41 protein-coding genes (1 of these 41 running past the window's edge) are annotated in these 57671 nt (G+C 66.8%); 10 read left to right on the top strand and 31 right to left on the bottom strand.

Annotated features, from left to right (window positions below):
- The 6 genes from ON39_RS43480 to ON39_RS43455 form a co-directional block, all read left to right on the top strand.
- Window positions 1-897 carry the 3' portion of a cation-translocating P-type ATPase gene (locus tag ON39_RS43480; RefSeq protein ID WP_051187884.1) on the top strand. 3888 nt of this gene lie to the left of the window's left edge, so only the last 897 of its 4785 coding nucleotides appear in the window; its start codon lies off the left edge, out of view; it ends in the stop codon at window positions 895-897.
- A gap of 8 nt (window positions 898-905) precedes the next feature.
- Window positions 906-1262 (top strand): hypothetical protein, encoded by a 357-nt coding sequence (locus ON39_RS49475; protein ID WP_169335973.1) that lies wholly within the window; start codon window positions 906-908, stop codon window positions 1260-1262.
- Window positions 1263-1482: 220 nt separating this feature from the next.
- Window positions 1483-2232, top strand: a complete 750-nt coding sequence (locus tag ON39_RS43470; protein ID WP_051187879.1) for a hypothetical protein — start codon at window positions 1483-1485, stop codon at window positions 2230-2232.
- A 133-nt stretch (window positions 2233-2365) separates the two neighbouring features.
- Window positions 2366-3172 (top strand): YybH family protein, encoded by an 807-nt coding sequence (locus tag ON39_RS51095; RefSeq protein ID WP_246003203.1) that lies wholly within the window; start codon window positions 2366-2368, stop codon window positions 3170-3172.
- A gap of 50 nt (window positions 3173-3222) precedes the next feature.
- On the top strand, window positions 3223-3600 hold the full coding sequence (locus ON39_RS43460; RefSeq protein ID WP_146251371.1) for a hypothetical protein: 378 nt from the start codon (window positions 3223-3225) through the stop codon (window positions 3598-3600).
- Between the two features lie 478 nt (window positions 3601-4078).
- Entirely contained in the window at window positions 4079-4762 is a 684-nt protein-coding gene (locus tag ON39_RS43455) for a DUF4232 domain-containing protein (RefSeq protein WP_040742940.1), read from the top strand.
- Window positions 4763-4819: 57 nt separating this feature from the next.
- Here the strand turns inward: ON39_RS43455 and ON39_RS43450 are convergent, their stop codons facing one another.
- From ON39_RS43450 to ON39_RS43435, 5 genes are all read right to left on the bottom strand, one after another.
- Window positions 4820-5941: an epoxide hydrolase family protein gene (locus ON39_RS43450; RefSeq protein WP_040742939.1), complete on the bottom strand. Its 1122-nt coding sequence runs from the start codon at window positions 5939-5941 to the stop codon at window positions 4820-4822.
- A gap of 151 nt (window positions 5942-6092) precedes the next feature.
- Window positions 6093-8864: an AfsR/SARP family transcriptional regulator gene (locus tag ON39_RS43445; RefSeq protein WP_040742938.1), complete on the bottom strand. Its 2772-nt coding sequence runs from the start codon at window positions 8862-8864 to the stop codon at window positions 6093-6095.
- Between the two features lie 250 nt (window positions 8865-9114).
- Entirely contained in the window at window positions 9115-9261 is a 147-nt protein-coding gene (locus ON39_RS49470; protein ID WP_157195648.1) for a hypothetical protein, read from the bottom strand.
- A 412-nt stretch (window positions 9262-9673) separates the two neighbouring features.
- On the bottom strand, window positions 9674-9871 hold the full coding sequence (locus ON39_RS49810; protein ID WP_040742936.1) for a hypothetical protein: 198 nt from the start codon (window positions 9869-9871) through the stop codon (window positions 9674-9676).
- Between the two features lie 112 nt (window positions 9872-9983).
- Window positions 9984-10442: an ATP-binding protein gene (locus ON39_RS43435; protein ID WP_083895071.1), complete on the bottom strand. Its 459-nt coding sequence runs from the start codon at window positions 10440-10442 to the stop codon at window positions 9984-9986.
- Between the two features lie 345 nt (window positions 10443-10787).
- Here ON39_RS43435 and ON39_RS43430 point away from each other — a divergent pair, with 345 nt between their 5' ends.
- Both ON39_RS43430 and ON39_RS43425 read left to right on the top strand, forming a co-directional pair.
- Window positions 10788-15044, top strand: a complete 4257-nt coding sequence (locus ON39_RS43430; protein WP_040742933.1) for a HAMP domain-containing hybrid sensor histidine kinase/response regulator — start codon at window positions 10788-10790, stop codon at window positions 15042-15044.
- Between the two features lie 56 nt (window positions 15045-15100).
- Window positions 15101-17449, top strand: a complete 2349-nt coding sequence (locus ON39_RS43425) for a SpoIIE family protein phosphatase (protein ID WP_051187883.1) — start codon at window positions 15101-15103, stop codon at window positions 17447-17449.
- A gap of 344 nt (window positions 17450-17793) precedes the next feature.
- On the opposite strand, the gene ON39_RS43420 is transcribed toward ON39_RS43425, so the two are convergent.
- From ON39_RS43420 to ON39_RS43310, 23 genes are all read right to left on the bottom strand, one after another.
- Window positions 17794-18765, bottom strand: coding sequence for a helix-turn-helix transcriptional regulator (locus tag ON39_RS43420; RefSeq protein WP_040742931.1), 972 nt, complete (start codon window positions 18763-18765; stop codon window positions 17794-17796).
- Window positions 18766-18965: 200 nt separating this feature from the next.
- Window positions 18966-19901, bottom strand: a complete 936-nt coding sequence (locus ON39_RS43415; RefSeq protein ID WP_040742929.1) for a VOC family protein — start codon at window positions 19899-19901, stop codon at window positions 18966-18968.
- A 23-nt stretch (window positions 19902-19924) separates the two neighbouring features.
- A complete protein-coding gene (locus tag ON39_RS43410; RefSeq protein WP_157195647.1) occupies window positions 19925-21043 on the bottom strand; it encodes an alpha/beta hydrolase family protein in 1119 nt (372 codons plus the stop codon).
- A 32-nt stretch (window positions 21044-21075) separates the two neighbouring features.
- The gene (locus tag ON39_RS43405) at window positions 21076-22203 is read right to left on the bottom strand and encodes an FAD-dependent monooxygenase (protein WP_040742928.1); all 1128 of its coding nucleotides are present in this window, start codon (window positions 22201-22203) and stop codon (window positions 21076-21078) included.
- Window positions 22204-22669: 466 nt separating this feature from the next.
- Window positions 22670-23722 (bottom strand): NAD(P)H-dependent flavin oxidoreductase, encoded by a 1053-nt coding sequence (locus ON39_RS43400; protein ID WP_051187875.1) that lies wholly within the window; start codon window positions 23720-23722, stop codon window positions 22670-22672.
- 272 nt (window positions 23723-23994) lie between these two features.
- Window positions 23995-25137, bottom strand: a complete 1143-nt coding sequence (locus ON39_RS43395; RefSeq protein WP_211336498.1) for a hypothetical protein — start codon at window positions 25135-25137, stop codon at window positions 23995-23997.
- Window positions 25138-25333: 196 nt separating this feature from the next.
- Complete coding sequence (locus tag ON39_RS43390; RefSeq protein ID WP_040742925.1) at window positions 25334-27196, bottom strand: acyl-CoA dehydrogenase; 1863 nt, start codon at window positions 27194-27196, stop codon at window positions 25334-25336.
- Between the two features lie 13 nt (window positions 27197-27209).
- Window positions 27210-28226, bottom strand: a complete 1017-nt coding sequence (locus ON39_RS43385) for a 3-oxoacyl-ACP synthase III family protein (RefSeq protein ID WP_040742923.1) — start codon at window positions 28224-28226, stop codon at window positions 27210-27212.
- Between the two features lie 68 nt (window positions 28227-28294).
- On the bottom strand, window positions 28295-32293 hold the full coding sequence (locus ON39_RS43380) for a type I polyketide synthase (RefSeq protein ID WP_040742922.1): 3999 nt from the start codon (window positions 32291-32293) through the stop codon (window positions 28295-28297).
- A gap of 3 nt (window positions 32294-32296) precedes the next feature.
- Entirely contained in the window at window positions 32297-38098 is a 5802-nt protein-coding gene (locus tag ON39_RS43375; protein WP_157195646.1) for a type I polyketide synthase, read from the bottom strand.
- 11 nt (window positions 38099-38109) lie between these two features.
- A complete protein-coding gene (locus tag ON39_RS43370; protein ID WP_157195645.1) occupies window positions 38110-40188 on the bottom strand; it encodes an MMPL family transporter in 2079 nt (692 codons plus the stop codon).
- Between the two features lie 83 nt (window positions 40189-40271).
- Window positions 40272-40919: an HAD-IA family hydrolase gene (locus ON39_RS43365; RefSeq protein WP_040742919.1), complete on the bottom strand. Its 648-nt coding sequence runs from the start codon at window positions 40917-40919 to the stop codon at window positions 40272-40274.
- Window positions 40920-40929: 10 nt separating this feature from the next.
- On the bottom strand, window positions 40930-41862 hold the full coding sequence (locus ON39_RS43360; protein WP_040742917.1) for a TIGR03621 family F420-dependent LLM class oxidoreductase: 933 nt from the start codon (window positions 41860-41862) through the stop codon (window positions 40930-40932).
- A gap of 9 nt (window positions 41863-41871) precedes the next feature.
- Window positions 41872-43491, bottom strand: coding sequence for an FAD-dependent monooxygenase (locus tag ON39_RS43355; RefSeq protein ID WP_051187871.1), 1620 nt, complete (start codon window positions 43489-43491; stop codon window positions 41872-41874).
- Window positions 43488-44546 (bottom strand): AfsA-related hotdog domain-containing protein, encoded by a 1059-nt coding sequence (locus ON39_RS43350; RefSeq protein WP_110293941.1) that lies wholly within the window; start codon window positions 44544-44546, stop codon window positions 43488-43490. Before ON39_RS43350 ends, ON39_RS43355 begins: the two co-directional genes overlap by 4 nt.
- 44 nt (window positions 44547-44590) lie before the next feature.
- Window positions 44591-45325: an alpha/beta fold hydrolase gene (locus ON39_RS43345; RefSeq protein WP_063713489.1), complete on the bottom strand. Its 735-nt coding sequence runs from the start codon at window positions 45323-45325 to the stop codon at window positions 44591-44593.
- Between the two features lie 82 nt (window positions 45326-45407).
- Complete coding sequence (locus ON39_RS43340; protein WP_051187869.1) at window positions 45408-46769, bottom strand: NAD(P)/FAD-dependent oxidoreductase; 1362 nt, start codon at window positions 46767-46769, stop codon at window positions 45408-45410.
- A 9-nt stretch (window positions 46770-46778) separates the two neighbouring features.
- Window positions 46779-47639, bottom strand: coding sequence for an SAM-dependent methyltransferase (locus ON39_RS43335; protein ID WP_040742915.1), 861 nt, complete (start codon window positions 47637-47639; stop codon window positions 46779-46781).
- Window positions 47632-48564 (bottom strand): SDR family NAD(P)-dependent oxidoreductase, encoded by a 933-nt coding sequence (locus ON39_RS43330; protein WP_051187868.1) that lies wholly within the window; start codon window positions 48562-48564, stop codon window positions 47632-47634. Before ON39_RS43330 ends, ON39_RS43335 begins: the two co-directional genes overlap by 8 nt.
- Window positions 48561-49577, bottom strand: a complete 1017-nt coding sequence (locus tag ON39_RS43325) for an SDR family oxidoreductase (protein ID WP_211336499.1) — start codon at window positions 49575-49577, stop codon at window positions 48561-48563. Before ON39_RS43325 ends, ON39_RS43330 begins: the two co-directional genes overlap by 4 nt.
- Before the next feature lie 23 nt (window positions 49578-49600).
- Window positions 49601-51271, bottom strand: coding sequence for an AMP-binding protein (locus tag ON39_RS43320; RefSeq protein WP_083895069.1), 1671 nt, complete (start codon window positions 51269-51271; stop codon window positions 49601-49603).
- Window positions 51261-52199: an acyl-CoA desaturase gene (locus ON39_RS43315; RefSeq protein ID WP_246003205.1), complete on the bottom strand. Its 939-nt coding sequence runs from the start codon at window positions 52197-52199 to the stop codon at window positions 51261-51263. Before ON39_RS43315 ends, ON39_RS43320 begins: the two co-directional genes overlap by 11 nt.
- Window positions 52200-52289: 90 nt before the next feature.
- On the bottom strand, window positions 52290-52535 hold the full coding sequence (locus ON39_RS43310; protein ID WP_040742914.1) for an acyl carrier protein: 246 nt from the start codon (window positions 52533-52535) through the stop codon (window positions 52290-52292).
- Window positions 52536-52771: 236 nt separating this feature from the next.
- Between ON39_RS43310 and ON39_RS51635 the strand changes: the two genes are divergently transcribed.
- A complete protein-coding gene (locus tag ON39_RS51635) occupies window positions 52772-53278 on the top strand; it encodes a response regulator transcription factor (protein ID WP_110293942.1) in 507 nt (168 codons plus the stop codon).
- Between the two features lie 188 nt (window positions 53279-53466).
- Here ON39_RS51635 and ON39_RS43305 read toward each other — a convergent pair whose 3' ends face one another.
- The 3 genes from ON39_RS43305 to ON39_RS43295 all read right to left on the bottom strand — a co-directional run bounded on the left by ON39_RS43305 (window position 53467) and on the right by ON39_RS43295 (window position 56875).
- Window positions 53467-53889, bottom strand: coding sequence for a hypothetical protein (locus tag ON39_RS43305; protein WP_146251373.1), 423 nt, complete (start codon window positions 53887-53889; stop codon window positions 53467-53469).
- Window positions 53890-53897: 8 nt separating this feature from the next.
- Window positions 53898-54737, bottom strand: a complete 840-nt coding sequence (locus ON39_RS43300) for an alpha/beta fold hydrolase (protein WP_040742946.1) — start codon at window positions 54735-54737, stop codon at window positions 53898-53900.
- Window positions 54738-55486: 749 nt separating this feature from the next.
- Window positions 55487-56875 carry a cytochrome P450 gene (locus ON39_RS43295; RefSeq protein WP_040742911.1) on the bottom strand — a complete coding sequence of 463 codons (1389 nt, stop codon included), beginning with the start codon at window positions 56873-56875 and terminating at the stop codon, window positions 55487-55489.
- A 449-nt stretch (window positions 56876-57324) separates the two neighbouring features.
- Here ON39_RS43295 and ON39_RS43290 point away from each other — a divergent pair.
- Window positions 57325-57671: hypothetical protein (locus tag ON39_RS43290; RefSeq protein ID WP_218006207.1), on the top strand; the 347-nt coding region annotated here is incomplete at its 3' end.

Below are 57671 nucleotides of genomic sequence, written 5' to 3'. Positions count from 1 at the left end.
ACCATGCAACAAGCCGGACGGGTTACCGCCATGGTCGGCGACGGAGCCAACGACGCCGCAGCCATCCGCGCCGCCGACGTCGGAATCGGAGTCAGCAACCGTGGTTCTTCCGCGGCACGCGGGGCCGCCGATCTCGTCCTCACCGACGACGACCTCACCAGCCTGCTCGACGCTCTGGTCGAGGGCAGAAATATGTGGCACAGCGTCCGCGACGCACTGGTCATCCTGCTCGGCGGCAACGCGGGAGAAGTCGCGTTCACGATCGCGGGCACCGCCATCAGCGGGCGCGCCCCGATCGGCACCCGCCAGCTCCTGCTGGTCAACCTGCTCACCGATATGTTCCCCGCCTTGGCCGTCGCGGTGACCCCGCACCAACCCGTTGCCGAAACAGACGACGCGAGAGGCGATTTCGACGCCACACGGATCGCCGATCGACGCGCGACGCTGACCCAGCCTGCCCCGTCACTGGACCGGTCACTGCTGCACACCATCATCAGCCGCGGCACCATCACCGCCGCGGCCGCCACCCTGGCCTGGACGATCGGCCAGGCGACTCCCGGAACCCGGCGCCGCTCGACCACCATGGGCCTCACCGCACTCGTCGGCACCCAAATGGCCCAAACTCTGCTGACTCGCGCCCACAGCCCACTGGTCGTCGCCACCGCCGTGGGCAGCACCGTGGTGCTCGTCGCCACCGTCCAAACTCCCGGCATCAGCCACTTCTTCGGCTGCACGCCCCTCGGACCCGTCGCCTGGGCAGGGGTCGTCGCCGCCGTCGCGGGCACCGCCGCAGTGGGTGTTCTGGCGCCCGCCTGGCTCGCCGAACACATGAACCACGGAAGCGAGGATCCACCGAAAGACCAAGATGCTGAAGCATTTACAGCATCGGCTACCTGATCCATCCAGTGAACACCGATGAAAGGGACACGACAATGGCCACGGAGAAATCTCGTCCGACCGCGACGAAACAACGCGCGATCACCGCACCCGAGCAAGAACCAGCACAGCTCTCCCCCGCGGCAGCGGACAAGAATCCCTTTCTCAGCGCGTCCCTCGGATTACCCGGTCCAGGAGCGGACGTCCACGTGGGACCGGTCAATCTCACCCTGCCCACCGGTTACCTTTACTACGGCGGGCTCGGTGCACTGGCCGTCGCGGGAACGCTCGAATGGCCCGTGGCGGTTGCACTCGGTGCAGGCGGATTACTCGTCGACCGGTTCCGCAAAACCCGCACAAGCCAGCCCGTGAAAAGCGCGCAATAGCCGCGAACCTATTTCGACCTCCGTCGGCGGGCCAGGACAAGCCTCGGCCGCCGAAGGAGGAGGTTGGATGCCGCGCACACGATTTCGCATGCCGCATCGTGTGCGAGAACGCGGAAAGGTTGCGGCGGTGCTGGTCTCGGAGCGGAGCACCGGCATCAGCTCGGGATTGATGTCGGTGATCACCCGTACGCTGGCAGCAAACCGAGCCAGGAGAACAACAGTGGGGAACCTGCACGAGCCGGGCCGTCCGGATGATCTGCCGGATGCGGAGCTGCTGTGGAAGCGGTGGGCGGGGGTCGCCATCGCGACTTTCGATCGGGACAAGGAGGTCGAGCCGTTTCAGCATCGTTCGGGCCATTGGATCGATGACGGGGGCTTGCACTGGGACGACAGCGGGTGCACCTGGTGGGTGATGAAGTGGTTCGGTGCCGGTCGCGCGCTGCTCGTCGGAGAGGACGAGTCGAGCGAGGTCAAATGGCACGAGCCGTCGATCGACGTGCTGGCCGGTGCGCCGGATTGGCTGCCGCGGAACTACCTACGCGAGCTGATCCACGCCAACATGGTCGGCTGCGTCTACTGGTTCGAGAAGGGCGCCTGGCATCGCGCGCCCTACCCGGACGATCTGGCCGACGACGGACTCGACGCCGGCATCTCGGCGTTGACGACGCGCGCCGACGCGGTCGAGAAGATCACCGACCAGCTGATGTTCGGCGCGCAGGACGCGGGCGTCTCGGAGCTGTGTGGCCAATTGGTCGACGCCGCGGAGCGGGGCACGGTCACCGAGAACGTGCTGCGGTCCTTCGCCGCGGAGATGGCGCGACTGCAGCAGGAGTACTACCCCGAGGACGACGACGAGGACGAGGGCTTTCCACCGAAGACCGACGAGGACATCGCCGCGATGTTCGAACTGGCGCGCCGCGCGGGACTCGACACCCCGTCGTGGACCGGCACTCTCGGTGTCAGCGACTGAACCGAGCCATCATCGCGAAGGGGCGATGCCTGCGCCCGCGCAGCGGCGGCCGCCATCACCGGCGTCCCGCCGAGGACGCTGACCAGCTACCCGAGGTAAGCCCAAGGCGAACCCCGTTCCGACGCCGTCGAAGTTGCTGGCGCGCAACTACACGCCGGCCTCGGCTCTGCTCGACCGGGTCGCGTCAGAGCAATCGACAACGACTGAAAGTCGGCAGTCCTGTCACACCTGTGCTGCGGAAGTGCTTGGGCGGCAAGGTGGCTGCCACCGGTGGGCTTTCGACCGGGCCGACTGGGGGGCATCACGGAACGCCGAGCAGCTGGGCTACGGGCCGACCGAAACAGCTTGCGCCAGGTCGTTTTACTGCCGCCTGACATACCTGGTCGCTACGTCGTCGGTGTCATGGAACACCACCCACATCGAACAGACAGGACCGGCAACAATGTCGATGCGACGAGAAACAGCCGAAGCCGAGATCCGGCAGCGGATCGACACGCTCACCGAGGCGATGGCCGCCAAAGATCTCGGGGCCTTGCGACGGCTGTACGCCTCGGATGTCGTGTCCTTCGATGTCGGCGCACCGCTGCGGCACGTCGGGGCCGTGGCCAAGCTGGACAAACCTGCCAAGGCGTTCGCCGACTTCGAAAACCTGACCTACGAGGTTCGCGACCTGACGGTTGCCGTGGACGGATCGGTGGCATTCGCGTACGGCTTCGGCCGGGTCAGCGGCACGCTGAAAGACGGAACACAGACCGAGGGCATCTGGGTCAGGGACACCTTCTGCTTCCGCAAGATCGACCGCGACTGGGTCATCGTCCACGACCACGTGTCCCTGCCGATGGACTTCGCCAGCGGCACACCCGCAACCGATCTCCAACCAGATCAGCCCACGCACGAGGGAAACACCCGTCACGCATCTGTCTTCGAATCCGACTGCTGACTCTCCCGAACAGCTGGCGACCGATCGAACTCGCTGATATGAATCCGGACATGATCATGGGACTGATCCAGCTCGTCGTGGTCGTCCTCGCCGCTCTGGCGCGGTGGACCTCGGCGGGCTGGTATTTGCTGATCGGCGTCCTTGGCTCGCTGGGACTGGCGCCCTTGATCCTGTTCGGGCCGTTGGTCTTCGCCGGATTCTCCGCGCCCCACGCCGCTTGGCCGCTGCTCATATTCGCCGACGTGCTGCTGCTCATCACCGCACTGACCCTGGCCGACGGCGGCGACAACGGCATGCTGATTCCGATCCTCGACGAGCGGAAAGCCAATTCGCCCGTGGGCGTCCGCGTGCACCGCGTCGGGACCCTCACCGGCATGGCCTATCTTCTCGCGCTTGTGGTGCTGGTGGTCTGGATCCTGGCGACCTAGCGAGGCCGCCGACACCGCGAGACCGCCCACTTCGCACGGTCGGCGTGGCTGGAACGACCGAATTGATCGACTCCCCGTCCGCGGCGCCGACCGCAATTTCCTCGCGCTCAACCGAACTCGACTGCGGCCGCCACTTTGTACAACGCGCAGCGTTCCAAAGCCGACTCAGCAATCACTCGACGAGTTCGAGGCAAGCGACCATCACCCGGCTCGAACCTGGTTATTCCGCGTCCAGCGATACGGGAAACTTCACTTCAGAAGGCCCCCACTTTCTGGGGCATAGCCCGCGCGACCTGGTGTTAACACTTTGACCGGAGGTGCCCGGGACAGGGAGTTTGCGGGCGGAAAGACGGCGAACTTCGTTGGTTCGCAGATGATTACAGAAATGCTGGTCGACGCGTGACGTAACGGCGACGGGCACACCTCGATGTGCAGCTTGCATACCAAATGGTTGCAGTACTGAACTCGAGGGGAACTCATGCGGATCAAGTCATTGGTCGTCGCCGGCTTCGCGGCGGGCGTCGCCATCACTGTCGGCGGTTGCGACACGGCAACCACTACCACCCCGGCGACCCGAACTCCGCTGCCTTCTGCAGAAACCGGGCAAACCACTCAACCGGGGCGCACGAGTCAGCCCGGCGGCAATATCCCCGAGTCCCCCGCCGGCCCCCAGACCCCCGCAGGCCCCGAGGTCGCGCCCGCGACCAGAACCGCCGTCGCGGATCCGGCGACTCCCGCCGACACCGCGCCCGCGAAATGCGTGACCGCCCAACTTCGCCTGGACAAGGGCGTCGGCGGCCCGGTGGGCGGAACCTGGTTTCTGAGGTTCATCAACTCCAGCTCGCAAGTCTGTGTCCTGCAAGGCTTTCCGGGCGTCTCGCAGACCAACGGTCCCGCCGGTGACCCGGTAGGCGAGCCCGCCGTTCGGGACCAGGGCCCACAGGCGCCCCAGCCTGCCCCGGTCACGCTCGCACCGGGCGGTGCGGCGCAATTCGAGTTCATCTCCTATCCCAAGCAGATCAACGAGTGCGCCGCCCTGCGCACCAACACCCTGCGCGTCTACCCGCCCGACAACACCGAATCGCTGTGGCTCCCTTGGGACAACCTGATCTGCCCGAGCCCGCAGCGCATGCTCGTCGTCCGGGCGATCACACCGATGTAGGCGGTCGCGAAGTGGCTATGTCCGGCCGAGGTCGAGCACAGTCCGTGGCGCGGACGGTCAGCGGAACAGGCGGAAGAATCCGCGCACCTGCTCGACCAGCGACTCCGGCTGCTCGAGCGCGGCGAAGTGACCACCGTGCGGCATCTCCTCGAACCAGCGCAGGTCGGTGAACCGCAGCTCGGCCTCCCGCCTCGACGGGCGGGTGATGTCGCGCGGGTAGACCGACAGCCCGGACGGCGCGGTCACCTTGTCCCGGAAGTTGGCGAAGCTCTCCCAGTACAGGCGCGCCGAGGACGTGGCCGACGCGGTGAACCAGTAGACCGAGATCTCGTCGAGGATCGTCTGCCGCGACAAGGCGTCCTCGGGGTGGCCGTTTTTGTCGGTCCACGCCCAGAACTTCTCGGCGATCCAGGCGGCCTGCCCGGCCGGGGAGTCGGTGAGGCCGTAGCCGAGGGTCTGCGGCCGGGTCGACTGGATCGCCGAGTATCCCCGGCCGGTGCGCTGGAACTCCTTCTGTGCCTCGAGGTTCGCCAGTTCCGGGGGCGTCGGGTCGTCGAAAGTGCCTGCCGCCACGGACCCCATGTTGAGGTGCACGCCGACGACTCGCTCGGGCGCCACCTCGCCCAGCGCAGCGGACACCGCCGAACCCCAGTCACCGCCCTGCGCGCCGTAGCGTTCGTAACCCAGCGAGACCATCAACGTGTCCCAGGCGCGGGCGGTGCGGGTGACGCCCCACCCGGTCGTCGACGGCTTGTCACTCCAGCCGTACCCGGGCAACGACGGCGCGACCACGTGGAACGCGTCTGCCGGGTCACCGCCGTGCGCGCGCGGGTCGGTCAGTGGGCCGAGAACTTCCAAGAACTCGAGCACCGAACCCGGCCACCCGTGGGTGAGCACGAGCGGGAACGCGTCCGGCTCGGGCGAACGGACGTGCAGGAAGTGGATGCCCAGCCCGTCGATCGTGTCGCGGTACTGCGGGAACGCGTTCAACCGCGCGGCGAACCCGAAGTCGTAGTCCTCGGCCCAGCTGCGGCACAGCTCTTGCGCATACGCCAGCGGCAACCCCTGTGACCAGTCGTCCACCGGCTCGCGCTCGGGCCACCGTGTCCGTCGCAGGCGGTCGCGCAGGTCCGCGATCTCGGCTTCGGTGATGCTGACCTCGAATGGCTGGGCGGACATGGCAAGACTCCTTACCTCAATGCGTTTGCGGATCATCGGCTCGAGATCCACAACCCGATCAACACTCAACTAGGGCACAGCCCAGCGCGGTGGCTGCATATTCCAAGCTTCACCCGGCTGGTCCCGGCCGACTCCGCGACCGCAGTGGTGGTCAGGGATTTCCGAGCGTGGCTAGGCGGCCGATTATCCGGTCCGCCTCGTCGGTGCGGTGCTGAATTCGGTATACCTCCAGAGCTTCTCGCCAGGCGGTGCGGGTCTGTTCGGGCTGGCCGAGGGCTAGATAGGTGTGGCCGAGGTGTTCGAGGGTCGCGGTGAGTCCGAAATCCATGCCGAGTTCACGATCGATGGCGATTGCCTGCCGGTAGTAGTCGAGCGCCCGCGACCAGTCACCGGTGTGGCGGGCGATATAGCCCAGGGTGTCGAGTGTCATCGCCTCGCCGAGGCGGTTGTGGTGGCGTCGGCACAGGTCCAGTGCATTGGTGGCGTAGTCGAAGGCACGATCGTAATCGCCTTGGCGGGCAAGGAACCACGCGACGGCGTTGAGCTCTTCGCCTTCCCAATCCGGTCGCTCGAGGCGTTGGAACAGGTGCAGTGCGCGGGTGCAGTGCTCGAGTGCCTGCTGCAGGTCGCCGCGGTAGCGGTCCCAGTACACGGCGAGGAGATGGTGGGTGTTGGCTTGGCCCGCCAGATCGCCGGTTCGCTCGTCCAGGGTGAGGGCTCGGCGGGAGTATTCCAGCATTTCATCCCACCGGCCGACCGCGATGCAGGCCTGGCATAGCGCCCGAAGTGCGTGCGCCTGAGCGAACGGGTCGTCGAGTCGGTCGGCCGCGGCCAGTCCGGCGAGGCAGGCGTCGACGTCATTGCGCAGGTATCCGCGTTGGTTGTGGAAGGAACGCAAGCTCCAAGCCAATTGCCAGACGGCGTCGTGCCAGTCGTGGGTGGTGGCGAGGCGTTGTGCCGCAATGACATTGCAATGTTCGGTGTCCATCCACTCGAGTGCGTCGCGGTGGTCGGCCAGCCGGCCGGGGCGGCAGTCCTGGACCGCCGCGTCGAGTGGGATCGGCAGGCGTGCCGGTCGCAACAGCCGATCGGCGGCGTAGGCGGTGCGCAGGTAGAAATCGACCAGCCGCCGCTGGGTTCGCTGCCGGATGTCCGGAGTCTCGGTGGCGAGCGCGATGGCGTGGGCGTACTGGTGCACCAGATCGTGCATCTGGTAGCGGCCGGGGCGGGGTTGCTCGAGCAGGTGGGTATCGACCAGGGCCTCCAGTAGCCGCTCCGCGTCCTCGCCGTTGGTCGCGGCCAGAGCGGCGGCCGCCGAGGTATCGATGTCGGGGCCGGTGATCAGCCCGAGGAGCCGGAACATTCGTTGCTGCTCCGAGTCGAGGTGTCGATAGGACAGGCCGAAGGCGGCGGCCACACTGCGGTTGCCGATGGTCAGCTCACCGAGCCGTCGCCGCTCGTCGCGTAGTCGGTCGGCGAGGTACGCGACGGTCCAGGCGGGGCGAGCGCGGAGCCGAGCGGCGGCCACGCGGATGGCAAGGGGCAGATGGCCGCACAGCGCCGCAACCTCCGCGGCGGCAGCCGGATCGGTCACGACCCGCGCGTCATCGACCGCACGGGCGAACAGGTCGAGCGCCTGCTCGGCGGACAGCACGTCGATGGACAGCACGCGGGCACCGTCGAGATCGGCGAGGCGCTGCCGGCTCGTCACCAACGTCAAGGATTCGGCCGAACCGGGCAACAGCGGGCGGATCTGGCCGCCGTCGAGGGCGTTGTCCAGTACCAAAAGCACCCTGCGGTCGGCGATTTCGGCGCGCCAGAGCGCGGCTCGCTGGTCCACCGTGGGCGGGATGGTCTGACCCGGCACGCCGATCGCGCGCAGCAGATTGTCCAAGGCGGCCATCGGGTCGACGCGATCGCCGTCGGTGCTGTGGCCGTGTAGATCGATGAACAATCGACCGTCGGGATAGCGGTCGGCAAGATGATGTGCGGCGTGGACCACCAAGGCCGTCTTGCCCACGCCCGCCATGCCGTCGATCATCACGATCGCCGGACTGCCGCTCGGCCGCGCGGCGGCGATCAGGCTTGCCATCTCCGCCGCACGCCCGGTGAAATCGGGAATATCGCCGGGAAGGTCGTTGCGGCCGAAGGACTTCGGGAAACGCGACGCGAGCGGAGCCGGGTCGCCACGCAGGATGCTCTGGTATTGCTGCTGGAGTTGCGCATCGGGGTCCACGCCCAGTTCCTCGGTGAGCCGGGCGCGCAGGTCGTGGTAGACCTGCAGCGCCTCGGCTTGTCGGCCGGTGCCGTGCAGTGCGAGCATCCACTGCCTGGCCAGCTGCTCGTCCAGCGGCCGTTCGCCGACCCAGGCGGGCAGCACACCGACCAGTTCGGAGTGTCGACCCGCCTGCAACATCCGGTCGATCCACTCGGCCTGAACCGCGGCCCGCTCCGCCTCCCAGTGGTCGCGAATCTCGTTCAGCCACAGGCTGTCCACGCCGGCGAATGGCCTGCCGCGCCACAACTTCAGAGCCCGCCCCAACCCGACCGCGCCCCGGACAGGATCCTCGATCCGCCGAGCTTCCTCGACCACGCGCCGGAAGCGGTATATATCCACGGTCTCCGGCTCGGCCTCGACCACATACCCGCCGGCCCGCCGCCGCAGTACCGCACCTGCTGTGGCCAGTTCGAACCGCAGCCGGGAAGTGTAGGCGCGCAACGTCTCACGCGCCCGCAACGGCGGACGCTGCCCCCAGACCCTATCGATGAGCACATCCACGGGCACCGGTCGACCGACTTCTACCAGCAACACCGCCAGCACCGACCGCTGCCGAGCATGCCCCAGATCGACCGGGCCGCCGCCCTCCGCGATCGCATCGACAGACCCCAGGAGCCGGAACTCCACCATCACGCCACCCCTCATCCGGAAAGTCCGTAACACGCACCCTACCAGCGGATTTCACATTCACGACACGATTGCGCGCGGCTGAATGAGCACACTGTGACGGCTCGGATTCGGAGGGGAAGTTCGAGTTCGACCGGGAGAGGGGAACCATGCAGATACGCGCCCGGAGAGTGCGGTGCCCGCCGCCATCTCCGCGTTCGAGAGGTGCGCCGCTCGAACGCGGGCCGACCCGAACACCCGCACCGGCCGACGCAGCCGATCGAGATCGTCAGTAGCCCAGCCGATCTCGGCGAACCACGGACACGGCGAATGCTGCCGCCCACCGGCGGCTCACCAGTACGGCTCGGGCGCAGGCGAACCCGCACACGATCGGCACCTCGCCGACGATGATCGGGATCGGTCCGGGGAAGATCATGGCCCTGAGCGCGCCGACGACGGTGAGTGCCGCGAGCCGACACCTGCCAGCCGATGAATGACCGCCACCATGTTTCCCGCCGCATCGTCGGTACGGGACATCCGCGCGGTGGCTCGATCGATGCGCGCCGCGCTGCGCGACGGCGCCGTCGGTCGGTCGGTCGGTCGGTCAAGGCTCGGACCCGGTCGGCACCGAGCGCGCGGCGGCCGGGACCAGGAGCACGCCGGGTTCTGAACGGCCCGTGGCCTGCTCGATCAAGCGGGTGAGTGCGGACAGGCCGACCGAGCGGTCCCGCCACACACCGTGATCGGGGGAGCCTGCCGAGTAACGACAGCACGGCCGCGCCGAAGATCTCGCGTCGCCCGGTCGAACCGCTTCGCTCGCTGGTCGACAAGGCCGCGGCCGCGGCTCCCTAGCCGGTGGTCGCGCGTGGCAGGCAGGCCGCGGACGTGGCGCGCAAGCGGCCCGCCGGGTCGCGGCGCTCGCGGCGGTCGTCGTCCGCTACCGTCCGCGTCAGCGCGCGCCTACTCGGCAATGCGCCCAGCAGGTGCGTCAGCGCGAGGACCCGGATCGCGAGGCGGCGTCTGCGCCGGGCCGACCTGCCGGGCAACCTTCGTGGACCTCTCGCGCAACGGCTCGAAGCAGTACTGCCCGACACTGCGCACACCGAACCAGCGGCGCGGCCTACCGAAGCCGGCGCAGCCAGCGTTGACCGCAAAGACTCACAGCCGAATGGTGCTCTGCATTTCTACCAGGGTGCCCGACGAACCCGGGGTGATGCGGACGACGTCCATCAGCGCTCGCATCATCGTTATCCCTTGCCCGCGAAACGCTTTCGGTTGGTGAACCGGCGGCTTCCAGCTTCCGGTATCGCGGACGGTGATGATCACATCGTTCCGGGCGATCATCGACCGCAGATGGATACGGTCACCGTCGGCGTGACCGGCGTGCTCGATAGAGTTGGAGCACGCTTCACTGACGGCCAGCACGATGTCGCCGCTCTGATCGGGCCCCACCGCCGTGTGCGCCAGCCAGTCGCGCAGCGCATCACGCACCACCGCCAGTTCGGACACGACAGGGGCGAAGCTGAGCTCGAGCGGACTCGGCACACGCACAGACGGTGCACTGGACTGAAGTTGTAGCGTGTCGTCGACACGTGCGGGGTGGCGGTCATCGGTCATCGTCTCGACTCTGACCTCCGTTCTGTCATCGAGGTTGTGCTGGTCACGCCGGCTGCCTCGGCATGTTCCCGGGCAACACTGAAACGGGCTATACCCACCTCAGGGATCAGGTAACCGGATGTCTACCGCATCACGCAAGCCAGGCCGGCGAAAGACAGTGGTGCTCACGGGATCCGCACCAGGTCTCGGGCTCAGCGTGTCACGGCGTCGAGGTTCCAGTGACTAAAGTGACCTGCGGTGGATGTTCAGCAACGAGCATGTCACCGCTTGTCGGTGACGCCTCTTGCACGGTGTCGGGGCGAGTCACGTTCCACCGGGCCGAGAATCGGCCAGAGCGAGGATGAGATGACGGACACGGCGGCTTCCGCCCGAAGCGGACGGAAGCGGGCCTCGGCAGTCGCGGATCAGGTGGAGTTGCGGCAGCTACTGGCTGGATTGACGGCGGTGCGCGACGGCGATTTCGGCACCCGCTTGCCGACCGAGGACGACGGGCTGCTCGGTGAGATCGCAACGGTGTTCAACGGCATGGTGGATCAACTCTCGCTGTTCACCTCGGAGGTGACTCGCGTCGCGCGCGAGGTCGGCACGGATGGCCGGCTCGGCGGTCAGGCGGAAGTGCCTGCGGTGTCGGGCACTTGGAAAGATTTGACCGACTCGGTGAACGCGATGGCGGGCAATCTCACCAGTCAGGTGCGTGACATCGCCCAGGTCGCCACGGCGGTGGCGCGAGGTGATCTGTCGCAGAAGATCGATGTCGACGCCCGCGGTGAGATCTTGGAGTTGAAGAGCACCGTCAACACGATGGTCGATCAGCTGTCCGCCTTCGCCGACGAGGTCACCCGGGTGGCGCGAGAGGTGGGCTCGGAGGGCCGGCTCGGCGGCCAGGCCGAGGTGCCCGGCGTCGGCGGGGTGTGGCGCGACCTCACCGACTCGGTGAACTTCATGGCGGGCAACCTGACCTCCCAGGTCCGCAATATCGCTCAGGTGACGACTGCGGTAGCGCGTGGCGATCTGAGTCAGAAGATCACCGTCAGTGCGCGCGGTGAGATCCTCGAACTGAAGAACACCATCAACACGATGGTCGATCAACTGTCCTCGTTCGCCGACGAGGTCACCCGAGTCTCCCGCGAGGTGGGCACCGAGGGCCGGCTGGGTGGTCAGGCCGACGTCAAGGGTGTCTCCGGAACCTGGAAGGACCTCACCGAGTCGGTCAACGTCATGGCCGACAACCTCACCGCCCAGGTTCGCTCGATCGCGCAGGTCACCACCGCCGTCGCGGGTGGTGATCTGAGTCAGAAGATCCGGGTGGACGCGCGGGGCGAGATTCTCGATCTGAAGGAGACCATCAACACGATGGTCGATCAGCTGTCCGCCTTCGCCGACGAGGTCACCCGCGTCGCGCGCGAGGTCGGCACCGAGGGCAACCTCGGCGGGCAGGCGACGGTGCGTGGCGCATCGGGTACGTGGAAAGACTTGACCGACAACGTCAACGTCATGGCGTCCAACCTGACCCATCAGGTGCGCTCGATCTCTCAGGTCGCCACCGCGGTCGCGCGCGGTGACCTGAGTCAGAAGATCACGGTGGAGGCGAAGGGCGAGGTCGCGGCGCTGGCCGGGGTGATCAACACGATGGTCGATACCCTGTCCGCCTTCGCCGACGAGGTCACTCGCGTCGCGCGCGAGGTCGGCACCGAAGGCATGCTCGGTGGGCAGGCCCGCGTACCGAACGTCGCGGGCACGTGGAAAGACTTGACCGACAACGTCAATTCCATGGCGAACAACCTGACCAATCAGGTCCGCAACATCGCCCAGGTCACCACCGCGGTCGCGCAGGGAGACCTGACCCGCAAGATCGATGTGGACGCGCGCGGTGAGATTCTCGAGCTGAAGACCACGATCAACACGATGGTCGATCAGCTCTCCGCGTTCGCCGCCGAGGTCACCCGGGTCGCTCGCGAGGTGGGCTCGGAAGGCCGGCTGGGCGGTCAGGCGGAGGTCGAGGGCGTATCGGGAACGTGGAAGCGATTGACCGAGAACGTCAACGAGCTGGCGGGCAACCTGACCCGTCAGGTCCGCGCGATCGCGGGGGTCACCAGCGCGGTCGCCGAAGGTGACCTGACCCGCTCCATCACCGTCGAGGCCTCCGGCGAGGTCGCCGAGCTCAAGGACAACATCAACTCGATGGTGGAGTCACTGCGCGAGACCACCAAGGCCAACCAGGATCAGGACTGGCTCAAGACCAATCTCGCCCGCATCTCGAGTCTCATGCAGGGCCAACGTGACCTGCACGTGGTCGCCGAGCTGATCATGGACGAGCTCGCGCCGCTGGTCGGCGCCCAATTCGGCGCGTTCTATCTGGCCGACGACACCGCCACGCAGGCGGAGGTACGGCTGATCAGCTCCTACGGCAGCCCGCAGGGACCCGACACTCCGTCGCGTTTCACCTTCGGCCAATCGCTGGTCGGGCAGGCCGCCCGGAGTCGCCGCACGATCGACGTGGACAACGTTCCCGGCGACTACCTCACGATCTCCTCGGGACTGGGCCAGACCTCGCCGGTCAACCTGCTCGTACTGCCGATCGTGGTCGAGGAGCAGGTGCTCGGGGTGATCGAGCTGGCCTCGCTGCATCGCTTCACCCGGATTCACCGAGACTTCCTCGACCAGTTGATGGAGACGGTGGGCGTCAACGTCAACACCATCGTCGCCAACGCCCGCACCGATGAACTGCTGGGCGAATCGCAGCGGTTGACCAGCGAATTGCAGGCCCGGTCGCAGGAATTGCAAGTGCGCCAAGAGGAATTGCAGCGGTCCAATGCCGAGCTGGAGGAGAAGGCGGCGCTGCTGGCAATGCAGAACCGCGACATCGAAACCAAGAATCTCGAGATCGAGCAGGCCCGCCAGGAACTCGAGACCCGGGCTCAGCAGCTCGCGCTCGCCTCGAAGTACAAGTCCGAGTTCCTGGCCAATATGAGCCACGAGTTGCGCACGCCGCTGAACAGCCTGCTGATCCTCGCCCAGCTGCTCGCGCAGAATCCGGCCCGTAATCTCACCCCCAAGCAGGTGGAGTACGCGGGCATCATCCACTCGGCGGGATCGGATCTGCTGCAGCTCATCAATGACATCCTCGACCTGTCCAAGGTCGAGGCGGGCAAGATGGATCTGACCCCCGAGCGCGTCCCGCTGCGCAAATTGCTGGACTACGTCGAGGCCACCTTCCTGCCGATGACGACCCAGAAGCGACTGGGATTCCGGGTGACGACCGCGCCGGGTCTGCCCGTCGATCTGCTCACCGACGACTCGCGATTGCGCCAGGTGCTGGGCAATCTGCTGTCCAACGCCGTCAAGTTCACCGAGACCGGCTCCGTGGAGCTGCGGATCAGCCCGGCCGAGCCCGAGCGAGTGCCTGCGACGGTGCGGCGATACGGTCCCGCGCTCGTGTTCGAGGTGATCGATACCGGTATCGGCATCGCCGAGCATCAGCTGGAGTCGATCTTCGGCGCCTTCCAGCAGGCCGACGGAACGACCAGCCGCAAGTACGGCGGCACCGGACTGGGTTTGTCGATCAGCCGCGAGATCGCCTACTTGCTCGGCGGCGCCATCATCGCCGACAGCGCACTCGGTCACGGCAGCACCTTCGCGCTGTATCTGCCGATCGCGCGGCCGGATTTCCAAGAGGCCATCACCCAGAACTCCACCGATGTGCCGCGGATCGAGGGCGGTCCCGAGCGCGCGGTGTCCCCGGTCGCGCCGCCACGGCAGCGCAGGCTGCTGGTCGTGGAGGAACGACCGCAGGGCCTGTTGTCCCTGGTCGCGCAGAGCGCGGTGGCCGACCTCGCCGACGGCAACGACCCGCGTGGTCCCGTACAGATCGTCACCGCGGCCGGTGAGGAGGAAGCCGTGTCGGTGATGGCCGTCGGCGCGTACCACTGCGTGGTACTGGAACTGGACATGCCCGGCAACGCCGCGCTGCGGTTCTTGGCGACGATGGCCGGCGACGCCGCCTTGCGTGGCGTCCCCGTGCTGGCGCACAATCGCAGGCTCGACGCCGAGCAGGAGCGTCTGCTCCAGCAGCACGCCGCCGACCAGCCCCTCGAACTGCTGTCGAGCCTGGACGAGCTGCGGGAACGGATCGTGTTGCACGTCACCGCCGAGGCGCCCGGTGATGTGCTTCCCCTGGTGCGCCACGAGGAAGCACCGGCCGCCGCGCCGCAGCGCTCCGACGGCAAGCTCGCCGGGCGCACCGTGCTCATCGTCGACGACGACGCCCGAAACCTGTTCGCGCTCAGCAGCATTCTCGAACTGCACGGCGTCAACGTGCTGCACGCCGAGAACGGGCGCGAGGGCATCGACACCCTGCTCGCTCGACCGGAGACCGACCTGGTCCTGATGGATGTGATGATGCCGGAGATGGACGGCTACACCGCCACGGTCGCCATCCGGGAGATGCCGCAGTACGAAGCGCTGCCGATCATCGCGGTCACGGCCAAAGCCATGCTGGGCGATCGAGAGAAGAGCATCGCCTCCGGCGCCAACGACTACGTCACCAAGCCGGTCGACGCGGACGCCTTGCTCGCGTGCGTCCAGCATTGGCTGGGCGTGTGATGACCGCCTCGGACAGCTACGATCCGCCGCCGGCCACGGGCGACGGTAGCACGGCAATGGGCGACGGTAGCCCGGCCGCGGGCGCCGTGGTCGAGCGTCTCGCGGCCACCGTGGAGCGGCTGCGCAGGCAGATCCAGCAGGCCCAGGCCAGCGCCGACGGTCGCGCGCTGATCGAGTTGGCCAAGGGAGTGCTCGTGGAGCGGCTGCGGTGCGGACCCGCGCAGGCCGCCCGCCAGCTCGACCTCCTCGCCGCCCGCGCCGGGGTCTCGCCGGTCGAGCTCGCCGCCGATCTGGTCAATCAGACCGCGCGCGACCAGGTCAGCGTCGTGGTGGAGGAGTTCCTCCTGCGCACCGCCGCACCGGGCGACTCGTCCGCGGCGGTGCGGTTGCGCACCGCCGAGAGCGGATTGCTCGCCGCCGGTGACACCCACCGCGTCGCGCAGTCGGTGCTCGAACACGCGCTGGCGCCGTTGGGAGCCACCGCGGTGGCGATCTGGTCCGCGAGCGCCGACGCGTCGCTGTCTCTGCTGGGTTACGCGGGCATCAGCCCGCAGGAGGCCGAGCGGTGGCATTACGTGCCGCCCGGTGTGGCGACGCCGGCGCGGCGAGCCCTGGTGGAGCGAGACGCGATCTGGATCGAGGACTCGAGCGTGTCCTCGCTGCCCTCGGTCGGTGACAGCATGGGTGCCCGCGCGGCGATCCCGGCGGGCACCGGCGGCAGACTGCTCGGCGTGTTGGAGGTGTGCTGGCCGCGACCGCTCGAGCCACAGCCGCCCCGGATAACGCGCCAACTCGAGGCGCTCGCCGAACTCTGCGCCCACGCCCTGGAATCGGACCTGGCCACCGCCCGGGGATCTCGGGGAGCAGAGCCTGCCGACCTCGTACGGCTGGCGGACAGCCTCTTCGATCCGGCACTGGTGCTGGTGCCGCACTTCGATGCCGCCGGCACGCTCGCCGATTTCCGTATCCACCATGTCAATACGTGCTTCATCGACCTTGCCGGTCGTCCGCGCAGCCTGGTCGACGGCGCGTTGCTGCTCGAGGCGTATCCGATGGCCGCGGGCGAGGGCAAGGTGTTCGAACGCATCGAGCACGTCTTCGCCACCGGCGAGACCTATCGCACCTACAACACGTCGCTGACCGAACTCGTCGACGAGGTGCCGCTGACCGTCTCGGCCGCCCTCAGCATCAGCTGTCACGGCGACGCCGTGCTCATGGTGTGGCGGCTGGAGGACGAGACCATGCGGCTCGCCGAGCTACTGCAGCACGCGCAGCGCCTCGGCCGGGTCGGCGGGTTCGAGGAGAAGACCGACACCGGCGAGATCACTTGGAGCAGACAGCTTTTCGACCTATACGGGCTGTCGCCGGCCGCCGACCCGATCCCCCTCGGGCAGCTGCTCGACCACGTCCACGACGATGATGTCGAAGCGGTACGTCCCTTCCTGCTCACCCTGCTCCAGTACCGCACCTCGGCCTCCACCACCTTCCGCTTGGTGCGGCCCGACGGCGTGACCCGCCACATCCGGGTCATCGCCGAACCGGTGCTGGACCCGGCGGGAAACATCCGTGCCATTCGCGGCGCGTACCAGGACATCTCCTCGCAGCACTGGACCGAGGTCGCCCTCTCGGCAACACGAGATCGGCTCGAGCACACCGAGTTACACGCCGCCGAGCAGAGCCGGCTGGCTCGACAACTCCAGCAGGCGATCATGCCCGCCGCGCCGCCCTCCATCGATGCGTTCGGGCTGCGTATCGCCGTGCGCTACCGGCCGACCGAGCAGGACCACCTCGTCGGCGGCGACTGGTACGACGCCATGGTGCTGCCCTCCAAACAGATTCTGGTCTCCGTCGGTGACATCGCGGGCCACGGCATCACGGCCGCCACCGGAATGGTGGTGCTCCGCAACGCTTTACGCGGACTCGCCGCCACCGGAGCGGGGCCGGGGCAACTGCTGGAGTGGCTGAACCTGGTGGCCCACCACCTCACCGAGGACACCTACGCCACCGCGGTCTGCGGCCTCTACGATCCGCAGACCCGCGTACTACGCTGGGCGCGCGCGGGCCACCCGGCGCCGGTACTGGTGCGCGCCGGCCAGGCCACCCTGCTGCCGATGCTCGACGGAATACTCCTCGGCGCGGTCTCGGAGACCACCTACGAGGAAGGTGAACTCCAGCTCGAGACCGACGACACCCTCGTGCTCTACACCGACGGACTGATCGAACGTCGCGACCGGAACCTGGACGAATGCGTGGACCGGCTCCTGGCCGTCTCGGCCCGCTTCACCGGCAGCCTGGACGACCGCCTCGACAACCTCCTCGACCACAGTGACGCCAACACCGACGACGACACCTGTGTGGTCGGGATACAGGTGGGCGCAGGACCGGCGACACCCAGCAGCCGCTGACCGGTGTGTGTTACTCCCCGCCGCGGGCACCACGCCCCCTCCGGCGGCACTGACCGCGGTGTGGACGAGACTTCTCGGCGCGCGGTGAAGGATAGCATGCCGAGCCCATACCACGTGCGCCACAACGTAACTCGCGGGTTTCGCCGATCGCGGATCCACTGCGATCGAGCGAGCCGCAGGGAGAACCGGTCGGGCTCGAGATAGTGGGGTGTCCGACTATCCGACGACGACCACGCTCGGTGCCGAGCCAACGGCGAATACAGTGACTCGCCGTCCGCAAGGTCTGTGCCCCAAGGCTTTCCGGGCACGAGCGTGCGTGGGCGCGACGATCGGGCAGCCTGCTCTCACCTGCGGGCCGCGGTGTCGGAGGGCAATTCGCCGAAGCGGTCGTGGTATTCGCGGGCGAAGCGGCCCAGATGGGTGATGCCCCATCGATAGGCGATCGTGCCGATCTGGTCGGTGGAGCCGAGGATGTCCGTGCGTATCCGCTCGAGCCGCAGGTTGCGCAGGTAGGACATCGGAGAGAGGCCGAGCCGATCGCGGAATGCCGATCCGAGGGTGCGCGGGCTGCAGTCGGCGGCCGCGGCGATGTCGCCGAGGCCGATGTGCTCGGCGAGGTTCGCGTCGATGAACGCCAGGGCCGCGCGCAGCGAACGTGGGTAGCTGGGTTGTGGACCGTCACGCAGTTCGTCGGTGTGCGAATGCGGCTGGGCCAGCAGCAGCGCGGTGGCGATGCACCGGAGCTGGCTTCGCAGCAGCTCCGGACGCTGGAACAGCGGATCCTCCGAATCCAGTTGCTCCACAAGGGAACGCACCAGCAGTCGCACGGCGCGGCCCTTGGGTTTGGCCAAATCGAGCCCGAAGTCGAAACGCACCGTCGACACCGGCGGATGCCCGGTCAGCGCGGCGAACTCCTGATCGACCAGGGCGGCGTCGATGCGCAAACCCAGAAACCGGGTTCCGGCGCCCAGCGGCCGCAGCTCCTGGGTGTCTCCGGGGTTGACCACGCCCGCCGTCGCCGAGTCCAGGGTTGCCCGCAGGCTCCCCCGGGTGGCCTCGATCGTGCCCGCGACTCCGATATTGACGAAGTAGGACCGGCGCCCGGCCGCCGAGACCACGCGCACGTCCAGCGGCGAGGCGAAGTAACCGGCCGCGAAGTCGTCCGCACTGACACCGCGCAATTCATGATCGCCATGGCACAGACCATCCAAAGGCGAGGTCGCGATCGAACCACCGAACAGCCGAGTCGCCGCATTGAGCAGATCGACCGGGTTCTCCGACTTGGTGATGAGGAAGTTGTGCAGCGGCGCCGTCACGGCGTTTCACCTCCCGTGGGTCGCCCGCCACGGCGTCCGGATCGCCGGGCGGGCGGCGTTGATCAGTATGTCACCGCGCGGTCGTCGGCCGTGCCGCGCTGGATCAGCACGTCACCGGGTCGCGGCACGGCCTCGTCGGTACCGGCGACGGCCACTTCCGACACGCCCCGGTGTAGGCGGATTCCTTTCGGTGCGAACGCTTACAGCGGTGGGGCGACGAACAGCCCGCGGTCGATGTCGTTGTGGGACTTGGCGGCGATGAACTCGTTCATCTCGTCGGCCGTGCCCCACTGATCCGCGTTGGCCGGGTCGCGCAGGTCGTAGAGGTGCGGGTGCCAGGTGTCCTCGTCCAGGATCTCGAGCTCGGTCGTGTATTCCACGGTGTTGCCGGCCCGGTCCAGGTAGTAGCTGAAGGAGTTGTCACCCGCGCGGTGTCGGCCCGGCCCCCAGAGTCGCTCGATGCCCAGGCGCCGCATTCTCCCGGTCCCCCGCATGTACTCGTCGATGCCGCGCATCTCGAAGGACGCATGGTGGAACGCCGCGTGCGGTCCCCGCACGATGCCGAAGCTGTGGTGAAAGTTGTTGCAGCGCAGGAACCACATGATCTCGCGGCTGCTGCCCAGGCACATGGTGTCGGAGAGCCGGAACCCCAGATTCCGGATGTACCAGGCGACCGTCGCCTCCGGGGTGGGCGAGTTCATCAGCACGTGCGACAGCCGCACCGGAACGGGCTCGCGGGCCTCGATCCTGCGGTGCCGCCGCGGCGTGACATCGGCGGAGACCTCCACGACGCGACCCTCGTTGTCGAAGAAGCGCACCGCGTAGCCGCCGCCGGGCGTGTCCAGCGGTTTCGGTTCGTGCACCAGTCGCACGCCCTGGGCGATCAGCCGCGCGGTCAGCGTGTCGACATCGGCGGCGGTGGCCGCGCCGAAAGCGAGTAGGTCGGTGCGCTTTTCGGCGTCCGCGCGCAGCCGCACCACGTACTGTTCCGGGGAGCCCTCGGCCGCCAGGAACGAGACCTCGGCGTCGTTGGCGGTCTCCGTCAAACCCCATGTCTCGGTATAGAATTGGCGCTGCTCGGCGAAGTTCGGCATCGCGATGTCGACGTGCCGCAGATGGGTGATCAAGGTATGCACCGTGTACTCCTCAGTGGGTCGGGTTAGTCGAGTCGCTCGGTCAGCCAGTCGACGACGGTCTCGAGCACGGGTCCGTGGCCCATGTGACCGCCGGGGAACATCCGCGCGGTCTTGGGGCTGCCGTGCTCGAGCGCCAAATACAGGTCCGCCGAGGCGTTTTGCTGATCGTCCTTGCCGTTGACCAGCAGCAGCGGGCATGACGGCTGATCGAGCACCCCTTGGTCGAGCAGGGACAGCTCCGGGCAGCGGGCGACGTAGTCCTCGAAGCTGTTGCCGCCGAAGATGCGTGCCCGCGCGGGCATGAGGTCCATCAGGTAGGACGAGGCATTGCGGCTGCGCTCCTGCCATTCGGCCTGGAATGTCAGATGGATGCCGCCACCCCAGTTGACCGCGGCGGTCAGCTGATCGCGATGGGTGTGGGCGAGCTTCATCGCCCAGTAGCCGCCGAAGGAAAAGCCGAGCGCCGCAACACGTTCGGAGCACAGGTCCGGCTGCTCGCGCAGCCAGGCGAAGACCGGATCCCACTGTCGCTCGGCATCGCGGCTCGCCTGTACCGGCGACTGACCCACCCCCGGCTTGTCGATGTGCAGGGTCGCGAACCCGCGCTCGCGCAGCATCCGGCCGCGCGCGTAGGTCTCCTCTTTCCACACATCGATCCCGCCCCACATCATCACCACCGGCGGCCGCACCACCGCCCCGGCCGGGCGCGCTACGAAGAATCGCACCACATCGCCTTCTCCGGCACGCGCGTCGAAGGGCAACTCGACGTGCCGTACCGGCGTGCGCTCCAGCACGGACACCCGCCCGAAGTACTCCACGGCCCGGTCGTACGCGTGCAGCTTGGCCGGGTGCAGCGGAGCGGGATAGCGGCCCAGGAACGCGAATTGGTATGCCTGCCACCAGTTTTCCAGCGCTTGCTCGCGATCGCCGCTCGCCTCGGCCTGGCCCGCCCTGCTCGCGAACTCCTCCGCGCCGGAAAGCCAGTGCTCCGCCCAGGATTCGGGGTCGGTGCCGGGGAGCGTTTCGATATGTCGCGCGGCGGCATCGTGATCGATGGCGTTGAACGGGTTCTTGCGGAGCGCGAGGTGTTCGCGCAGCCACTGCTGCGACTCGGGCAGGGTCCGGGTGGATGTAGCGGACATCGGTGCCTCCATTTCGTCTGTGCCGGTTAGAGTTAGGCGGGTGCGGCCATCTGCCGATGGCAGGCGGAAACCAGTGGATACGCCTCGCCGTGACGCTGCGCCTGTTCCAGGCCCGAGATCCGCACCGAGGTCTGCACCAGCGAGCGGCACCGCGGCGCGCGCCGGGCGACGAACGCCGCGACGCCGCGTTCAACGGTCGAGTGGCACTCCAACTCCTCGGCCAGCACGAGCCCGTCCTCGATGGCCAGGGCAGCGCCGCTGGCCATCTGCGGCGCGGGCGCGTGCGCCGCATCTCCGATGACGACGCAGTTTCCGCGGTGCCAAGCGCCGGTCAGGAAGGTGGTCTTGACCGGTCGGCGCACCACCGAGTCGCACGCGGATACCAGCGGGCGCAGTTCCTCCACCCGGCCGGGGAAGACCGTCAGCAACTCGGCCAGCCGCGACGCGAGTTCGGTGTCGGGCAACGCATTCGGCGGCACGCCGTTCTCGGTCAGGAACACATAGGCGCGGCTGCCCGAGATAGGCACGAGCCCGGCCGTGTGGACTGTGCCGGCGAACTGGTGGATACCCGTAGCCCAGTCCGGGCGCGGCACCAGTGCCCGCCACACCATCTGCCCGAGATAGTCGACCGGCGCCTCGAAACCCAGCAGATCCCGCACCGAGGAGCGGATTCCGTCCGCGCCTACCAGCACGGCGACCCGCCGCTCCGTCCCGTCCGACAATCGCACGTCGACCAGATCTCCCTGCGGCGCAATCGAAGTGACGGTCACGCCGTGGTGTACCACCACCCCGCACCGTTCGGCCTCCTCGAACAGGATGCGGTGCAACTCGGGACGAGCGATGCCGGCCATCGCCGGACGCCGCGCGCCGATCAGCCGCGGCAACTCCACCTGGTCCGTCACCGCGCCGTCGACGTTCACATGGGTGATCACACTCATCCCGTACCCCTCGGCCAGACACGCGTCCGCCAAGCCCAGCGCATGCAGGGCGCGCAACGACGGACCGGTCAGGCACAGCCCCCATCCGGTCGTCGCACGATCCCGACCGGCCTCGATGATCTCGACCCGCCACCCCCTGCGGGCCAAGGCGGCGGCCGCCGTCAGCCCGGCGACGCCCGCGCCCACGATCAACGCCGACCGCATACCGCGGAACATGTTCATAACCAACTCCTGAGCGACGATTTCACCGGAACGATAGGAGCGGCCAAGCCCTTTCGTTATCCGGATCAGGCGGGGATCATCCACTCCGGGCAACGGGCTTCCCCTTACCGACCGGACGCGTCATCGCCGGAGACGGAGACGTGCGCAGGTTCGGTCCCCGGGATCCAGCACGCCGACAGCGCGGTATCGGTCACCGTCGTTGAAGGTCAGCGGCTCAGGCGAATCGAGAATCGGCGACATCGAAGCCGGGTGCCACGATGCGACCTGATCGGCGCGAACTAGTCCACCGATGCGTTCGGAAATCCGCTGCGTACCAACAAATCTGGCATCGAAAAACTCGTGGCGGCCGACTCACTACGCAAATCCACCCGTTGCACCGGCCTTCCGCGCCATTGGTCATCGAGTCGCGCACCTCGCGCCGGCGGTAGCCGACGCGTGGCGTGGCCGACGATCCGATCCGGTCGCTCTAACCGAAATCGCTTGTGCCTGCGATGCGTTCGGTGTCCTTACCGAACCCCGTCAGCACGCGTTCGGCCTGGTCCATCATGTCCCGGACGATCTGTCCGGCGGGTTTGACCTCACGGATGAGGCCGACGCCCTGCCCCATCAGCCACGGCATCTCCTCCCAGTCGGCCACGGTCGCGGGTGTGGGCGGCAGGGCATTGAACTTGCGCAGCACGGTCTTCTCGCCCTGGAACACGGTGGTGCCGACCTGTTCCAGCGCGTCGCGGTCTGCGGGTATCTCCTCCAGCCGGTCGTCCCATTCGGCCACCACGCGGTCGCGCTGCACCCGCATCGGGTTGAACTGCGGCCACTCCGGGCCGAAGACCGAGCTGCGGACGGTGTCCTCCCCGCGGGCCGCGACGAGACGGCGATGATGCTCGAGATGCACCTGAGCCTCCGCGGAGGCGACCAGCCGGGTTCCCACCCACACACCGTCGGCGCCCAGGCACAGGGCCGCGGCGACCTGACGCCCGTCGGTGATCCCGCCCGCGGCCAGTACCGGCACCCGGCCGCCGACCGCGTCCACCACGGCAGGCAGGCCCACCATAGTGGGCAGGCCACCGTAGTTGTGCCCACCGGCCTCCCACCCTTGCGCGACAACAACATCCACGCCGTCGTCGATGGCGCGTCCGGCCGCCTCGGCCGAACCGACCTGCTCCCACATCGACACTCCGGCCGAGCGCAGCTGCGCGAGCTGGTCGGCGGGCGGATGCCCCCAATGAAAGGAGACGATCGGCACCCGTTCCTGGGCGCACAGGTGAACCTGCTCGGCGGTATCGAAGTACGAGATCAGGTTGATGTTGAACGGTGCCGATCCGACGCGCTGCCGGACCTCGTGAATCAAGCGCCGTAGTTCCTCCGCCGGCAGCAGGGCGGCTCCCACCGCGCCGATGCCTCCCTCCGCCGTGACCGCCACCGCCAGATCCGCGGTACCGCCCGCGAAAGCCATTCCGGCACAAGCGAATGGATACCGAATAGCGAACTTTTCGGTCAACCGTGTGGACAGCACGCTCATAGCTGCAACCCTTCATCCTGACGGGCGAGTGACCCCCCGGCAAGTGACGAAGTTCGTGTTGCAGCACCGACAGTTCCCCAGTGTTGTTCTGCGCAAGGAGATCTCGGGCTCGGCAGCGGCTGTGATGCCGCGGGTTCGATGCATTCCAGTATGCGCCGCCGCGGCACCCGGGGGTACCGAATTCGAGTTCGAAGACGGGCGACGCCCCCACGCGAACCGTCGCATTCGGCACCCGCAGCCGGCCGCGTTCCGGTAGGCCCTCCGCACGTCGATCAGGAGCGGGGTGTGTCGCGGTGCCCGCGCGCCTGGGCTACGGCGGTGTCGATGCGGGCTCGCTCGGCATCGCAGAGTTGCTGGTAGCGCTCCGCGTTCGTTTCGTCGCCGATCTTGCCGGCCGCTTCGGCGGCGGCACGCAAAACCACCATGGGCAAGCCTGGCACCTCACGTGCCTGATGGTCCGCCTCGGCGAAGACCGCCTCGGCCAGCGCCCCTTCCGCGGCGCCCGCCAGAAGAAACAACTCCTCCACATACATCCGGCCCAGACCTACCATCGACCACCCCGGCACACCATCGAGCGCGCGGCGGCACAGCCGTAGCGCGTCCCGAGCAGCCCGATGGTCACCGGCCTGGCGTTCCAGTCCGGCCAAACTGCGGTAAGCCGACGCGGAATCCCAAGGGCTGTCGGCGTATACCAACCGTTCGCGCTGCGCCTGGGCTGCCTCGGCGTACGCCCCCAGCGCGGCCAGCTGGTGGCACAGCACGCTCAGAGTGGCGTCATCCCGCGCCTGACCGCCCATCCACCGATCCAGCTCTCGGCGAGCCAACCCACGGTCGCCGACGAGCTTGGCGCGCTCGACCCACGTGAGCGGGTCCTCCCCGGCAGGATCTACAGGGAACGACGACCGCTGAGATTGCCGCCACTGCGCCAACTCCTCCGCCGAGACCCGCGCCCGTCCCTGCTCATCGAGCAGGAGCCCGAGCACGGCGTCACGGTCGGCGTGCCCGCTCTCGCGCACGAAAGCCACCGTCTCTCCCACCCCGGCAGCGAACAGATGCTCGAGGTCATAGCCGGCCCACGTATCGAAGTTGGCCCGCTTGATCTCCCAGTGCAGCCACACATCGGCCACCTGCCGATAGTCGGCGAGCAGAAAACCGGCCAACCTGGTCTCTTCGCTCAATCCCTGAAACGGCGCCTCACGACGACAGCACGCCTCCTGCTCGGCCAGCCATCGCACCAATGCGACGTCCTCGGGCCGATGGTCATACTGCAACGCCCACAACACTTTTGCCCGCCGCGCCACATTCCTGTCACACACATAGCCATCGCCATCCCTGGCACGCTCATAGCGCAGTTCCCGCCACAGCGCAGGTGACTCCCGCATCCGCACCAGCTCACGCCGCACAGCCTCCATCACCCGCCAACGATCCCACGACCAACCGTTGTTTCACCACGCCGGACCAGACCCACATACCCCGCGCACACCGCGAGATCCGGCAAGCCGCCGACCTCGCCGTCACTATTCCGCCCATGCTCACCGACTCGCCAGCTATCGCAGTGCGCAGCACTTGAACGAGAGCCGTGATGCCTCGGCGTGCCCTAGCCACTCGTCGCTAGAACGCCGCCTCGTCGAGTTCCATGATGTCGTTGTCGAGGTTCGACAGCACGGTACGGGTCGTGGTCAGCTCGGGCAGGATATTCCGCGCAAAGAACTGTGCGGTCGCGATCTTGCCTGTGTAGAACGCTTGGCTCGAGTCGGCCTCTCCTACTGCTCGCGAGTCGCTCGAGCCGGCATTGTCCAGAGCTTCGATGGCGATTTCGGCCTGCTGCAGCAGCTGCCACCCGATGAGCAGATCGCCGACGGACATCAGGAAGCGAACGCTGCCGAGGCCGATCTTGTAGAGCTCCTTCGGATCCCGCTCGGCGGCCATCAGATGCCCGGTCAGGGTGGCCACCATGCCCTGCACGTCTTCGAGAGCGGTGGTCAGCAGCTTGCGCTCGGCCTTCAGGCGGCCGTTGCCACCCTCACGCTCGATGAACTTGCGCACCTGGCCGGCCACGTGGGCCAGCGCGACGCCGCGATCGCGGGCGATCTTGCGGAAGAAGAAGTCCTGCGCCTGGATGGCGGTGGTGCCCTCGTAGAGCGAGTCGATCTTGGCGTCGCGGATGTACTGCTCGATCGGGTAGTCCTGCAGATAGCCGGAGCCGCCGAAGGTCTGGAGCGACTCGGTCAGGTACTGGTAGGCCCGCTCGGAGCCGACGCCCTTGACGATCGGCAGTAACAGATCGTTGACGCCGGCGGCCACCGCCGCGTCGGCACCTGAAACATGCTCGGCCACAACGGGATCACCGTGGGCCGCGGTGTACAGGTATACGGCGCGCAAACCCTCGGCGTACGCCTTCTGCAAGATGAGCGAGCGACGCACATCCGGATGGCGCGTGATCGCTACCCGCGGTGCGGTTTTGTCGGCCAGCCGACTGAGATCGGCACCCTGGACGCGGGTCTTGGCGTAGCCGAGAGCATGGAGGTAGGCCGACGAGAGCGTCGCGGTCGCCTTGACGCCCACCATCATTCGAGCCGACCGAATGACTTCGAACATCTGCGCGATGCCATTATGGGTCTCACCGACCAGCCAGCCCTTGGCCGGGATGCCATGGCCGCCGAAGGTGACCTCGCAGGTGGCCGAGACCTTCAAGCCCATCTTGTGCTCGAGGTTGGTCACGAAGACACCGTTGCGCTCGCCGAGCGCACCGGTCTCGTGGTCGAAGTCGAACTTGGGCACGAGGAACAGGGACAGGCCCTTCGTCCCCGCCACGGCGCCCTCGGGGCGGGCCAGCACCAAGTGAACGATGTTGGGAAACAGGTCGTCCGAGTCGCCGTTCGTGATGAAGCGTTTGGTGCCCTCGATATGCCAGCAGCCGTCCTCCTGCCGGATCGCCTTCGTCACGCCCGCCCCGACATCGGAACCGGCGTGCTCCTCGGTCAATGCCATTGTGCCGCCCCAGTTCTGGGCCGACATCAGTACCGACCATCGCTTCTGCTCGTCGGTGAGGCTCTTGTGCAGGGCATTCAGGAACGCCGACCCGGTGGCGTAGATATACGCGGCGGGCGCGGCGCCGAGGATCATTTCGGCGATCGACCAGTTCACCACCGCCGGGGCGCCGAGGCCGCCGAGCTCGATCGAGTTTCCCACCCCGGCCCATCCGGCATTCTGGAGGAGGCCGAAGCTCTGCTTGAAGCTTTCCGGGAGCCGCACGCTGAATGTTGCCGGATCGAAGACCGGAGGGTGGCGATCGGCGTCGATGTGCGAGGCGCCCAGCGGCCCTTCCGCCAGTCGGCGAACCTCCTCGAACATTGTGCGCACCGTTTCGGAATCCAGGTCGCCGAAGGCGCCCGAATCCAGAAGTCCGCCGAGGCGCAACGACTCGAACAGGTTGAACTCGAGGTCTCTGACGTTGCTTCGGAAATGACTCATTCTCATCCATCTCTCAGTGCTGGGCCGCGCCGTGCCAGTGCACGAGACCGGCGGCCGCGAAGTCGCCCGCGTGGGCGAACCCGGCGATCACCACCAGATCGCCGTGATCTATCGAGCCGTCGCGGATGGCGTGATCCATGGTTATCGGGGCAGCCGCCCCGTACAGGTTGCCGAACAGGTCGAAGGTGTCGAGGTGCTGGTGGGACTTGAGTCCGAGATCCTTCGACCAGTTCTGCAGGAAGATCCGGTTCGGCTGGTTGGTGACCAGGATGTCGATATCGTCCGGCGTTATTCCAGCGGTGTCGCAGACACCCGAAACCACCTCGGGCACAAGGCGATTGCCGCGAGCTATGATCTCGGCCCCCAGCTCCCGGTCGAACTCGACATCGACTTCGCTGTCGCCGGGCTCCCAGTATTTTCTGCCGTCCGGGCGCACCGGCCGAACATCGCGGGCATATTCCGGACTGTTCTTGGTGAAGACACCGAGGATGGGGGACGGCCCGCCGGCCGTCAAATAGGCGACCCCGCAGCCGTCACCCGGCGTCGACGCATGGCCGCGCCCGCGCACTTGGTCCTGAGCGAAGATCTGGCCCGCCGAATTCTGCACGTTGGCGATCAGCGCCGTATCGCCTTCCCCGCTGTCGATCAGCAACTTGGCCAGCTTCAGCAGGTAGGGAAACGAGGCACAGCCGGTGTTGTGCAGGTCGAGGATGACCTTGGGACGGCACCCGAGTAGGCTCGCCACCTCCGCACCCGATCCGGTGAACAGTGCGTCCGGCAGAAGAACATTGGTCAGCAGGATGTCGACGTTGTCCTCGGGCGACAGCGCCAGCCTGTCGAACATGGCTCTGGCCGCACGCTCGATCATCTCGGCCGCTCGCTCGTCCGGCGCGACATGGTGCCGAAAGCGGGGCGGGCGCATCAGCGCCGTGGAGGTCGCCTGGGCCGCGGCGGCGTCACCGAAGAACTCGACGCCGAGTCTTCTCTCCGGGACATAGCTTCCGAATCCCACGATTCCTACGTCACGCACGGATCTCCCCCAAGAATTCTCCGATGACAGTGCCGAGCCGTTGCTTCATGCGCGTCCTCCTCACACCTCTAGTCGCGCCGGTTGCGTTGCCGGACAAGCCAATCGAGTACCGAATCCGCCGACACTCGCGCGTCGGCCTCCAGCATGGAGAAGTGATCGGCCTCCACCCTGATCACCTCGTCCGCGATATCCCAATGACGCCAGGTGTAGTCGGGATCCGAGTCGACGGTGCGCGCCGCGGCCAGTAGCACGGAGGCGGCCGAAAGTGCTTCGCTGTCAGGAGCTTTCCACTGGCCGAACAGGTCGAGATAGGTTCCCATCGAGAGCAGGTTGCCGTCGTCGATCACCGCGCCGTCGGGGTCTCGTCGCACGATATGCCCCATCGCCCAGGCGAAGGTGTCGTCGAGGAGTTCCTGGTCGGGCTCGATGGTGTCCAGCATGACCACACCCGACACCGGATAACCCAGCGATTCGAGTTCGATCGCGATGTCGTTGGCGAGCAGGCCTCCCATCGAATGCCCCACCAGCACAATACGATCGGCTTCCTCGGTCGTCCCGGCGATCGCGGAGGCCGCCGCGGCGATCGCACCCTGCCAGGACTCGGGACGCGGGTCCGCGTTGCCGAAACCGGGCAGCGTCAGTCCACGGACCCGACCGCGATCGGAGAGGGCACCGGCGAAGCGGAGGAATTGATGCGGCCCGGATCCGGCCAGAAACGATGGGACACAAATGATTTCTGTATCGCGGGGACCGTCTGCCAGCAGCACCACCCCGTCGGAGCTCTGCCCGTCCGCCGGACGCGGTGCGCGCACTCTGGACGCTGCCGTGAGGATACCGATCATGTCGGCCGCGGTGCCCTCGGCCACCGCGACGGACAGCAGCGTCGTCAGAGTTCCGCTCGCGCCGTCCATGCCCGCCACCACGCCCGAGGCGACACCGTGTCCGGTCGCGGCCGACCGCGCGGGCCCGGCCGCGGCTGTTCGTTCCACCAACGGAAGCAGCGCGCGCACCACCGCGGTCGCGGTGGGATTGTCGATGAGGAATGGCGGCGGCAGCTCGGCCCCGGTCAGGGCGGCGAATCGCTTGTGCAGGCGAACCGCGTTCATCGACTCGATGCCGAGCTGGAGCAGGCTGCGGTCCGGGTCGATCGAGGCGGGTTCGTCCACGCCGAGCACCCGCGCGAACTCCGCCCGAACGAGTTCGAGCAAGGTGGGCGCCGGGTCGTCGGCGGGGATTCGCCATCGCTGTGGCGCACTCACCGCCGCGGGCTGAAGCCGAATCTCGGTGTCACCGCTGGTGATAGCGGATGTGCGCATGCCGGAGGGTGTTTCAGGAACCCAGAACCGTGTGTGCTGAAAGGCATAGACCGGCAGCGAACAGCGACCCGCCGTGGAGTTCTCATAGTAAGCGTCCCAGTCGATGGGTACGCCATTGCTGTGCAGCGCTGCCGCGGCCGCGACGACCTGTTGCGCGGCCGGAACCTCGCGATCGAGAGCGGCGACGGTTCTCGCCTCGTCACCGGTCCCGAGGAGGCACTCGTCGACGAGCGAGGTGAGTACGGCGGAGGGCCCCAACTCCACATAATGCGTGACGCCCGCACCGGCGAGCCAGCGAATCCCGTCGTGGAAACGAACCGTCGCCCGCAGTTGCCGCACCCAGTAGCCGGGGTCTGTCGCTTCGGCAGTGGTGATCGGCCGCCCGGTCATGCCGGAAACAATCGGGGTCCCAGGCGGTTTCAGGTGCACGCTCTCGACGACCGCCGCGAAGTCCTCGAGGATGGCGTCCACATAGTGCGAATGGAAGGCGTGGGAAACCCGCAGACTTCGAGTTCGCCTGCCGCGCGTTGCCCACAGATCAGCGCATGCGGCCACGGATTCGGCGTCGCCGGATACGACGACGGAACGAGGGCCGTTCACGGCGGCGACAGCGATCCGAGAAGCATCGGCAAGGGACGCGCGGACTTCCGCCTCCGAGGCCTGAATCGAATACATCGCGCCATCGGTGCTCAATGACTGCATCAGGCGACCGCGTGCGGCCACGACCCGGCAAGCGTCATCGAGTGTGAAAACGTCTGCCAGGTAGGCCGCGACGAACTCGCCGAGGGAATGGCCGATCAGGTAATCCGCTCGTACACCCCAGCTTTCGAACAGCCGGCACAGCGCGACCTCCACCGCGAACAACGCGGGCTGCACCACGCCGGCCGATGCCAACGCATCGGGATCCGACAGAGCTGAAATGAGCGCGGCGCCCAGGTAAGGGTCGAAGGCCGCGCAGACCTGTTCGAGTGTTTCGGTGTAGACGCGAAAAGCTGGGCCATCGAGTTCCGTCCCCATGCCCGCGTACTGGGCTCCCTGGCCGGTGAACATGAACGCGACGCGGCCCTCGTGTGCGGCCCGCACCGCCGCCGAGTCCACTTCCCTGGCGCGAGCGAGGACCGAGTCGGCCATGCTCTGCCGGTCCGAACCGACTACAGCTATCCGCTGGTCGAAGTGCGTCCGCGTCGTCGCGAGGGCCCGCGCGAGCTCGGCCGGTGTCGATTGCGAATCGTCCGTCAGATGGGTGTGCAGACGCTTCAGCTGGTCGCGCAGGGCCGGAATGGTCTGTGCCGAAAGGATCCAGCTGAAGTATTTTTCGGAAGATCCCGGAGTTTCCGGCAGAGGTTCTGCCGCGCCGGCCTCCTCGACGATGACATGGCAGTTGGTTCCGCTGATCCCGAAGGCCGACACCCCGAACCGCCTCGGCCGGTCGGATGTGCGGGGCCATGGTCGTGTCTGCTCGAGCAGGGCGACGCGACCGGATGTCCAGTCGAGTTTCGGTGTGGGCTTATCGATGTGGAGGCTTCTCGGCATCGCGTCGTGGCGCAGTGCCATGACCATTTTGATGAGCCCCGCGATGCCTGCCGCCGCCTGGGTGTGACCGATGTTGGACTTCACCGACCCCACATACAGTGGACATTGCGCTGACCGCCCCGGCCCGAAAACGTCGAGTAGCGCCTGCGCCTCGATCGGATCGCCGAGCACGGTTCCGGTACCGTGCGCCTCTACGACATCGATATCGGCCGGCCCTAGCCGAGCGTCGGCCAGCGCGTCAGCGATGACACGTTGCTGTGCGACGCCATTCGGTGCGGTGAGCCCGTAACTCGCGCCGTCTTGGTTGACCGCCGTGCCCCGGATGACCGCGAGCACCTGATGCCCGTGCCGCTCGGCGTCGGCCAGGCGCATGAGCACGATCGTGCCGACGCCCTCCGCCCATCCCGTTCCGTCCGCCGCGGCGGCGAAAGATCGGCATCGTCCCGACTCCGAGCAGCCGCCCTGCCTGCTGAATTCGACGAATACGCTGGGACTCGACATCACCGTCACCCCGGCGGCGAGGGCGCTGGTGCACTCGCCGCGGCGCAGCGATTGGACGGCGAGGTGCACAGCCACCAGCGACGACGAACATGCGGTGTCGACCGTCAGTGCGGGCCCGGTGAGGCCTAGGTGGTACGCGATGCGTCCCGAGGCGACGCTGCCCGCGTTTCCCACGCCCCACAGGCCGCCGAAGCGGTCGGCGTCGGCGCGCGCTCCGAGAAAATACTCCTGGTGCATGAGGCCGACGAAAACACCGGTGGAGCCATCCCGGAGAGCGCCGGGAACGATTCCGGCGTGCTCGATCGCCTCCCACGCCGACTCCAGCAGCATTCTTTGCTGAGGGTCCATCGCCGCGGCTTCACGAGGGCCGACGCCGAAGAATCCGGCGTCGAAACCCGCTGCGTCGCTGAGGAATCCACCGTGGCGCGTATAGGTCTTACCCGGCGCGTCCTGGTCCGGATCGTACAGCTCGTCGACCGGCCAGCCGCGGTCGCGCGGGAAGTCCGAGATCGCGTCGGTCTCTGCCACGACGAGTCGCCACAGGTCCTCGGGCGAGGCGACTCCACCCGGATAGCGGCAGGCCATGCCGACGATCGCGATGGGTTCGAGGTCGCGCTCGGTGGCCTCCCGCAACTGCCGTCTCGTCCGATCGAGCTCGGCCGTCACCCGCCGCAGGTACTGGAGGGTTTGCTCCGCCCCTGCCGTCTCGTCCCCCATTACTCAAGCCACCCCCATGTCATTGTCGATCATGTCGAAAAGCTCACTGACCGAGGCTGTCTCGATCGACGACGGCGGTTCGTCCGAAGACGGTCCAGTACTCAGCTCACGGACCAAATCCGTCAGACCGGCCAGCGCGGACGATCTGTCGTCGACATCCAACGCCCGCACGTGGCGTCGGATGTCGGCGAGCGCCCCGGCCACGACGCCCTGTCGATTCGCACGATCCCGCTGCCGTAGCTGTGCCGTCACGTGCTGTGCGAGCCGAGTGACCGTCGGGTGATCGAAGACCACCGAAACCGGCATGCTCAGCCCGACGCTCGCGTTGATGCGGTTGCGCAGTTGCAGCGCGCCCAGCGAGTCGAGTCCGAGCTCCTGGAACGATCGGTCGACGGGCAACGACGGACCATCGCCGAAGCGCAGCACCGCGGCGATCTCGGCCCGGACGAACCGCGTCAACGCGGCTTCCCAGTCCGAATCCGGTTGGTCCGCAAGGTTTTCGAGCGGGTCGGCCACCCGGTCGCTACGCTCCTCGCCCAGGTCCGGCAGCAAGGTGTCGAACATCGGCGCCGACCCACCCGAAGCCCGGTCGGCGAGCAGAGCCCGCGTATCGATCGACGCCGCGATGATCGATGCGTCCGGCTGTCCGACCGCGGCATCGAACATTCCCAACGCCTCCGGCGTGCGCATGGGGACCAGGCCGCGCCCGGCGAGCCGCGCGACTCCGCCACCGGCAAGATGCTCTGTCATCGCCGAGGCGTCCGCCCAGAGACCCCAGGCGATCGACGTGGCCGCTAGTCCCTGGCTACGGCGTAGCCGGGCCATGGCGTCCAGGAAGGAGTTCGCCGCGGCGTAATTCGCCTGTCCGGCAGCACCGATGACACCGGCGAGCGAGGACATCAGCACGAAGAATCTCAGGTCGAGGTGCTCGGTCAACTCGTGCAGGATCAGGGTCCCGGCGATTTTCGGCCGCAATACCCTGGCCAGTTGCTTCTCGGTCAGTGTCGCGATCAGGCCGTCGTCGAGCACGCCCGCCGAGTGGATCAGCCCGGCCAGGGGGTGCGCCGCCGGGATGGCATCGATGATCGCGCTCATCGCGTTCTTGTCGGCGACATCGCAGGCCGCCATCGTGACCACCGCCCCGCCGGAACGCAGTTCGGCGGCGAGAGTTTCGGCGCCCGCCGCACGCTCCCCGCGCCTGCTCACCAGGACGAGGTGGCGGGCGCCGCGATCGACCAGATGGCGGGCGATCGCGGCGCCGATGCCGCTGGTTCCGCCCGTGATGAGAATCGTCGTCTCGGCGTCGGGCTGAAAGCTCTCGGTCGAGCGCCGTGGCTCGGCGAACAGCCTTGCCACCTCGACCGATCCGCCGCGCACTCGGATGCGGGGCTCGGGCAGTTCCACGATGGCGGGAAGCAGGTGTGTGCTCGCCGGATTGTCGAGGTCGACCAGTGTGAACCGCCCCGGGTGCTCGGATTGCGCACTGCCGACCAGCCCCCACAGCGCCGCCGCGGTGAGCGATACCCGCTCGCTCGACCCGGTAGCTCCCGTGGTGAGCAGGACCAATCGAGCATCGCTCAGCCGATCGTCGGCGAGCCAGCGCTGTACGAGCCGGAGCCCGTCGCGCAGGCCTGCTTCGACCGCATCGGCGGATCGCTCCGGAGTTCCCTCGAGCCGGACGAGGACCAGATGCGGTGCGGGGGCACCATGGTCCATGGCCTCGATCAATGAGCCGATGCCGTCCCAGCGGTCGAGATCGATTCCAGCACAGTCGAATGCACCGGTCGGATCGAGGACGGCCCAGCGACGCGCGGCGGACGGCTCGATCGGGCGAGTCACCGGAATCCAGCGCAGGCTGTGAAAGGGCTCGGCGGGCGCAGCCACCGCCGCCGACAACATGGTGGTGGGAATAGGTCGCAGCGCCACTTCCCCGACCGATAGCACCGGTACCCCGTTCTGGTCGGTCGCGGTCAGCGAGACCTGACGGTCACCGGTCCGGCAGATGCCGGCCCGCAGGGAACTGCGCGCTTCGGACGGCCGTAGGGCGCGAATATTGCGCCACGAGAAGGGAATCCATACCTCTTCCGGATTCCGATCCACCGCGCCGTGCTCCAGGGCGACGTGAAACGCGGAGTCCAGCAACGCGGGATGCGCCGCGGCATATGAGCTGCCCCGCAGTTCACCGGGCAATTCGACCTCGGCGAACAGCAATTCGCCGATATCGCCCCGGGCCGACCAAGCCTTGCGCACATTCTGGAACACCGGTCCGTAGCCGAGTCCCTCGCGCGCGAGTTCGCCGTACATCGGGCCGAGGTCGATCGGTGTCGCCTGCGCGGGCGGCCAAGCCGCCGCGAATCCGGGGTTCGCCTCGAGCGGATCCTCGGTCTCGGCGATGGTGCCTGTCGCATGCCGCTGCCAGTTCGGTCCACTCGCGGCGTCACTTTCGGCGGAATGGATAGCCAGCGCTCGTTTACCGCTCGAGTCGGGCGCGCCCACCCACACTTGAATCCGGACGGAGCCCGAGTCCGGGAGTGGTAACGGAGCCTCGAGGTGGAGTTCTTCGACCTCGTTGCCACCGACCGCGGCGGTGACATACGCGGCCAGCTCGACGAAGGCTGTGCCCGGCACGAGAGCGGCACCGCACACCCGATGGTCCGCGATCCACGGATACTCCGCCAGTGACCACGTGCCGGTCCACACGTGACAACCCGGCTCGGCGGCCAGTTTCAAGCTGCCGGTCAACAGCGGGTGCGATACCGAAGTCAGCCCGAGTTCCGACGGTGCGGCGAGGTGGCCGGGCCGGATCCAGTACCGATCACGGTCGAACGGATGGGTCGGCAGGTCGATGCCCAGATCCAGCTTTCGCGGATAGGCGCGTCGCCAGTCGACCGGCACGCCCTCGGTGTAGAGGTTCGCGACCGATCCGAGAAACGCGGTCAGACCCCCATCGTGCTTGGTGACCGTTGGGGTGACATGAATCCGTCCCTCGCGAGTCGGCGCATGCTCGATGGTCTCCTCGATCGCCGAAACCAGCACAGGATGCGGGCTGATCTCGATGAACGTGCGGACACCGATATCGATGAGACGAGAGACGGCCGACTCGAACCGAACTGTGCGACGCAGGTTTCGGTACCAGTACCTCGCGTCCAAATCAGCCGTGTCCAGCAGGTTCCCGGTGACGCTCGAACAGAAGTCCGCCTGGCCGCTGCGCGGCGAGATGTCCGACAACGCTCGTACCAGTTCGGACTTGAGCGGCTCGACATGGGCGGAGTGTGACGCATAGTCGACCGGAATCCGCTTGGCTCGCAGCCCTTCCCGCTCGCATTCGGCGAGGATCGCGGTCAACGCCGAACGCTCGCCGGAGATCACCACCGAAGCCGGGCTGTTGACGGCCGCGAGGGACACCCCGGCGTGACGCTCGATCCGCGCGGCCGCGGCCTCGGCCGACTCGGCGACCGATATCATGCCGCCATCGCGGGCCAGCCGGGCGATCGCCTTGGCACGCAGAGCCACCACCGCCGCGGCATCGTCGAGCGACAGGCCACCGGCGATATAGGCCGCCGCGATCTCGCCCTGCGAGTGCCCGACGACGACATCGGGCGCTACCCCATGGGATCGCCACAACGTCGCGAGAGATACGAGAACGGCGAACAATACCGGCTGCACGATATCGACCTGCTCGAAAGCTGCCTCGTCGCCGTCGCGAACGATCGCCTCGAGATCCGAGGGCGGGCGGTCAAGGTGCGGCGCCAGCGCGATCGCACAATCGTGGAACGTCTGCGCGAAGGCCGGCGACGAATCCAAGAGCTCCACCGCCATTCCGCGCCACTGCGACCCCTGGCCGGGGAATACGAACGCGATCTTCCCCCGCGGCGTTTGGGAGGCCCCGCTGGACTCTTCGGCAGGGGACGGGTTGACCAGCGGGCTCAGTCCGGCGAGCAGTTCGCCTCGGCCGGTGCCGACCACAACGGTTCGATACTCGAGCAGCTGGTCCTGGGCCGCGAGCGCACCCGCGATCTCGAGCGGGTCGAATTCCACTCCGTCGCTGAGGAATTCGGCCAGCAACCGACGTCGCTCGGACAGGGCGGCTGGTGTCTTCGCACTCAGCACCCAGGCGACAGCCCCGGCCGCCACTGCCGGATTCTCGGGCGTGGCCGGCGGCTCTTCCACAATAAGATGAGCATTGGTGCCGCCGACCCCGAACGCGGAGACCGCGGCTCGGCGCGGTCGTGCGCCGGGCGCCCACTCGACCGCATCGCGCAGCAGCGACATACCGCCGCTCGACCAATCGACATCCGGGGTCGGTTCGCCGGCGTAAAGACTGCGCGGCAGCATTCGGTGACGCATTGCGAGGAGCATCTTGATGACGCCCCCGACGCCCGCCGCCGCCTGGGTGTGACCGATATTGGACTTCAGCGACCCGAGCAGCAGCGGACGATCACTCGGGCGTTGGCGCCCGTACGTGGCGAGCAGCGCGCGCGCCTCGATCGGGTCGCCGAGCGGTGTGCCCGTACCGTGAGCTTCGACCACGTCGATGTCGGCGCCGGTCAATCCCGCATTGGCCAGCGCCTGCCGAATGACGGCCTCCTGCGCTCCGCCCCGCGGAGCAGTCAAGCCGTTGCTGCGTCCGTCCTGATTGACAGCCGATCCGCGAACTACGCCGAGGATTCGTCGGCCGTGGCGTCGCGCGTCGCTCAGCCGCTCGAGCAGAACCAGTCCCATGCCTTCCGACCAGGCCGTCCCGTTCGCGTCGGCGGCGAACGAGCGGCATCTCCCGTCCGGCGACAGCGCCCGGTGCTTGGTGAACTCCAGCCACATATTCGGCGTCGTCATCACCGTGACGCCGCCGGCGAGCGCCAGCGAGCATTCACCCGATCTGAGCGACGCCGCCGCCAGATGGAGCGCGACCAGCGACGAGGAGCACGCGGTGTCGACCGTGATCGCCGGGCCCTCGAACCCGAAGGTGTACGCGAGTCGACCGGACGCGACGCTACCCGCCGTGCCCGTTCCCCAATACCCTTCGACTTCCGCTCTCGATGATTGCGCGACCCACGCGTAGTCGGATCCGCAGAGGCCCAGAAATGTCCCGGTCTTGCTGCCGGTGCGGGACGACATCGGAATTCCGGCGTGTTCGAAGGCTTCCCACGCCCCCTCCAACAGGAGCCGCTGCTGAGGATCCATCGCGAGCGCTTCGCGGGGGCTGATCTGGAAGAACTCCGGATCGAATGCGTCGATACGGTCCAGGAAGCCGCCGGACCGGACGTAGGTGGTTCCGGGATGGTCCGCGTCGGGGTGGTACAGCCCCGCCAGATCCCAGCCCCGGTCGGCCGGGAACCCGGTGATCGCATCGGTACCGGATTCCACCAGCCGCCACAGGTCTTCGGGCGCGGCGACCCCGCCGGGATACCGGCACGCCATGCCGATGATGGCGATCGGCTCATCGGTCGAGGCGGTGGCGGCCGCCTCGGTCCGACGCCGCGGCGGCGTCGCCGGGTCGCCGGAACCGCCGCCGGCAGCGACCGAATCGAAGTGCGAATACAGGTACCAGGCCACCGCGGTAGGTGTCGGATGCTCGAAGAGGAGCACGGCGGGGATCTCGAAACCCGCAGCGGCCGAGAGGCGCCGGGTGAACTCGACCGCCGCCAGCGACGTATAACCGTAATCGTGGAAGGGGCGGTCCACCTCGACCGCGGTGCCCCCGTCGAGCATCCCGGCCGCGATGTCGCACACCTCGGCGAGCACCGCATCGAATCTCCGCGACGGTTCGACGGTGGCCAGCCTGGCGGCGAGCGAGGCGCGATTCATCTTGGGCTCCTTCATATCTCGACTTCGACACGGTCGGGCGCGCGCTTGCCGGGGAACCACCAGTTCCAGCGCCCGAACAGCCGCATGGCCGCCGGAACGAGCACCAGGCGCACCACTGTCGCGTCGACCGCGACGGCAACCGCGCACCCCAGTCCAAGGCGCTGCGCGGACGGGAATCCCGTGAGGACGAAGGCGATGAAGACGAGCACCATCAGCAGGGCCGCGCTCGAGATCGAGCGCGCCGAGGCGGCGAGCCCCTCGGCGACGGCCTTGGCATTGTCCCCGGTGGCCTCCCAGCCTTCACGGATTCTCGACAACAGGAAGATCTCGTAGTCCATGGACAGACCGAAAGTGATGGCCAGAATCAGGGGCGGTGTGATCGTGTCTACCGTGGGGGCCGCCTGGATGCCGAGCCACGACAGCCATCCCCACTCGAACACCATCACCAGCACGCCGTAGGCGGCGGCCAGCGACAGCAGGTTCATGAGGATGGCCTTGGCCGCCAGGACCGGCGAGCGCAGAATCACGACGAGCAGCGCGAATCCGGCGATCACGATGAACGCGACGATCGACCACATCGCCCGCGACACCAGATCGTCGAAGTCCATGATGGTGGCAGTCGTCCCGCCCACGAGGGCGGTGACCCCGGCGATGTCGCCGAGCGCGCCGCGCAAGTCGGTGACGGTGGCTCGCGCCGAGGATGATTCGGGATCCGACGTGAGAACGGCCTGTACCAGTACGCTTTTCCCGCTCGTGTCCGCGGTAGCCGACACGTCGCCCGCGACGTCGCCGTGTGCTTGGATGATCCGCTGGACTTCCGCCACCGAGGGGCTGTCGGCGGGCAGCGAAGCCGCGTCGCCCGCCGCGGTCACCAGGACTTGAACCGGGCTGCCCGTCCCGGGGCCGAGCACCGATCCCGCGAGTTCGGTACCGACTCGCGCCTGATTGGTGTCCGGTAGCTGACGCAGCACGCTGTTGCTCATCTCGAGCTTGGTGGCGGGGAGTGCGAGCGCCAGCAACAGCGCGGCAGCGGCGAGTACGAACAGCACCGGACGGCGCATCACGACGTCCGACCATCGCATCCAGAAATCGCCGGCCCGGGCGGGATCGCGCCGGGGCCGAAACCGATTGCGGCGCGGTTTGATTGCCGCGAATCGCTCACCGAGCAGCGCCACGATGGCAGGCACCAGCGTGACGGTCGCGGTCATGGCCACCACGACGACCGTGATGGTGCCGATGGCAATGGATCGCAACGCCGTCGAGTCGATGACGAACAAACTCGCCAACGCCAGCACGACCGTGCAACCGGAGAGCACGGCCGCACGTCCCGAGGTCAGCATCGCGGTCCGCCGGGCCTGCTCGATCGTCGCGCCGCCCTGGACCTCCGAGCGAAAACGGACGAGCACGAACAGCGTGTAGTCCACGGCTACCCCGATACCCACCATCGACACGGCATTCGATACGAAAATCGACATGCTGATCACCTGGGCGAGCAAGTAGGTGATCCCACCGGTGACGACGACAGCCGCCATGGCGACCCCGATCGGCAGCGCCATGCTCAGCAAGGATCCGAAGACCAGCAGCAGGGTGAGCGCGATCAGCGGGAAAGCGAACAGTTCCCCCTTGGCGACGGCGTCGGTCGTCTCGGATTGCACTTCCGCGTACAGCGCGCCCTGTCCGGTCAGATAAGCCTGCACGTGACCGTCGACCAACTGCGCGGGTTTGTGGTGCTCGATACCCAATCGCTTGGCGATTTCTTTCGCGATGTCGATCGACGAGTCCTGGCCGCCGGTGACGATCAAGGGGATGACGCGGATATCCGGATGCTGCCCCGCCGCCGGGGGCGAAGGGGCGATCGAGATACCGGACACGTCACCGAGGCGCGAGACCGCCTCCGCTCGGCCCTGTTCCAGCACCGTCGCTTGCGCTGGGTCCGACCGCAGAACCACCGCGAGCGTCGCGGCGGCCGCCGCGGGGAAGTCCGACGCTATTCGCTCGTCGACACGCAGAGACTGACTTCCGGGCGCTTCGAAACCGCCACTCGTCAAGTGCGCGTTCTGATTCGCGGCGCCCGCGGCCGCCAGCGCCATCAGGATCACCCAAACGGCAACCGTGGACCACGCATGCCGCTCCACAAAGGACCGTAAGCGATCCAGCACCACGTCAACCCTGTTCACAGACCAACCGCCTCCCTGACACGCGTAATCGCGTCGTCGGTATCTTTGAACTCGACAGCCTGCCAACCGTTGTCGACGGCACCGCGGCAATTGACCGCGAGGTCATCGATCAGCACACACGATGTGGCAGGTACCGATGCTTTCACAGCGCAGAGTTCGTAGATATCGCGATCAGGTTTTCGGCACCCGACTTCGTAGGAGAGAATGACTTCGTCGAACAGCTCGGGTTCGACGATCGCGCGCCAGTACGGATCGAAGTCCGGCGGCATGTTCGACACCATGCCGACGAAAACGCCCTCGGCACGCAGTGTCCGCACGAAATCGATCATGGCCGTGTTCGGCGGACGCTCGGCGAACCAGAGCTCGGCGAACCGCGACAGATCGACATTCGTTGCGAAATCACGCGCCAGCACCGACTCCATCTCGCGCACCCACTGGATACCGCTGAGCAACGGAGTATCCAGGGGCAGCATGATGTCATCGGTACCGAACTCGCGGGCAACCGCGAGCATCGACGCCATCAGAAATTCAGGGCGCACACGGATTTTGGCACAGAAGGTAGTGAACGTGTCGGTGACAGGGGCGGTGAGCACCCCCGCGAAATCACACCAGACCGCCGGTCTCGCAGGCACGCCGATACTCATCGAAGCCGGCCTATCTTCCGGCCAGCCGGGCTACCACGGGGGCGAACGCGCGCGCCGCGCCATCGGAGATCACCCAGTAGGTGAATCCCCAGCGTTCGCGATGCTCGAGCAGTTGGTCGCAGATCTCATCGACACTTCCCACCAGCGCCATCGGCGTGGCGCCGAACTCGTCCTCGGTCATCCCGATGGCCTTGGCGTAGGTCCGCACGGAGGCCTCGCGATCGGTGGTGATCCGGCACGTCACCACCAGGCATTGGAGCTCGATGTCGCCCCACCGATCCCCGGCCGCGTCCCGGATCCAGCCGATGCGCTCGTCGAACGCATCGTCGACCGCGGCCCGGCCCGCACCGGAATCCATTCGGCCCGAGGACATCTTGGGGTTGACGCCGACGATGTCGGCCTCGCGGGCAGCGAGGGTCAGCATCCGCTTTCCACCACCACCTATCAGGATCGGCGGGTGTGGCAACGAAACCGGTTGCGGGTGACCGTAATTCGTGTTCACCGCGTAGTGCGAGCCGGTGCGCCGGACCGAGGCGGTTGCCCAGATATCCTTCAAGACGGCCAAGCTCTCGCCCAGTCGATCGATTCGCTCGGCCGCGGGATCGAACGTCAATCCGGCAGCGCGGTAGTCCATTTCACGCCACCCCGCACCGATGCCGAACTCGACGCGACCGCCGGACACCACGTCCAGGGTCGCGATCTCCTTGGCGAGCACAACGGGATTGCGGTAGTCGTTCGCGAGTACCAGGGTTCCGACCGTCAAACGCTCGGTCGCCTCGGCCGCGACCGTCATCGAAACCAGCGGGCCCCACTGGGTATCGAGGTGATCCGGTATCAGCAGGCTCGAGTAGCCGAGCGCCTCGGCCTCGCGGGCCTTGTCCCGCCACGCGCCGGCGGTGTACGCCCCACTCGCCTGCACGCCGAACCGAAAGGTTCTGCTCAAGATTCCCCCTCACCGAGTCGCGGCGACCAGTGGCGCCGTCGAACCGAGAACCTGATCCAGAACGCTGCTCAATTCTTCAGCCTTCGACAGGCTTCGCCGAGCGGCGAGTCGTCCGTCCGGGCGCACCAGCAGGACGGATGGCCGGCCGACAGCCAACTCGGCGTGCACGACGCCGTCGGCGTCCACGTGCTGCTCGATGCCGTCGAGGGACAGCGCGATCGCTTCTCGGCCGAGTACGACGGGAGACACCAAACCTCGGTGCCGAGCTTCGAAATGCTTTGCGATGCCCTCGATCTCGGAAGAATCCGTCGGCCTCGCCCCGACGACAAGCGCCGTGAATCGGCCCGGCTGCAGGAGATCGTGCACCCGAACGGTCGCCGAGATCGCTACATCGGGCACGCGACGCCCGGCCTGTGCGGACGCAGCCTGGTCGGCGCCGGGCAGCGCTTCGGCTGGATAACCGATCGAGAGCTGCGTCAATGTCGGTATGAGAAGGCGGTCCAGCAGGCCGGTGACGGTGCCGAGACCCAGCAACGCGTCACGGAGGTACCGCACGACACGCGGCCGGATGGTGGCCAACCTCGTCTGGGAGGTGGCGGCCCGCATCGCGAGGGACGCCCCGTGCAATCGTTCCTTCTCGTAGCTGTCCAGCAGGGACTCGCCGGCGACGCCGCGGCAGACCAAGGCGAGTTTCCACGCCAAATTGCAGGAGTCCTGAATGCCGCCATTCATGCCCTGCCCGCCGAGCGGGCCGTAGCTGTGCGCGGCGTCGCCGACGATCAGACACCGGCCCGACCGGTACCGCGACGCTATCCCGGTACGCACCTTGACCGTGGCGACGCCCCAACCGGCATCGCGTAGCTCCCGCACGCGAATCCCCGAGCCGGTTCGACGATCGAACAGTTCCTGGACATATTCCAAGGTCGTCGCGCGCCCCTGCGCGCCGTGCACCGTCGCCGCCAATCGGAACGAGCCGTCCGGAAGCGGCGCTATGAGAGCCATTCCGTCGGGGTGGAAGTAGTAGTGGCCTGCGTCGGTCGACGAGCGCTCACCGAACACATCGACGATCATGAACGTCTCGGGTGCTTCCTGGGTATCGAACGGGATCCCGGCGAATTTCCGCACAGCGCTGTGCGATCCGTCGGCCCCGACCACCCAGCCCGCCGTCACCGGCTCCTCGGACGCACCGTCGGCGGCGGCCACCGTCGCGATGACGCTGTCGGTGCGAATGTCGAGCCCTACCAACTCGACACCCCGCTCGACGGTGCCACCGAGCTCGGTCAACCGGCGCTCGAGCACCTCCTCGGTCGCCGATTGCGGGACCGACAGCATGAACGGAAAACGACAGTGCCGCACGGTCTCCGCCGAGATCTTGGCGGTTTGCCGGGCGCCGGAGTGGAAGTGGGCATGCCCGCAACGCACGCCGCGCTCCACCAACTGCTCCGCGGCGCCGAAGTGGTGCAGCACCTCCAGCGCACGGGCGGAGATGCCGATCGCGCGGGAGGCCTTCGTCGAACTCATCGATTTGTCGATTATTCGAAACGAAATCCCCTGGGAGATCAGCTCGCAGGCGAGCGTGAGCCCGGACGGGCCCGCCCCTACGATCAGCACATCGACCCGCTCGTTCATGACCGTTCTCCGTTCGCGGCTCGGCCGGCATCCGACCTGAACTCCAGTTCCATTGCGACAGCGCCGATGTGCTTGCCCCACTGCACCACCGTGGCGTCGACCTGATACGTCTGCGCCGCGCCGAGCGCCTTGACCGTCAATTCCAGCTCGGTGGGCACGTCGAGCTCGGCGAACCCGTCGAACGCCGCGCGGCCGCGGGTCACCATCGGCACACCGCCTGCCCCGTCGGTACTCCTGGCACATACGCTCCAGGTAGCCGCTTGGCGTACCGCCTCCGTGATCAGCTGTCCCGGAACATGATCCAGCGGATGATCGAAGAACGCCGCGTCCGCCGGGTCCACGAGCACCGAAATACGGTCTATCCCAGCGGGTTCGGCGACAGCCCGGATCGCTACGTGCCGCGGCGAATCCCGTCCGACCAGCTCGGGTGCGGGAACCTCCCCCGCCGGCGCCGTGACCGCATGCTCCCCACGCTCGCCGAGCTGAGCTCGCGCCATGGCCCGCACGAGGGCGAAGTCGGACGCCGCCGCGAACATCAGCGACCCCGACATGGTCATGGCCGGTGCGTCACCGATCAGCAGCACGGTCTCGAAGGTCAGTCCGGTTGGCCCGTCGACCGCGTGCTGCGGCGTCAACGCGAACAGCAGAACCCCTTCCAGCGGGTTTCGCCGATCATCACGGAACGCGTCGGGACTCAGCACCGCCAGGTCGAAAGACCGTGCCACCATGACGGTTTCGGGCGCGATCTCGAAGAAGTCATGCCCGGACATGATCGCCGCCTGACGGACGGCTTCGGCAGCCATCAAGGTGTCGTGATATTCGTAATGCCCGTCCGACCAGAGCGAATGCGCCCGTGGCAGCTGGACGGCGATCACGAACAGCTCGGGCGCGATGCGAGCGCGGTCGCACACGAACACTTCCGATACCGATCGGCGGTGCGTCAGTTCCCGGGGAACAGTCTGCCGATGATCGACCAGCTTCCGCAGCTCGGCAACGCCTCGATCCGCCGTGACGAACCTATCGAGGACTCGATGCTCGAGTCTTGTCGAAACCATGCTTTCCCCGTTTCTCACCTCACCGCCGACCGCCCGCACGTCCGTCAGGCCGAAGTCGCCTCGGCCGCAGTGGCTTCCGTGTCCGCGGCGGCGATGCCGAGCAGGATCTCCGCCACCAGGTCCGGGCGTTCGAGGTGGGCGAAGTGATTGGTCGGCACCTCGTGGACTGTGCCGGTACGGGCGGCGTGCGCGCGCTGCGCCGAAACCGGCACATCGGCGTCGAACTGCGTGATGATGTAGCTGGAGGCGACGGTGCGCCAGGCCTCGCCGCTCGCGATATCGGTGAAGGACGCGACCGACTGGCGGGTCAGCCTGCTCACCGCCTCCTCGGTCATCTCCGGGGTCGGCAGGCTCTCCAGCACGCGGCTCTTGAAGTGCTGCGGACCTTCGCTGACCGTGCCGTCCTCCCGGATGTCGAGCTCCGGGACCTGATCCTCGGGAATGAACCCGCAGTCCACGACCGAAGTGCCCTCGGGCACCACCGCGCTGATGTAGACGAGATGCCGCACGCTCGGCTGGTCGACCGCGGCAGCCGAGATGACCGCCCCGCCGTAGGAATGCCCGACGAGGATCACCGGCGTATCGACCTCCGCGATGACCTTGCGGACCGCATCGACATCGTCGGCGAGCGTCCCGAGTGGGCCCGCGGGACCGCAACTCGGCAAATCGACTGCGCGGCTTTCGATCCCGTGCGCGCGAAGCTTCTCCGCGACGAAACTCCACCACCACGTGCTGTCGGAGATGAAGGCACCGTGGACGTAGACAACCACTGGTTTCATGGTGTTTCAAACCTTTCTGCTGTGTCGACGTCACGGCCGACGCCGAATTCGCCTCGCCGGGAGCGACTCCCGACGAGAAGTGCTATGGGAGGGCAGGCCAGCAGTCCTGGACCCGCATTTCCAGGTCGTGCATCCTGGCCTTCAGCCAAGCGAGTGGCTCGGCGGGGTACACACGATGTTGCGGCCCGACGAACATCAGGTCTGTGTAGGTGGTCTCGCGATCGAGAACCAGATCTCGCATCACCTTTCCGACCGTGTTGGTGAAGGCCACCCCGTTGCCGCAGTAGCCGTGCGCGTACAGCGCCCCGTTGCGCAGACGACCCACGTGCGGCACCAAGTCCGGGGTCATGTCGATACATCCTCCGTACGCGTGGGTGACCCGCAGATCACGCAGCGTCGGAAAGTACTTGCCGAGCAACCCGGTCAGGTATCGCCGCGGACGGCGAGCGCGCAGATGCGTGTCCGCCATGTCCCGGCCGTAGTGATACGGAACCGGACCGCCGCCGACCAGCAGCCGGTTCTGTGCGGTGAGCCGCGCGAAGGCGATCAGGTTGCGCGCTTCCACGAAGCCCTCCCGACCCGGCCACTGCAGGCTCGCCAACTGCGTCGGCGTCAACGGCTCGGTAACGATGGCGTAGCTCCACATCGGCCGCACCATCGCTCGCAATTCAGGGAACTGATGCTGGTAGGCGTTGGTCGCGTATACGACACGACCGGCCGATACCGCTCCCAGCGGGGTATGCACGCGAAAGCCCGCGGGTCGCTTCGCCACGCTGGTCGCCGGAGACCGCTCGAAGATCTCGACCCCTTGGGTTCGTACGACCCGGCTCAGGCCGCGCACCAGGCGATGCGGGTTCACCATCGCCCCACCGACTTCGAAACCACCCAGCAGCGCGGGGCTGTCGACGCGAGCCCGAATCCCGCGCGCGTCCAACAGTTCGGGCAGGGAGTCAGCACCCAGACGATCGATCAGGCCCAGGTCGCGTTCCAACATGCGCAGTTGTCGCGCGTTCGTCGCGACGTTGAGATACCCGGTCGGCTCGATCTGCGCGTCGATCCCGTGTTTGGCCGCGAACCGCTGCACCTCGAGGATCGACTTCCCCACCACTGTGTAGGCGAGCTTCGCGCGATCGGACCCGTAGGCCTCGAGCAGACTCGTCAGGTTGTGCCCGATCGTCGGCGTCATGAACCCGTCACCATGACCGGATGCTCCCGAACCCGCGTAGTCGGACTCGAGGACGACGATCCGGAGTCCGGGTTCGGCCTTCTTCAGATAGTGGGCCGTCCACAACCCGGTGTAGCCACCGCCGATGATGCAGACGTCCGCGGCGTGCTCGCCGGACAGCGACGGACCGTAGAAGACCTCCTCGGTCTCGCGCCAGAAGACACCGTAGGTGATTCCCCGCTGGCCAACGGCCGCTCGGGTCGGTACTGAAGCAACCACCGGACTCCGTTACCTTTTCTCGAAAATGATTCGCGCCAAACCGATGTGGCGATCCGAGAAGGCCTCGCTCGACGCGGTCAGGTAGCGCTGATAGTCGGCGACCGCGTCGTCGCCGACCAGGGCCCGCGCCTCGGCGGCGCGCGCGTCCATCCGCGCACGCCAGGCCGCGCAGGTGCGGGCATAGTCATCGGCGTCGTTGGTCACCGTGATGACATCGAACAGTCGTTCCGAGGCCTCGAAGATCTCCGAGAGCCAGGGCAACTCCGATTCGGTGAAGATCCGGTCGATGATGAAAAGCAGGTCACGCACCGTCTGGCGCGACATCTTCGTGTTGTTGCCCTTGACGATTGTCTGCAGTGCCAGCCTGCCGCCCGTCGGCAGCCATTCCTGGCACCTGGCGAAGAACGTGCGGTAGGCCGCGATACGTTCGGCGCGCGACATCCCGTACTCGGCGAAGTGCTCGAAGGCGCCGATCGATATGATGGCGTCGTACGGTTCGTCCGGCTGGTGCTCGATCCAGTTCTCCAGCCGCGCTTCGACCCCGGGCTCCGATCCCGCCGAAATGTGCTCGTACTGCGCCCGACTGAGCGTGAGGCCGACCGCCTGTTCGACACCGTAGACACCGGCCAGTCGACGCAGCAGCGCGCCCCACCCGCAACCGACGTCGAGCACCCGCTTGACCCCCGATGCCCGCGCGCCCGCGATCAAGTAGTCGAGCTTCGCCAGCTGAGCCTGTTCCAGCGTGTCCTGCTCGGACCACATTGCGCACGAGTAGATCTGGTTCTTGTCGAGCCAGAGCGCGTAGAAATCGTTGCCGAGGTCGTAGTGGCGCTGGATCGCGGCGGTCGAAGCGCCGTCGTATTCAGTCAACGGTCGCCTCCGCCCGCGTCGACGCGACGATGCCGTTGAGCCGCTGCATGCGCGTCGCCAAGGTCATCCGGCCTTCGAGCTGGAAAGCACCCGGACGCCTGCCGTCGACATCATCGAAGGAGTAGGCCTGCGCCAGGTCACCGACCGCGAGCTTCTGGCCCGACCAGCGATGCCGCTCCGGATCCCCCAGCAACGAGGCCACCGCCCTGCCCACATACTCCGGGGAATGCGCCACGGCCGCGGGGCCGGCGCCCAGCGCCTGCCACGCCGCGTCGACCCGTTCGGTGCGAACCAGGCCGGGGTGCAGCGACACCGCGGTGATCGAGGTCTTTCGCAGGTCGTAGGCCATGCCGACCACCATTCGATCCGAGCTCGTCTTCGAGATGTCGTAGGCGACTTGGCCGAGGTAGGTATCACCATTGGTGAACGACATGTTGGCGATCAGTCCCGTGCCGGCCGCCTGCATGAGCGGGACGGCCAACCGAGCCGCGTAGTACTGACCGCGCAGCGACTTCTCGAACAGATCCCACCGCCACATCGGCTGCTGCCAGAACGGCGCGTCGAACTTCGCCTCCGTACCGCGCTCATAGCCCGCCCAGGCGTTGTTCACCAGAACATCAAGGCGCCCTTGCTCTTTCCCGATGGATCGGAAAACGCCTGCGGTCGCGTCGTCGTCGAAATGATCACAGACGAGCGCGATGCCGCGGCCACCACGTCGGGAGACCTCGGTCGCGGTCTCGGCCACCGTCCCCGGCAGTTCTTCGGTCGCGCTTCCGGCCCGGCTGCGACCTGTCACGTATACCGTCGCACCGGCCTCGCCGAGGGCCAGCGCGACGCCACGCCCGACCCCTCGGCTCGCGCCCGTGACCAATGCGATCGTGCCGCGCAGATCCGGCGGCGCCCAGCCGACATAGTGAAAACTCACACGAACTCCTCGGTTGTCCGGCGCGACGACGCACGCTCTCCGGCCCAGAACTCCAAGCTCTTCCGATACGCCTCGGCCACCGACACCGCGGGAAGTCCGTAGCGGCTGGTCAGCTCGGGCAGGGAACTCGGCAGCACACCACCGCACGCACGCGTGACCTCACTGACATCGATCAGCACCTTGATGAACGCCTTCGACGTCGCCGAAACCCGGCTCCAGGCAGCGGCATCGATGGCGCCGGGATCGAGCACCGGCGGCGCGGAGATGGGTTTGCCGCGCGAACTCGCGTGGGCCAGCACGACATTCAGGGCATCGTCGACCTTCAGCGCGTCTTGCCCGCTGGTCAGCCAGTAGATTCGTCCGAGGTCATCAGCCTCGACCGCACGTGCGATCGCCATAGCGGTGGTATCCAGTGCGAGCAGATCGATCGGGTTGCCCGCGTGCAGCGGGAAGAACGGCGCTTTTCCCCGGCAGATCCATTGCGACATCATCTGAACGATCTGCGGCCGGAAACTGGCCCCGGTCCGCGAGTCACCCACCAGGTTGGTCGGGCGGTACACCGAATACCGAACACCGCTGTCCGCCAGTACTTGTTCGGCGCGCAGCTTCGACGCGATGTAGGGACGAACGACGTTGCCATCCGAGAGTTCGCTCACCCGACCGAGTTCGATCGCCCGGACGAAGCACGTGCCGACGTAGTGCACCGGCGCATCGACGGCCTGCGCGAGCTCGGCGACATGAGCGGTGCCATCGATATTGATCCGCCGGTAGCGCTCGTCGGGCTGACCCCATTCGGTGAGCGCCGCCGAGTGCACGATGACGTCGACCGTCTTGGCCAGGGCAGACCAGCTTTCGGCGTCGAGCCCGAACCGTGGGCGCGAGATATCGCCCAGCACAACCTCTTCCGCGCTACCCGCGGTCGGGTCCGAGTGCGCCAAGCCGATCACCCGATGATCCCGCAGCTCCGAGGCGATCGCGCGACCGACAACCCCGGACGCACCCGTGAGCAGCACTGTTCTTCGTTGTCCGGACACGGTCACCATCCGCCTTTCGACATGCTGACGACCGCCCACGGGTCGAGCTCGCCGCCCTCGAGCAGTTGACGGCACCGATAGCGCTGGATCTTGCCGCTCGGCGTCTTGGGCAGGGCGCCACGTGCGAGGAACAAGCATTCGTCCACTGCGACAGCGGCTTTCGACATCGCGGCCGAGGCGGCCTGATCCGCGATCTCACGATGGCCGGTGGTGTCGGCGTCCAACTCCAGCAGCAGCGTCAGCGCCGCACGGTCGCCGATCGTCCGGTCCACCAGCGTCGAACAGCCACGTCGGACTCCCTCGACCTGCTCGATCGCCTCCTCGACGCCGCGCGCGTAGACCTTCCGGCCCGCGATATTGATCATGTCGTCGCTACGACCGACCAGATAGAGGTTGTCCTCGACCACGAATCCGAGGTCACTGGTGAGCAATTCACCGTCACGGAAGTGGGCGTCGGTCAGCTCCGGGGAGTTCCAGTACCCCGACCCGAGACTCGGGGACTGGATGCGGATTCGGCCGATCCGGTCCGCCCCCTGCACAGTGACACCGACGCCGTGCAGCGGTCGGCCCGCGCTGACAATGCTGGTCGCCGACTCGTGATCGCTGTCGACCGGCCGCAGTTCGCCTCTGGCCAGCTCGACCGCGTCCACCGTCATCCGTCGCGGCGGTTCGTCCGGTCGAGCAGCGGTGACCGCGAGGGTGGCCTCGGCCATTCCGTAGGCCGGCATGAACATTCGGGGTGTCAGCCCGAACCCGCCCAGCACTTCCGTCGCGAATGCCAATGTCTGCCATTCGATTCGCTCGGCCCCGATGATGCACGTGCGCATGTCGATGGCACCGCGCGGACGTGCACCACGCCGAAATCCTCTGGCGGACAAGTAAACACCCGTGTTGGTACCGGCGGTGATGGTGCCGCCGTACTCCGCGATGTCGCCGAACCAGGTGCGCGGTGACATCGAGAACCGCTCGGGCGTCGACAAGTACAGGTCATTGTCGCTCTGCCACGAGGACAGCAATGTTCCGAACATTCCCATGTCATGGGACAGGGGCAACCAGGATGACACCACATCGCCGCCGAAGCGGACACCGATCCACGACAGCAACATGTCGATGTGCCGAGCGATCGCCCCGGCCGTCAGGACGCAGCCTTTGGGCACTCCGGTACTGCCCGACGAATACTGGATATAGGCGACGTCCGCATCGCCGGGCGGGCACTCGTCCACCACGCCCGAGCCGAGCAGATCCTGCCAACTACATAGCTGGTACCTGGCCGTGAACCACTCGGGCAAGGTGGTGAGCAGCCCCGCGTCCAGGACCACCAGCTGGGGATCCAGCTGTTCGCACATCACCCCGAGGGACGCGAGATACTCCTCGAATCCCATGCCACGGGACGGCACCGGCAACGAAGCCACGGCGCCACCGGCAAGCCATATACCGAGCACCCCGGACACCACGTCCGAGCCGTTGGTCAGCACCGAAGCGACGCGGGTCCCCGGCGCGACACCACGCCGGCGCAGTCCCGCGGTCATGTGCCGCGCGCGCTGGGCAACCTCTGCCCACGGGATGCGCACGTATCCTTCGTTCTCCCAGGCCATCAGCGAGTGCGTCCGGGGACGAGACTGCCCGAGCAGTCCTTGCCACAGGCCGTTCGCGCTGGTGTCGCTACTCCACATCGACGATTCCCACCGTGTTCGTGGCCGATTCGGCGAGCGGCTTGGCCGGCGTCGAGCGCGCGAACCGGCCGCCGCCGGTCGGCGCCCACACGGCTTGACGCTGACTCTGCCGAGCTCGGTCGATTCGGATGACGTCGTGCACCAGGTGGAGCTGCTCGAGTACCTTGATCACGATCGCGCTGATGTCCAGTTCGTACCAGCGCAACCCGTGGCGCGCCGAGCGTGGGAACGCGTGGTGGTTGTTGTGCCAGCTCTCCCCGAAGGACAGGACGGCGAGCCAGCCGTTATTGCGCGATTCATCGGGTGTGGAGAAGCGGCGCGACCCGAAGACATGGCCGATCGAGTTCACCGCGTACGTCGCGTGGTTACCGACGAAGATCCGGACCAACCCACCCCAGAGCATGCCGGTGAGGAACGACGCCGGTGTGTGCCCGACAGCAAGGCCGATGAAACCGGGCAGCACGATGCCGAGCAGGACGAGCCAGGCGAAGTTGTTGGAGGCCCATCGAATGTCCTTGTCCCGGGCCAGGTCCGGGCAGTATCGCACGGGGTCCGAGGTCAGCTCCTTGTCGAACAGCCAGCCGAGATGCGCGTGCCACAGGCCCTTGAGACCGGCCTTGGTGCCCGGTTCCAGGTCGAGATAGGGGCTGTGCGGATCACCGGCCTTATCGGCTACTCGGTGATGACGGCGATGATGGGCCGTCCAGATCAGCGCCGGGCCTTGCGCCCCGATCGAGCCGGCGACGGCGAAGAAGATGCGTAAAGGCCTGCTCGTCTTGAAGGCGCGATGCGCGAACAGCCGGTGGTAGCCCGTCGAAACGCCCAGTCCCGCAACGATATACATCGCGACGAACGCGACGAGGTCCGACAGATGGAAGTACCTGTTCCACAGCAAGATCATCGCCGCGAAAACACCGAGCAAGGGCACGATCGATATCAGAAGAATGAATACATGGTGACGACGGCCGTCCATCTCGATCCTTCGGCTCTCATCAATTTCGACTTGTGTTCGTGGTCGCTACAGACTCGCGGCGATCGCGGAGTTGGCAACCGCGATCACGTCACCGACGGTCTTGGCGCTGGCAGCCTTCGCCGGGTCGAACTCGACCTCGTACTCCTCCTCCAGCGTGAAGACGATGTCGGCGAACTGCAGGCTGGACAAACCGATATCGGCGATCACGGTATCCTCGGTCAGTGGAATTTCATCCTGACGGCCACGCAGTTGTTTGCGAATAAGAATGACGAGTTCTTCGAGCTCGATCATTTGATTGCCGCCCCCTCGATGTGGTGCCGATGTTCGGATCAACAATGCGCCCGGAGGCCCCGGGCGATGGCACGTCGGCCGTTCGACAATTCATTCGCGCCGACGATGTTGTATTCGACTACAACATGACCTCGGCACCGGCGCAACCGGATGGCCGCTTGCGGCCAATGCGCCAATGAGGCTTGCCCCCGCACGTCGAACATGACCGGGAGGCAAGAATCGACGTCTCCCATTCGATGGACACTTCCCGCGAACAGGAGCTGAAATTATACACGACGAATCTCGAGAATTGGTATGACGCAAACCCCCCAAGATTGACTGCAAGCAAAAAGGGTTACCAGCGGATTGCCCGTATTCCGCAGAGCCGGTCGAATGGAGAGTTCAGCTGTAAAGCTGCAGGTTTGCTCCAATGCGGGTTGCGAACGCCCGGAATCGCAAATAACATCGGGTCGGCAGCACGTTCGACCGGGGGTCTGCCAGCCGCCTTGGAGCACGGACAGACAGGTGGCTATTCAGAACTAGTCATGAGGGGGTGCATGGTGGTTCGAGATACACCGCCGAGTGCACGCGAGCTCGTGCTCATTCGACTGCTTTGTGAGGGACACACCGACGAAGCCGCAGCTCGTCGGATGAATTTATCGGTGCGCACGGTTCGACGTTTGACACACCAACTCATGGGGCATCTCGGAGCGCGCAGCAGATTCGAAGCCGGCGTCATCGCGGCCCGAATGGGACTCATCTGACCGAGCTGCCGGAGCCCGGGGTCGTGGTCATCCCCGACGCTGCGAATCTCCTGGCGTCGAGCCCGCTGTTCCGGCCTCCGCGAAGCAGCCCGCATCGCACCGACCGAGCGGGCTGCGGCGAACAGACTTCCACATCTCCCGACGACGAATTATCGGCGTCGGGAGATCGCGGGCGGCCGATCTCCTAGCTATCGAACAGCGGTGCGGGCCTGCCATCCCGCGATGATCATGATGACGGAACCGATCGTCGCCGCCGTCAGCGACAGCCACATGACGACCGTTGTGCCGCTGTTCCACCACGGCATACTGAACGGCCCCCAGTCCGGGAGCAGATGGACGGCGAATAGCCCGGCCAGCGTGACACCGCCGAGGAACACCTCGGCCTGGGCCGCGAGTCGATGGCCGCGGCGGACCGCCACGACCAGCAGGACGAACAGCAGCCAGGCAAGTGATCCCGCGATAATCGTCGGCATCGGCGTCATGTGCATCAGGCTCACGCAGTGCACGACCGAATGCGTGCCATAGCCGAACAGATATCCGAGAATGCCGATGAACAGCAACCGCTTTCGGCGCTCGCCGACCGTTGCCGATTCATTCGTATGGGATGACACCGCTTCCATCATGACCTCGTGGCGCCTAGGAACTCGCTGATGGCCTCGGTGAGCCGCTCCGGCTGATCCTCGGCCAGCAGCGTGTAGCTGTCCTCGATCTCCACCAGCCGGGCGTCGGGATAGAGTTCGGCGAGGCGACGGCCGTATGCGATCGGCATCATCTTGTCCTCGACCGCCCAGGCGATCAGCACCGGCCCGGTGAAGGCCGCGTTGCGCTGAGCGATCTCGAGCAGCGTGGCGCGCGGCGGCACCGTGGTCAGATACTTGGTCAGGTCCCGCCGGATATCGCGATCGACCGTCGCCGGCCGGAACCAGCCGTCGATCACCTCCCTCGGCACCGGACGCTTGCTCATCCACCCCCAGGTGGCGGGTCCGCGCCGTCCCAGCGGGCTATTGAGCAGCGCCATCGCGGTACGCAACCCGCCGGGCACCTTCGCGGCCGCGACGATGAGGCGTGCGGGCTTGGGCGGATAGTTGTCGAACGCTTCGCACGAGGTCAGCACGAGCCGGCCGACGCGGTCGCTGCCCCGCGTGCCGAGCAGCAGCTGCGCACCGCCCCAATCGTTTTGGACCAGCGTGACATTCCGCAGATCGAGTGCGTCGAGGAAGTCCCCGACCAACCCGGCCATACCGAGGAAGGACAAATCCGCGTCCTTGTTCATGGGTTTGCGATGTCCGCCGAGCGGCCACGTCGGGACGATACATCGGTATTCGGTGCGCAGCTTGCCCACCACATGCCGCCAACCCGAACCGTCCATCAGCAGTCCGTGAATGAACACCAGCACCGGTCCGTCGCCACCGGTGTCCTCGTATTCGATGGTGCCCGCTGGAAGTTGCACTTCGAACATTTTCATTGCCTCCTGTGTTCATTCCTCGGGCGGACCGAATTCGGCCCGCCGGGGCCGGTACCACTCGTGCGGCCGGGTCCTTTACGCACCGCGCACGCGGCCGCGTCCACGTTCGCGGCCGGAGTTGAGCAATGATCGTCATCCACGGCGGCGATGTCCTCGGTGATCTTCCCCGTGCGGCCACGGATTCGCGGAATCCGAGCACGCGATGTCATCGGCTTCGAGGAGCAGGGCCGACGCCGCCGATACCACCGTATCGGATTCCTTCCAGTGCCCGCACCATCCGGCAGCACCTGCGTGCCGTGCTCGTCAATCGAACTCATCAAGACCTGACACTCCCCGTCCGACGCAGGCCGACACGCTGCGCACGCGGCACCCCACCCCTCGTCTGAACTCGAATACTATTTCAGGAGAGAAGAATCCACACGTTATTCTCGTCTTGGACATCAACTTTTCTGTCCCGTGCCGCCACTCACCTGGTGTTCAGCACATTGCCGACAGCCGTCACCGGCGTGCCCGCGAGGCGGCGACCGACCAGCGGATCGCGTTTGATCGCGTATCGCCGCCGCGGTGGTCCCATTGTCGACGCGGTGGATGTGACGACCGCCAGACGCGGTTATGGTCGCGCCCGGTCGATCTCAGCCGACCGGCCGCTCGTCGGGCCACCCCAAGCCCGCCTTGATTACCGGACGGGTCCTGGCCGCGGTGTGGGCGACGACCGCGGTCACCATCTCGGCGGGAGGCATTAGTCATAGCCTTTCACGAAGCTGATTCCGGGGACGCATCCGCATCCTGAGCCCAGCCGGTTTCAGCGTCACGAACTCGTCGACCGAGAGTCGATACTTCGGATCCGGCTCCAAGTCGAATGCGTACAGCACGTGCGCGAGGGTCAGCATGACTTCATGGATCGCGAACTGGCGCCCGATACACGAACGCAATCCGATGCCGAACGGCTTGTACGCCCCCGCCGTGCGCCGCGGGGTAGCGCCCGGGGCGAACCGATCCGGTTCGAACCGATCGGCGTCGGGCCCCCACGCGCGCTTATCACGGTGTACGGCAAGAAGATTCACATACACCCATGCGCCACGACCGATGCGATGCTCCCCCAGGTATGTGTCCTGTTTGGGGCGCCGGAAGTACCCGCCCGCCACCGGCCACAGTCGCAGGATCTCGTCGACAACTCGACGCAGAAACTGCAGCTTCGCCACCTGATCATAGGTGAGCGTCGCGGGGTCGCCTCCGGCGACAGCGTCGATCTCCGCACGCACACGTTCGACTATGTCCGGCCGGTCCCCCAGCGCGTGCAGCGCGAAAGTCAGGGTGTTCGCGCTGGTTTCGTGGCCGGCGATCAGAAAGGTGAGCACCTGGTCTCGCACGACCGTCCGCGACAGCCGTTGCCCGGTGTCCGGGTCCGGCGTATCCCTCATGCGCTGCAACAGATTCGGCGAACCGGCGGGCACCGGCGGACAATCGCCGATCAGGTTGTCGGCGATTCGCTGAAGCTCGGAGACGTTGCGCCGGTGACGCAACAGGGCGATCCGACCGATCGTCGCATCGACGAGCTTCACCGAAACCGGGCGACTGGCGTACCGGAGCACGTCGACCATCAGTTTCACGACCGGCAGACCGTTGCCCGCAGGCGGCTCGTCGAGCCTCGTGAAGCTGTGTCCGAAACCCGCGCGTGCGATGACTTCCAGTGCCATGGAGCTCATTTCGCCCGCAACGTCGACGGGACCACCGCCGTGCTCCCACCTACGTATCAGCTCAGCGACCACCTGCACCATCGTCTCGTGGTATCCGCGCATCGCCTCGCGGCTGAACCCCGGCATGAGGACGCGGTGCGCGGCCCCCCACTGCGGATCCTCGGTCTCCGCAGCGATCAACCCCGTGCGGACCACCTTCCGCAGGCGCCGGATCGGCGGCCCGAACTCCTTCTCCCACAAGGCTTCCGACTGCACATCGTCGGCGAGTTCCGCACTGTTGACGATCACCATCCGCATCGGACCGAAACGCAACTCATAGACGGGACCGAGCTTGTCCGCAAGCTCAGTCATCGACTGAACCGGCTTACCGGGGTTGAGCGACAACACATCACCGAGCACGGGAAGTCTGTTAGGCGGGTACGGAAACTCGTTCACAACGCGACAATTCCCTTCGACGTCCAATCCACCGTAGACGGTCGAGCCCCCACTGGTTAACCCCCGCGGCGGCCGGGTCGAGTGTTTCACCGGTGCAGGTTCCCGACCATCGCGACCTGCTCGGGTTCCGCGCGGGCGATACAACCCTCCGGCCGGACTCCTTCGGCCACACCATTCGGTGATGTGACCCGTCTCGTGGAGTTCAAATCACCTACCGATACAAGAAGAGACTAAACGCCTTGTCTTGCAGGAGATTTCGGCTCTCATGGTGCGTGGAGGGGGGATACGAACACTACGCCCTTCGCTGGCGGATTTCGATAGTACTGGGACCGTAATTGCCCAGTATGTCGCGGCCACCGCAACGGGGAGAAATCGGACACAATGGCACGGTGCGCGTTCAGGATCCAACCTCCGACGAACTGAGGTTCTTCGCCGCGTTGCGAGCACGAGTGCCCGACATCGAGGATTGGTACTACGCGGATGACGACGGCACGCTGTGGGTGATCGCCTCCCTCGACTTCGAAGACGACACCGGCCGCATCCGTGACATCCTGCGTGTCGACTATGACGGCGTATCCCTCCGTGGCGGCTGGAGTCCGACAGACATCCTCGGCGACGACGGTGTTCGGTTCGCCGAAGCGGGCATTGACACCGGCTCGGACGGACTGCGCCGCGATAACATCGCCCCGCTCAGGGCAGCGCAAGTCGCCGCCGAATGGTTCATCGCGGTTCGGGAGCAATATCGGCGGTCTGAGCCGGAATCCCGGTGGCGGTGGCCGCGCAGAAGTCCTGCGGT

Source organism: Nocardia tenerifensis NBRC 101015 (assembly GCF_000308715.1).
GTDB classification, from domain to species: Bacteria; Actinomycetota; Actinomycetes; order Mycobacteriales; family Mycobacteriaceae; genus Nocardia; species Nocardia tenerifensis.
Note: the sequence above shows the minus strand (reverse complement) of the source record. Positions and strands in the feature narration are given on the sequence as shown.

Excerpts from the sequence above, each read along its gene's own strand:
- ON39_RS43460 (WP_146251371.1), top strand. The coding sequence starts at position 3,223 with ATGATCATGGGACTGATCCAGCTCGTCGTGGTCGTCCTCGCCGCTCTG.
- ON39_RS43455 (WP_040742940.1), top strand. The coding sequence starts at position 4,079 with ATGCGGATCAAGTCATTGGTCGTCGCCGGCTTCGCGGCGGGCGTCGCC.
- ON39_RS43450 (WP_040742939.1), bottom strand. The coding sequence starts at position 5,941 with ATGTCCGCCCAGCCATTCGAGGTCAGCATCACCGAAGCCGAGATCGCG.
- ON39_RS43445 (WP_040742938.1), bottom strand. The coding sequence starts at position 8,864 with ATGAGGGGTGGCGTGATGGTGGAGTTCCGGCTCCTGGGGTCTGTCGAT.
- ON39_RS49470 (WP_157195648.1), bottom strand. The coding sequence starts at position 9,261 with ATGATCTTCCCCGGACCGATCCCGATCATCGTCGGCGAGGTGCCGATC.
- ON39_RS43435 (WP_083895071.1), bottom strand. The coding sequence starts at position 10,442 with ATGACCGATGACCGCCACCCCGCACGTGTCGACGACACGCTACAACTT.
- ON39_RS43430 (WP_040742933.1), top strand. The coding sequence starts at position 10,788 with ATGACGGACACGGCGGCTTCCGCCCGAAGCGGACGGAAGCGGGCCTCG.
- ON39_RS43425 (WP_051187883.1), top strand. The coding sequence starts at position 15,101 with ATGGGCGACGGTAGCCCGGCCGCGGGCGCCGTGGTCGAGCGTCTCGCG.
- ON39_RS43410 (WP_157195647.1), bottom strand. The coding sequence starts at position 21,043 with ATGTCCGCTACATCCACCCGGACCCTGCCCGAGTCGCAGCAGTGGCTG.
- ON39_RS43405 (WP_040742928.1), bottom strand. The coding sequence starts at position 22,203 with ATGAACATGTTCCGCGGTATGCGGTCGGCGTTGATCGTGGGCGCGGGC.
- ON39_RS43400 (WP_051187875.1), bottom strand. The coding sequence starts at position 23,722 with ATGAGCGTGCTGTCCACACGGTTGACCGAAAAGTTCGCTATTCGGTAT.
- ON39_RS43390 (WP_040742925.1), bottom strand. The coding sequence starts at position 27,196 with ATGAGTCATTTCCGAAGCAACGTCAGAGACCTCGAGTTCAACCTGTTC.
- ON39_RS43380 (WP_040742922.1), bottom strand. The coding sequence starts at position 32,293 with ATGGGGGACGAGACGGCAGGGGCGGAGCAAACCCTCCAGTACCTGCGG.
- ON39_RS43375 (WP_157195646.1), bottom strand. The coding sequence starts at position 38,098 with ATGAATCGCGCCTCGCTCGCCGCCAGGCTGGCCACCGTCGAACCGTCG.
- ON39_RS43370 (WP_157195645.1), bottom strand. The coding sequence starts at position 40,188 with ATGGCGCTGGCGGCCGCGGGCGCCGCGAATCAGAACGCGCACTTGACG.
- ON39_RS43365 (WP_040742919.1), bottom strand. The coding sequence starts at position 40,919 with ATGAGTATCGGCGTGCCTGCGAGACCGGCGGTCTGGTGTGATTTCGCG.
- ON39_RS43355 (WP_051187871.1), bottom strand. The coding sequence starts at position 43,491 with ATGAACGAGCGGGTCGATGTGCTGATCGTAGGGGCGGGCCCGTCCGGG.
- ON39_RS43350 (WP_110293941.1), bottom strand. The coding sequence starts at position 44,546 with ATGGTTTCGACAAGACTCGAGCATCGAGTCCTCGATAGGTTCGTCACG.
- ON39_RS43345 (WP_063713489.1), bottom strand. The coding sequence starts at position 45,325 with ATGAAACCAGTGGTTGTCTACGTCCACGGTGCCTTCATCTCCGACAGC.
- ON39_RS43320 (WP_083895069.1), bottom strand. The coding sequence starts at position 51,271 with ATGTGGAGTAGCGACACCAGCGCGAACGGCCTGTGGCAAGGACTGCTC.
- ON39_RS43310 (WP_040742914.1), bottom strand. The coding sequence starts at position 52,535 with ATGATCGAGCTCGAAGAACTCGTCATTCTTATTCGCAAACAACTGCGT.
- ON39_RS51635 (WP_110293942.1), top strand. The coding sequence starts at position 52,772 with ATGGACACTTCCCGCGAACAGGAGCTGAAATTATACACGACGAATCTC.
- ON39_RS43300 (WP_040742946.1), bottom strand. The coding sequence starts at position 54,737 with ATGTTCGAAGTGCAACTTCCAGCGGGCACCATCGAATACGAGGACACC.